The organism is Luteimonas dalianensis (genome assembly GCF_049339425.1).
Taxonomy (GTDB): Bacteria; Pseudomonadota; Gammaproteobacteria; order Xanthomonadales; family Xanthomonadaceae; genus Luteimonas; species Luteimonas dalianensis.
Genome location: NZ_JBMPPO010000001.1, coordinates 223,464 through 279,038, shown reverse-complemented (window position 1 = coordinate 279,038; position 55,575 = coordinate 223,464). Strand labels below are relative to the sequence as shown.

At 66.7% G+C, this 55,575-nt stretch carries 53 protein-coding genes (2 of these 53 running past the window's edge); 20 read left to right on the top strand and 33 right to left on the bottom strand.

Translation table 11 applies throughout. From position 1 onward, the window contains the following. Both ACOZ90_RS01345 and ACOZ90_RS01340 read right to left on the bottom strand, forming a co-directional pair. Positions 1 to 847, bottom strand: partial view of a crotonase/enoyl-CoA hydratase family protein gene (locus ACOZ90_RS01345; RefSeq protein WP_422891821.1) — the 5' portion only. The gene continues 38 nt to the left of window position 1, outside the view; 847 of the gene's 885 nt are visible here — the first part of the coding sequence; its start codon is at positions 845 to 847; the stop codon falls past the left edge of the window. A gap of 176 nt (positions 848 to 1,023) precedes the next feature. After that, a complete protein-coding gene (locus ACOZ90_RS01340; RefSeq protein WP_422891820.1) occupies positions 1,024 to 2,700 on the bottom strand; it encodes a long-chain fatty acid--CoA ligase in 1,677 nt (558 codons plus the stop codon). Positions 2,701 to 2,864: 164 nt separating this feature from the next. On the opposite strand from ACOZ90_RS01340, the gene ACOZ90_RS01335 reads away from it, so the two are divergent. Then, on the top strand, positions 2,865 to 3,317 hold the full coding sequence (locus tag ACOZ90_RS01335; RefSeq protein ID WP_422891819.1) for a nuclear transport factor 2 family protein: 453 nt from the start codon (positions 2,865 to 2,867) through the stop codon (positions 3,315 to 3,317). Positions 3,318 to 3,393: 76 nt separating this feature from the next. Here the strand turns inward: ACOZ90_RS01335 and acnA are convergent, their stop codons facing one another. Beyond that, positions 3,394 to 6,141, bottom strand: coding sequence for an aconitate hydratase AcnA (gene acnA, locus ACOZ90_RS01330; protein WP_422891818.1), 2,748 nt, complete (start codon positions 6,139 to 6,141; stop codon positions 3,394 to 3,396). Between the two features lie 172 nt (positions 6,142 to 6,313). Between acnA and ACOZ90_RS01325 the strand changes: the two genes are divergently transcribed. The 4 genes from ACOZ90_RS01325 to ACOZ90_RS01310 all read left to right on the top strand — a co-directional run bounded on the left by ACOZ90_RS01325 (position 6,314) and on the right by ACOZ90_RS01310 (position 10,101). Continuing rightward, positions 6,314 to 6,607: an AbrB/MazE/SpoVT family DNA-binding domain-containing protein gene (locus tag ACOZ90_RS01325; RefSeq protein WP_422891817.1), complete on the top strand. Its 294-nt coding sequence runs from the start codon at positions 6,314 to 6,316 to the stop codon at positions 6,605 to 6,607. Beyond that, positions 6,604 to 7,032 (top strand): type II toxin-antitoxin system VapC family toxin, encoded by a 429-nt coding sequence (locus ACOZ90_RS01320; protein ID WP_422891816.1) that lies wholly within the window; start codon positions 6,604 to 6,606, stop codon positions 7,030 to 7,032. The genes ACOZ90_RS01325 and ACOZ90_RS01320 overlap by 4 nt, the downstream gene beginning before the upstream one ends. Before the next feature lie 43 nt (positions 7,033 to 7,075). Next, complete coding sequence (gene acnB / locus ACOZ90_RS01315; protein ID WP_422891815.1) at positions 7,076 to 9,664, top strand: bifunctional aconitate hydratase 2/2-methylisocitrate dehydratase; 2,589 nt, start codon at positions 7,076 to 7,078, stop codon at positions 9,662 to 9,664. Between the two features lie 80 nt (positions 9,665 to 9,744). Beyond that, positions 9,745 to 10,101 carry a DUF3817 domain-containing protein gene (locus ACOZ90_RS01310; RefSeq protein WP_422891814.1) on the top strand — a complete coding sequence of 119 codons (357 nt, stop codon included), beginning with the start codon at positions 9,745 to 9,747 and terminating at the stop codon, positions 10,099 to 10,101. A gap of 60 nt (positions 10,102 to 10,161) precedes the next feature. On the opposite strand, the gene hflD is transcribed toward ACOZ90_RS01310, so the two are convergent. The 3 genes from hflD to ACOZ90_RS01295 are packed head-to-tail and all read right to left on the bottom strand — an operon-like array spanning position 10,162 to position 12,472. Beyond that, positions 10,162 to 10,764, bottom strand: coding sequence for a high frequency lysogenization protein HflD (hflD, locus tag ACOZ90_RS01305; RefSeq protein WP_422891813.1), 603 nt, complete (start codon positions 10,762 to 10,764; stop codon positions 10,162 to 10,164). Next, a complete protein-coding gene (mnmA, locus tag ACOZ90_RS01300; RefSeq protein WP_422891812.1) occupies positions 10,764 to 11,927 on the bottom strand; it encodes a tRNA 2-thiouridine(34) synthase MnmA in 1,164 nt (387 codons plus the stop codon). Before mnmA ends, hflD begins: the two co-directional genes overlap by 1 nt. A 56-nt stretch (positions 11,928 to 11,983) precedes the next feature. Continuing rightward, complete coding sequence (locus ACOZ90_RS01295) at positions 11,984 to 12,472, bottom strand: NUDIX hydrolase (RefSeq protein ID WP_422891811.1); 489 nt, start codon at positions 12,470 to 12,472, stop codon at positions 11,984 to 11,986. A 97-nt stretch (positions 12,473 to 12,569) separates the two neighbouring features. Here ACOZ90_RS01295 and clpS point away from each other — a divergent pair, with 97 nt between their 5' ends. Together clpS and clpA are read left to right on the top strand one after the other, a co-directional pair. Then, on the top strand, positions 12,570 to 12,890 hold the full coding sequence (gene clpS / locus ACOZ90_RS01290; protein ID WP_422891810.1) for an ATP-dependent Clp protease adapter ClpS: 321 nt from the start codon (positions 12,570 to 12,572) through the stop codon (positions 12,888 to 12,890). Positions 12,891 to 12,968: 78 nt separating this feature from the next. Continuing rightward, the gene (gene clpA / locus ACOZ90_RS01285) at positions 12,969 to 15,251 is read left to right on the top strand and encodes an ATP-dependent Clp protease ATP-binding subunit ClpA (RefSeq protein ID WP_422891809.1); all 2,283 of its coding nucleotides are present in this window, start codon (positions 12,969 to 12,971) and stop codon (positions 15,249 to 15,251) included. Positions 15,252 to 15,351: 100 nt separating this feature from the next. Here the strand turns inward: clpA and infA are convergent, their stop codons facing one another. The 3 genes from infA to ACOZ90_RS01270 form a co-directional block, all read right to left on the bottom strand. Then, positions 15,352 to 15,570: a translation initiation factor IF-1 gene (gene infA / locus ACOZ90_RS01280; protein WP_095209467.1), complete on the bottom strand. Its 219-nt coding sequence runs from the start codon at positions 15,568 to 15,570 to the stop codon at positions 15,352 to 15,354. A gap of 91 nt (positions 15,571 to 15,661) precedes the next feature. Then, entirely contained in the window at positions 15,662 to 16,414 is a 753-nt protein-coding gene (gene aat, locus ACOZ90_RS01275; RefSeq protein ID WP_422891808.1) for a leucyl/phenylalanyl-tRNA--protein transferase, read from the bottom strand. Positions 16,415 to 16,436: 22 nt separating this feature from the next. Continuing rightward, the gene (locus tag ACOZ90_RS01270) at positions 16,437 to 16,838 is read right to left on the bottom strand and encodes a VOC family protein (protein ID WP_422891807.1); all 402 of its coding nucleotides are present in this window, start codon (positions 16,836 to 16,838) and stop codon (positions 16,437 to 16,439) included. 112 nt (positions 16,839 to 16,950) lie between these two features. Here ACOZ90_RS01270 and ACOZ90_RS01265 point away from each other — a divergent pair, with 112 nt between their 5' ends. Continuing rightward, positions 16,951 to 17,307, top strand: coding sequence for a winged helix-turn-helix transcriptional regulator (locus tag ACOZ90_RS01265; RefSeq protein WP_422891806.1), 357 nt, complete (start codon positions 16,951 to 16,953; stop codon positions 17,305 to 17,307). Here the strand turns inward: ACOZ90_RS01265 and ACOZ90_RS01260 are convergent. Together ACOZ90_RS01260 and trxB are read right to left on the bottom strand one after the other, a co-directional pair. Then, positions 17,273 to 18,415: a GNAT family N-acetyltransferase gene (locus ACOZ90_RS01260; protein ID WP_422891805.1), complete on the bottom strand. Its 1,143-nt coding sequence runs from the start codon at positions 18,413 to 18,415 to the stop codon at positions 17,273 to 17,275. The genes ACOZ90_RS01265 and ACOZ90_RS01260 overlap by 35 nt on opposite strands. A gap of 136 nt (positions 18,416 to 18,551) precedes the next feature. Then, complete coding sequence (gene trxB, locus ACOZ90_RS01255; RefSeq protein ID WP_422891804.1) at positions 18,552 to 19,505, bottom strand: thioredoxin-disulfide reductase; 954 nt, start codon at positions 19,503 to 19,505, stop codon at positions 18,552 to 18,554. A gap of 164 nt (positions 19,506 to 19,669) precedes the next feature. Here trxB and ACOZ90_RS01250 point away from each other — a divergent pair, with 164 nt between their 5' ends. The 6 genes from ACOZ90_RS01250 (at position 19,670) to ACOZ90_RS01225 (ending at position 27,070) form a co-directional block, all read left to right on the top strand. Beyond that, complete coding sequence (locus ACOZ90_RS01250) at positions 19,670 to 20,737, top strand: alanine dehydrogenase (protein ID WP_422891803.1); 1,068 nt, start codon at positions 19,670 to 19,672, stop codon at positions 20,735 to 20,737. An 88-nt stretch (positions 20,738 to 20,825) separates the two neighbouring features. Further along, a complete protein-coding gene (locus tag ACOZ90_RS01245) occupies positions 20,826 to 23,180 on the top strand; it encodes a DNA translocase FtsK (RefSeq protein WP_422891802.1) in 2,355 nt (784 codons plus the stop codon). 107 nt (positions 23,181 to 23,287) lie between these two features. After that, on the top strand, positions 23,288 to 23,914 hold the full coding sequence (lolA, locus tag ACOZ90_RS01240; protein WP_422891801.1) for an outer membrane lipoprotein periplasmic chaperone LolA: 627 nt from the start codon (positions 23,288 to 23,290) through the stop codon (positions 23,912 to 23,914). A 78-nt stretch (positions 23,915 to 23,992) separates the two neighbouring features. Next, positions 23,993 to 25,279, top strand: a complete 1,287-nt coding sequence (locus tag ACOZ90_RS01235; RefSeq protein ID WP_422891800.1) for a Yip1 family protein — start codon at positions 23,993 to 23,995, stop codon at positions 25,277 to 25,279. A gap of 158 nt (positions 25,280 to 25,437) precedes the next feature. Continuing rightward, positions 25,438 to 26,745, top strand: coding sequence for a replication-associated recombination protein A (locus ACOZ90_RS01230; protein ID WP_422891997.1), 1,308 nt, complete (start codon positions 25,438 to 25,440; stop codon positions 26,743 to 26,745). A 124-nt stretch (positions 26,746 to 26,869) separates the two neighbouring features. After that, positions 26,870 to 27,070, top strand: coding sequence for a hypothetical protein (locus tag ACOZ90_RS01225; protein ID WP_422891799.1), 201 nt, complete (start codon positions 26,870 to 26,872; stop codon positions 27,068 to 27,070). A gap of 17 nt (positions 27,071 to 27,087) precedes the next feature. On the opposite strand, the gene ACOZ90_RS01220 is transcribed toward ACOZ90_RS01225, so the two are convergent. Further along, on the bottom strand, positions 27,088 to 28,131 hold the full coding sequence (locus ACOZ90_RS01220) for an NAD(P)-dependent alcohol dehydrogenase (protein WP_422891798.1): 1,044 nt from the start codon (positions 28,129 to 28,131) through the stop codon (positions 27,088 to 27,090). 155 nt (positions 28,132 to 28,286) lie between these two features. Here ACOZ90_RS01220 and ACOZ90_RS01215 point away from each other — a divergent pair, with 155 nt between their 5' ends. Together ACOZ90_RS01215 and ACOZ90_RS01210 are read left to right on the top strand one after the other, a co-directional pair. Next, a complete protein-coding gene (locus ACOZ90_RS01215; protein WP_422891797.1) occupies positions 28,287 to 28,670 on the top strand; it encodes a YchJ family protein in 384 nt (127 codons plus the stop codon). Next, positions 28,667 to 29,185: an adenine phosphoribosyltransferase gene (locus ACOZ90_RS01210; RefSeq protein WP_422891796.1), complete on the top strand. Its 519-nt coding sequence runs from the start codon at positions 28,667 to 28,669 to the stop codon at positions 29,183 to 29,185. The genes ACOZ90_RS01215 and ACOZ90_RS01210 overlap by 4 nt, the downstream gene beginning before the upstream one ends. Positions 29,186 to 29,198: 13 nt before the next feature. On the opposite strand, the gene ACOZ90_RS01205 is transcribed toward ACOZ90_RS01210, so the two are convergent. Together ACOZ90_RS01205 and ACOZ90_RS01200 are read right to left on the bottom strand one after the other, a co-directional pair. Continuing rightward, positions 29,199 to 30,098 (bottom strand): pirin family protein, encoded by a 900-nt coding sequence (locus ACOZ90_RS01205; RefSeq protein ID WP_422891795.1) that lies wholly within the window; start codon positions 30,096 to 30,098, stop codon positions 29,199 to 29,201. Between the two features lie 88 nt (positions 30,099 to 30,186). After that, on the bottom strand, positions 30,187 to 30,375 hold the full coding sequence (locus tag ACOZ90_RS01200; protein WP_422891794.1) for a heavy-metal-associated domain-containing protein: 189 nt from the start codon (positions 30,373 to 30,375) through the stop codon (positions 30,187 to 30,189). A gap of 73 nt (positions 30,376 to 30,448) precedes the next feature. On the opposite strand from ACOZ90_RS01200, the gene ACOZ90_RS01195 reads away from it, so the two are divergent. Both ACOZ90_RS01195 and ACOZ90_RS01190 read left to right on the top strand, forming a co-directional pair. Then, positions 30,449 to 30,991: a nucleotidyltransferase domain-containing protein gene (locus tag ACOZ90_RS01195; RefSeq protein WP_422891793.1), complete on the top strand. Its 543-nt coding sequence runs from the start codon at positions 30,449 to 30,451 to the stop codon at positions 30,989 to 30,991. Beyond that, a complete protein-coding gene (locus ACOZ90_RS01190; RefSeq protein ID WP_422891792.1) occupies positions 30,939 to 31,325 on the top strand; it encodes a DNA-binding protein in 387 nt (128 codons plus the stop codon). Before ACOZ90_RS01195 ends, ACOZ90_RS01190 begins: the two co-directional genes overlap by 53 nt. A 168-nt stretch (positions 31,326 to 31,493) precedes the next feature. Here ACOZ90_RS01190 and ACOZ90_RS01185 read toward each other — a convergent pair whose 3' ends face one another. The 7 genes from ACOZ90_RS01185 to ACOZ90_RS01155 all read right to left on the bottom strand — a co-directional run bounded on the left by ACOZ90_RS01185 (position 31,494) and on the right by ACOZ90_RS01155 (position 39,627). Then, on the bottom strand, positions 31,494 to 33,041 hold the full coding sequence (locus ACOZ90_RS01185) for a hypothetical protein (RefSeq protein WP_422891791.1): 1,548 nt from the start codon (positions 33,039 to 33,041) through the stop codon (positions 31,494 to 31,496). Beyond that, entirely contained in the window at positions 33,038 to 34,027 is a 990-nt protein-coding gene (locus ACOZ90_RS01180) for a hypothetical protein (RefSeq protein WP_422891790.1), read from the bottom strand. Before ACOZ90_RS01180 ends, ACOZ90_RS01185 begins: the two co-directional genes overlap by 4 nt. 53 nt (positions 34,028 to 34,080) lie before the next feature. Beyond that, entirely contained in the window at positions 34,081 to 35,859 is a 1,779-nt protein-coding gene (locus tag ACOZ90_RS01175) for a hypothetical protein (RefSeq protein ID WP_422891789.1), read from the bottom strand. Positions 35,860 to 35,921: 62 nt separating this feature from the next. Further along, positions 35,922 to 36,677: a hypothetical protein gene (locus ACOZ90_RS01170; RefSeq protein ID WP_422891788.1), complete on the bottom strand. Its 756-nt coding sequence runs from the start codon at positions 36,675 to 36,677 to the stop codon at positions 35,922 to 35,924. A 509-nt stretch (positions 36,678 to 37,186) separates the two neighbouring features. Further along, positions 37,187 to 37,465: a hypothetical protein gene (locus ACOZ90_RS01165; RefSeq protein ID WP_422891787.1), complete on the bottom strand. Its 279-nt coding sequence runs from the start codon at positions 37,463 to 37,465 to the stop codon at positions 37,187 to 37,189. Between the two features lie 1,324 nt (positions 37,466 to 38,789). Further along, positions 38,790 to 39,089, bottom strand: a complete 300-nt coding sequence (locus ACOZ90_RS01160; protein ID WP_422891786.1) for a BPSL0761 family protein — start codon at positions 39,087 to 39,089, stop codon at positions 38,790 to 38,792. 109 nt (positions 39,090 to 39,198) lie between these two features. Further along, positions 39,199 to 39,627, bottom strand: coding sequence for a hypothetical protein (locus tag ACOZ90_RS01155; RefSeq protein WP_422891785.1), 429 nt, complete (start codon positions 39,625 to 39,627; stop codon positions 39,199 to 39,201). A 116-nt stretch (positions 39,628 to 39,743) separates the two neighbouring features. On the opposite strand from ACOZ90_RS01155, the gene ACOZ90_RS01150 reads away from it, so the two are divergent. Beyond that, entirely contained in the window at positions 39,744 to 40,022 is a 279-nt protein-coding gene (locus tag ACOZ90_RS01150; RefSeq protein ID WP_422891784.1) for a helix-turn-helix domain-containing protein, read from the top strand. Positions 40,023 to 40,059: 37 nt separating this feature from the next. After that, a complete protein-coding gene (locus ACOZ90_RS01145; RefSeq protein ID WP_422891783.1) occupies positions 40,060 to 41,160 on the top strand; it encodes a hypothetical protein in 1,101 nt (366 codons plus the stop codon). Positions 41,161 to 41,196: 36 nt separating this feature from the next. On the opposite strand, the gene ACOZ90_RS01140 is transcribed toward ACOZ90_RS01145, so the two are convergent. The 12 genes from ACOZ90_RS01140 to ACOZ90_RS01085 form a co-directional block, all read right to left on the bottom strand. Further along, a complete protein-coding gene (locus ACOZ90_RS01140; protein WP_422891782.1) occupies positions 41,197 to 42,300 on the bottom strand; it encodes a hypothetical protein in 1,104 nt (367 codons plus the stop codon). A gap of 19 nt (positions 42,301 to 42,319) precedes the next feature. Continuing rightward, positions 42,320 to 44,392, bottom strand: coding sequence for a heavy metal translocating P-type ATPase (locus ACOZ90_RS01135; protein ID WP_422891781.1), 2,073 nt, complete (start codon positions 44,390 to 44,392; stop codon positions 42,320 to 42,322). Positions 44,393 to 44,506: 114 nt separating this feature from the next. Beyond that, positions 44,507 to 46,180, bottom strand: coding sequence for an ABC1 kinase family protein (locus tag ACOZ90_RS01130; RefSeq protein ID WP_422891780.1), 1,674 nt, complete (start codon positions 46,178 to 46,180; stop codon positions 44,507 to 44,509). Beyond that, positions 46,125 to 48,587 carry a phosphoketolase family protein gene (locus tag ACOZ90_RS01125; RefSeq protein ID WP_422891779.1) on the bottom strand — a complete coding sequence of 821 codons (2,463 nt, stop codon included), beginning with the start codon at positions 48,585 to 48,587 and terminating at the stop codon, positions 46,125 to 46,127. The genes ACOZ90_RS01130 and ACOZ90_RS01125 overlap by 56 nt, the downstream gene beginning before the upstream one ends. After that, a complete protein-coding gene (locus ACOZ90_RS01120) occupies positions 48,584 to 49,498 on the bottom strand; it encodes a ribose-phosphate diphosphokinase (RefSeq protein ID WP_024889940.1) in 915 nt (304 codons plus the stop codon). Before ACOZ90_RS01120 ends, ACOZ90_RS01125 begins: the two co-directional genes overlap by 4 nt. Next, the gene (locus tag ACOZ90_RS01115; RefSeq protein ID WP_422891778.1) at positions 49,495 to 51,012 is read right to left on the bottom strand and encodes a thymidine phosphorylase family protein; all 1,518 of its coding nucleotides are present in this window, start codon (positions 51,010 to 51,012) and stop codon (positions 49,495 to 49,497) included. The genes ACOZ90_RS01120 and ACOZ90_RS01115 overlap by 4 nt, the downstream gene beginning before the upstream one ends. After that, on the bottom strand, positions 51,009 to 52,394 hold the full coding sequence (locus ACOZ90_RS01110) for an MBL fold metallo-hydrolase RNA specificity domain-containing protein (protein ID WP_422891777.1): 1,386 nt from the start codon (positions 52,392 to 52,394) through the stop codon (positions 51,009 to 51,011). Before ACOZ90_RS01110 ends, ACOZ90_RS01115 begins: the two co-directional genes overlap by 4 nt. Before the next feature lie 82 nt (positions 52,395 to 52,476). Next, entirely contained in the window at positions 52,477 to 52,896 is a 420-nt protein-coding gene (locus ACOZ90_RS01105; RefSeq protein WP_092410649.1) for a hypothetical protein, read from the bottom strand. A gap of 127 nt (positions 52,897 to 53,023) precedes the next feature. Beyond that, positions 53,024 to 53,686 carry a methyltransferase family protein gene (locus ACOZ90_RS01100; protein ID WP_422891776.1) on the bottom strand — a complete coding sequence of 221 codons (663 nt, stop codon included), beginning with the start codon at positions 53,684 to 53,686 and terminating at the stop codon, positions 53,024 to 53,026. A gap of 1 nt (position 53,687) precedes the next feature. Continuing rightward, positions 53,688 to 53,984, bottom strand: coding sequence for a DUF2933 domain-containing protein (locus ACOZ90_RS01095; RefSeq protein ID WP_422891775.1), 297 nt, complete (start codon positions 53,982 to 53,984; stop codon positions 53,688 to 53,690). Then, positions 53,981 to 54,484, bottom strand: a complete 504-nt coding sequence (locus ACOZ90_RS01090) for a MerR family DNA-binding protein (RefSeq protein ID WP_422891774.1) — start codon at positions 54,482 to 54,484, stop codon at positions 53,981 to 53,983. Before ACOZ90_RS01090 ends, ACOZ90_RS01095 begins: the two co-directional genes overlap by 4 nt. 175 nt (positions 54,485 to 54,659) lie before the next feature. After that, positions 54,660 to 55,575: the 3' portion of an efflux RND transporter permease subunit gene (locus tag ACOZ90_RS01085; protein WP_422891773.1), read on the bottom strand. Its footprint extends 2,237 nt past the window's final position; 916 of the gene's 3,153 nt are visible here — the last part of the coding sequence; its start codon lies off the right edge, out of view — the gene reads right to left on this strand; it ends in the stop codon at positions 54,660 to 54,662.

The following is a 55,575-nucleotide window of genomic DNA, read 5'->3' as shown; positions in this document are numbered from 1 at the left end:
GCCGGTTCTGGGCCCGGATGATCCGATCCATCGCCTTGAGCGAACGCTCGTTGAGGGCGAGTGCGGTGTCCACCCAGACCTCGGTGATGCCCATCAGCTCGTCGTAGCCCACCGGCTGGGAAATGTTCCGCACCGCATTCAGGGCGACGTGCGCCGCCGGGGCCCGCTGCTGGCGGCGGATCAGGTCGGCCACCGCGGCTTCGCCTTCGCCCCTGGGCACCAGGATGTCGACCACGCCCATCGCGTGCATTTCCTCGCTGCGGTAGATCCGGCCTTCCAGGATGATCTTCTCGGCCAGCTGGGGCGGCACGCGCTTGGTCAGGAACGAGTAGGCGCCCATGCCCGGGAACAGGCCGAACAGCACTTCCGGCAGGCCCATGCTCACGCCTTCCTCGGCCACGATGGTGTGGCAGGCCAGGGCCATCTCCAGGCCGCCGCCGAGGGCGTCGCCCTGCACCAGCGCGATCGTGCGCATGTCGCCGCCCATGCCGCCGTACAGATGGTGCACGCCTTCCACGCAGCGGCGGGCGTATTCCAGCAGCCGCTCGCGGTCTCCGGCGCGGATCAGCTGGGCGAACAGGGCCAGGTCGCCGCCGAGGTTGAAGGCCGCGGCGTCGGAAGCCATCACCAGGTGGCGCAGGCGGCCGGGCTTGCGCTGGTTCTCGCGCAGGGTGATGGCGCTCATGAAGCTCCACATGTCCGTCAGCAGCGCCTGGTGGAAGCACGGCCGTGCGCCGGGCTCGAGGCCGTGGTGCATGTACATCCAGTGCACGTCGCCGGACGGGTCGGACTGCACCCGCATGGTGGGAAAAGCACGGGTACGCTGAAGCTGCTGGACGTTGTTCATGGGTAGATCCCCTGTGGGTGGCTGGCGAAGAAGGGTCGGGACAGAGCGGCTGCCGGGCCCGGGCACGGCAACGCCGGGCGGCCCGATCACCACCTTCTATGCTCCCAATCCAGTGAAACTGCAAGCGCGGGGCGGCTGCAGTCCGGGGGTGGCGGCCCGCGGGCCGCCCGGCCGGGTCAGTCGGCCGCTTCGTCCCGCAGCTCGCGCCTGAGGATCTTGCCCACGTTGGTCTTGGGCAGCTCCTTGCGGAATTCGATGATCCGTGGCTGCTTGTAGCCGGTCAGGTTCTCGCGCGCGTGGGCCTTGATCTGCTCGGCGGTCAGGCTCTCGTCCTTCTTCACCACCACCAGCTTGACCACCTCGCCGGACTTCTCGTCGGGCACGCCCACCGCGGCCACTTCCAGCACGCCGGGGAGCATCGCCACGACGTCCTCGACCTCGTTCGGGTACACGTTGAAGCCGGACACCAGGATCATGTCCTTCTTGCGGTCGACGATGTAGAAGAACCCGTCCTCGTCCATCTTCGCCATGTCGCCGGTGTGCAGCCAGCCGTCGGCGTCGATGGCGTTGGCGGTGTCTTCCGGCCGCTGCCAGTAGCCCTTCATCACCTGCGGGCCCTTGATGCACAGCTCGCCGACTTCTCCGGTGGGAAGCATATTGCCCTCGTCATCCTTGATGCAGGCGTCGGTGGACGGGATCGGCAGGCCGATCGAGCCGTTGTAGTCGGGCAGGTTCATCGGGTTGATGCATGCGGCCGGCGCGGTCTCGGTCAGGCCGTAGGCCTCCACCAGGGTGTTGCCGGTGACCCGCTTCCAGCGCTCGGCCACCGAGCGCTGCACCGCCATGCCGCCACCCAGGGTGACCTTGAGCGTGGAGAAGTCGATCTCGTTGAAGCCGGGGGTGTTGAGCAGGCCGTTGAACAGCGTGTTCACGCCGGTGATCGCGGTGAACTGCACCTTGCCCAGCTCGTTGACGAAGCCGGGCATGTCGCGCGGATTGGTGATCAGCCAGTTGTGGCCGCCGATCTTCATGAAGACCAGGCCGTTCGCCGTCAGCGCGAAGATGTGGTACAGCGGCAGCGCGGTGATCACGGTCTCGCCGCCGGGCACCAGGCCGTCGGAGATCCACGCCGACGCCTGCTGCATGTTGGCCACCATGTTGCGGTGGGTGAGCATGGCGCCCTTGGCCACGCCGGTGGTGCCGCCGGTGTACTGCAGGAAGGCGATGTCGTCCGGCGAGATGCTGACCTCGGGCAGGGCGTGCTTGCCGCCGGCCGCCAGGGTGTCACGGAACCGCACTGCGCCCGGGATGTTGTAGTCGGGCACCATCTTCCTGATGTACCTGAGCACGAAGTTGACGATCGCGCCCTTGGGGAAGCCGAGCATGTCGCCCAGGCCCGTGGTCACCACGTGGCGCACCTGGCAGGTTTCCAGCGCTTTCTGCGCGGTATCGCCGAAGTTGTCCAGCACCACCAGCACGCTCGCGCCCGCGTCGTCGAGCTGGTGGCGCAGTTCGCGCGCGGTGTACATGGGATTGACGTTGACGACGGTCAGCCCGGCCCGAAGCACGCCGAAGGTGGCGATCGGATACTGCAGGCAGTTGGGCATCATGATGGCGACGCGGTCGCCCTTCTTCAGCTTGAGCTCGCCCAGTAGCCAGGCGGCGAACTGGCTGCTGAGCCTGTCGATTTCGGCGTAGGTCAGGGTGACGCCCATGTTGGTGAACGCCGGCCGGTCGCTGTAGCTCCTGATGGCGTCCGCGAGTACCTCGGGAACCGACGCGAATTCGTCGACGTCGATCTCGGAGGGAACGCCTTTCGGGTAGTTCGCCAGCCACGGGCGCTCATGGGTCATCGCGTTCCTCTCCATTCAGATACGTGCGCTGCAGGCACTGCAGGCCTCACTGGATTTGAGCATAGCGCCGCGGATGCTGGCAAGGCGGCTTGCCGCTGCGGGTCGGCGCGGTAACCTGTGCCTTCGAACAGGGGAGCGGGCGTATGGGCGGGGCAGGACAGGGCATGCAGCGGAGACTCGATGCCGGGCGCGCCGGTGTGCTGGCAGCGGCCGGGATTGCGCTGATGCTGGCGGCGGGATGTTCGCGGCCGGCACCCGAGGAGGCCTTGCGCAACGCCGTTGCCGGCGTCCAGGCAAGCATCGAGGAACGTGATGCCGGAGCGCTGCGCCGCTACCTGGCCGAAGACTTCATCGGCCCGAACGGGATGGATCGCGACCAGGCGCGGCGAACCGCGGCGCTGTACATGATGCAGCACCAGGCGGTGGGCCTGACCATGGGGCCGCTGGACGTGGAGCTGCAGGAGCCGCATGCCACGGTGCGCTTCCGCGCCGCGCTCACCGGCGGCTCGGGCCGGCTGCTGCCCGACCGCGCCAACTTCTACCAGGTCGAGACCGGCTGGCGGATGGAGGGCGGGGACTGGAAGATCACCAGCGCCCGCTGGACGCCGGCGATGTGAAACGCGACAGGCCGGCCATCGTGGCCGGCCTGTTGCATGTGGAACGCACCCTGCAGGCGCAGGGCACGGGTCAAGGTCAGCGGGAAGCCAGGTCGCGCAGCACGTAGTGCAGCAGCCCGCCGTGGCGGAAGTATTCGACTTCCTTGGGGGTGAGCAGCAGTACGTCCACTTCGAAGCGCTTCTCGCCGCCATCGGCCTTGCGCGCAACCACCGTCGCGGTGCGCGCCTTGCCGTCCTCCAGCCCGGTGATGTCGAAGGTCTCGGTGCCGTCCAGGCCGTGGGTCTGTGCGTTCTCGCCGTCCTTGAACTGCAGCGGCAGCACGCCCATGCCCACCAGGTTGGAGCGGTGGATGCGCTCGAAGCTGGCCGCGATCACCGCCTTGACGCCCATCAGGTTGGTGCCCTTGGCCGCCCAGTCACGCGAGGAGCCGGTGCCGTACTCGTGGCCGGCGATCACCACCAGCGGCACGCCGTCTTCCCGGTACTTCATGGCCGCGTCGTAGATCGACATCTTCTCCGGCGGGGTGGCGCCGAAGTACAGCGTGTTGCCGCCTTCCTCGCCGTCGAAGAACAGGTTCTTGATGCGGATGTTGGCGAAGGTGCCGCGCACCATCACGTCGTCGTTGCCGCGGCGCGAACCGTAGCTGTTGAAGTCGGCCGGCTGCACGCCGCGGCCCTGCAGGTAGCGGCCCGCGGGCGAGTCGGCCTTGATCGCGCCGGCCGGGGAGATGTGGTCGGTGGTGATCGAGTCGCCGAACAGCCCGAGTACGCGCGCGCCGATGACGTCGCTGATGCTGCCCACGTCCATTGTCATGCCGTCGAAGTAGGGCGGGTTCTTGATGTAGGTGGATTCGTCGCTCCAGGGATAGAGTTCGCTTTCAGGCGATTCCATCGCGTTCCAGCGCTCGTCGCCCTTGAACACGTCGGCGTAGTTGCGCTGGAACTGCTCCGGCCCGACGGTGGCGGCGATGGTGTCGGCGATTTCCCGGTTGCTGGGCCAGATGTCGCGCAGGTACACGTCGTTGCCGTCGCTGTCCTTGCCCAGCGGCTCGCTGGTCAGGTCGATGTCGACCGTGCCGGCGATCGAGTAGGCCACCACCAGCGGCGGCGAGGCGAGGTAGTTCATCTTCACCTCGGGGTGGATGCGGCCCTCGAAGTTGCGGTTGCCCGAGAGCACCGAGGCCACCGCCAGGTCGTTCTCGGCGATGCCGTCGGAGACCGCCTTGAGCAGCGGCCCGGAGTTGCCGATGCAGGTGGTGCAGCCGTAGCCCACCAGATAGAAGCCCATCTGCTCCAGGTCGTCCATCAGGCCGGCCTTCTTCAGGTAGTCGGTGACCACCAGCGAGCCGGGGGCCAGCGAGGTCTTCACCCACGGTGCGGGCTTGAGGCCCTTGGCGGCCGCGTTGCGGGCCACCAGGCCGGCGCCGATCATCACCGCCGGGTTGGAGGTGTTGGTGCAGGAGGTGATGGCCGCGATCACCACCGAGCCGTCCTGGATCTGGTGTTCGCAGTCATCCATGCAGATGGTGGAGACCGGCTTGGCGGCCAGGCGCTCTGCCTGGGGCTGGTCGCCGCCGTCCTTGTCGAAGCGGTTGAGCTGGGGATCGCGGGCGGCCTCGCGGCGCGACACCAGCGGGCCGACGTTGTCGTTGTAGTTCTGCTTCATGTCTCCCAGCAGCACGCGGTCCTGCGGGCGGCGCGGGCCGGCCAGCGACGGCTGTACCGTGCCCATGTCCAGTTCCAGCACCGCCGAGTACTGCGCCTCGGGCGCGCCCGGCTCGTGCCACATGCCCTGTGCCTTCGCATAGGCCTCCACCAGGGCGATCTGCTCTTCGCTGCGCCCGGACAGGCGCAGGTAGCGGATCGCTTCGGCGTCGATGGGGAAGATGCCGCAGGTGGCGCCGTACTCGGGCGACATGTTGCCGATGGTGGCGCGATCGGCCAGCGGCAGGTGCTGCAGGCCGTCGCCGAAGAACTCGACGAACTTGCCGACCACGCCGTGCTTGCGCAGCATCTCGGTGACGGTCAGCACCAGGTCGGTGGCGGTGGCGCCCTCGGGCAGCTTGCCCGTCAGCTTGAAGCCCACCACCTGCGGGATCAGCATCGAGGAGGGCTGGCCGAGCATGGCCGCCTCGGCCTCGATCCCGCCCACGCCCCAGCCCAGCACGCCGATGCCGTTGATCATGGTGGTGTGCGAGTCGGTGCCGAATACCGTGTCCGGCAGCGCCCACAGCGTGCCGTCGATCTCACGCTCGAACACCACCCGCGCCAGGTGCTCCAGGTTCACCTGGTGCACGATGCCGGTATTGGGCGGCACCACCTTGAAGTCCTGGAACGCGTTCTGGCCCCAGCGCAGGAAGCCGTAGCGCTCCTTGTTGCGCTCGAACTCGATGCGGCCGTTGATGTCCAGCGCCTCGTTGCGGCCGAACGCATCCACCTGCACCGAGTGGTCGATCACCAGCTCCGAGGGGATCTGCGGGTTGATCTGCTCGGGCCGGCCGCCCAGCTTGACCACCGCGTCGCGCATCGCCGCCAGGTCGACCACGCAGGGCACGCCGGTGAAGTCCTGCAGCACCACGCGGGCGGGCATGAAGGCGATTTCGGTATCCGGCTCGGCCTTGGGATCCCAGTTGGCCACCGCCTCGATGTGCCTGGGCAGCACGCTCACGCCGTCCTCGTGGCGGAGCAGGTTCTCCAGCAGGATCTTCATCGAGAAGGGCAGGCGGGCGATGTCGAAGCGCTCGCCCAGCCTGGGCAGGCTGGCGTAGGTGTAGGTCTTGCCGTTGACCTGGAACGTGGCGTGGGTGGCGAAGGAATCGGCCATGGGGAACCTCCTGTGGCTGCAATGCGTTGGCTCGGGGCGTTCGTACAAGTGTACGGACTTCCCGTTCAGCTTCGGTGACGGAACGGTGTCCCGGCCGGGTATGGGGGCGCGAGTATGTATGAACAAGTATGTATAATGGCCCCGTACCCGCCTTGCCCACGAGGGTTCCCCGATGGAAGTCACCGTTGCCGAACGCGGCCAGATCACCCTGCCCAAGGCGGTGCGTGACGCCCTGGGCCTGGCCAAGGGCACGACCCTGAAGGTCGAGCTGGACGGCGGGCGCATCATCCTGCGCAAGGACGTGAGCGACGCCATTTCCCGCGCCCGCGGGCGCTTCAAGCTGCCCGAAGGCGTGAGCACCGACGACGTCATGCGCGAACTGCGCGGGCGCGCGCCGGGCGACCCCCTGGAGCCGTTCGAGGTGCTCCGCGATCCGGACGACGGCGAGCCGGGCGCCGGGAAGTGATCGCCGTCGATACCAACGTGCTGATCGACCTGCTCGGCGACGACCCGGCCACGGCCGATGCCGCCGAGCAGTGCGTGCGCGACGCGCTCGCCCGCGGCCCGGTGGTGCTGTGCGACGTGGTGGTGAGCGAGATCACCGCCGGTCTCGGCCACGGCGCCGACATCATGGACGTGGTCGAGGACATGGGCATGCGCTATCTGCCGGTGGAGCGCCGCTCCGCGGTTCGTGCCGGTGAAATGCAGCGCCGCTTCAACCAGCGTCGTCGCACCGGCGGAGCCGCCGCTGCGATTTTGCCGCGCACCGTCCCGGACTTCATCGTCGGTGCCCACGCCCTGCTGCAATGCGGCGGCTTGATTACCCGCGATGCCGGCTTTTTCCGCGATTACTTCAAGGGGCTGAGGGTGATCGTACCCAGGGCCACTTGACCAACCACGCTGTCATCCCCACGACTTTCCGGAGTACCCCCACATGTTGCAAGACTATCGCCAACACGTCGCCGAGCGCGAAGCCCTCGGCATCCCGCCGCTGCCGCTGTCGCCGCAGCAGACCGCCGACGTGATCGAGCTGCTCAAGGCCCCGCCCGCCGGCGAGGAAGATTTCCTGCTCGACCTGATCACCCACCGCGTGCCGGCCGGCGTCGACGACGCCGCCAAGGTCAAGGCCTCGTACCTGGCCGCGCTGGCCTTTGGCAGCGAGAAGAACCGTCTGATCGGCCGTGAGCGCGCCACCGAGCTGCTGGGCACGATGCTCGGCGGCTACAACGTCTCGCCGCTGATCGAGCTGCTGGACGACGACGCCCTGGGCGCGATCGCCGCCGACGGCCTGAAGAAGACCCTGCTGGTGTTCGACGCCTTCCACGACGTGGAGGAGAAGGCGAAGGCCGGCAACGCCAATGCGAAGGCTGTGATGCAGAGCTGGGCCGACGCGGAGTGGTTCACCGACCGCCCGGAAGTGCCCGAGTCGATGACCATCACCGTGTTCAAGGTGCCCGGCGAGACCAACACCGACGACCTGTCGCCAGCCCCGGACGCCACCACCCGCCCGGATATCCCGATGCACGGCCTGGCGATGCTCAAGAACAAGCGTCCGGACGCGCCGTTCGTGCCGGAGGAAGACGGCAAGCGCGGGCCGATCGGCGAGATCCTGAAGCTGAAGGAGAAAGGCCACCTGGTCGCCTACGTCGGCGACGTGGTCGGCACCGGCTCCAGCCGCAAGTCGGCCACCAACTCGGTGCTGTGGTGGACGGGCGACGACATCCCGTACATCCCCAACAAGCGCGCCGGCGGCGTATGCCTGGGCGGCAAGATCGCGCCGATTTTCTACAACACCATGGAAGACGCGGGCGCGCTGCCGATCGAACTGGACGTGTCGCAGATGGAGCACGGCGACGTGGTCGAGCTGCGCCCGTATGAGGGCAAGGCGCTCAAGGACGGCGAGGTGATCGCCGAATTCGAGCTCAAGTCCGATGTGCTGTTCGACGAGGTGCGCGCCGGCGGCCGCATCCCGCTGATCATCGGCCGCGGCCTGACCGCGCGTGCGCGCGAGTCGCTGGGCCTGCCGGCGGCCGACCTGTTCCGCCAGCCGGCCGCGCCGGCCGACAGCGGCAAGGGCTTCACCCTGGCACAGAAGATGGTCGGCCGCGCCTGCGGCCTGGCGGAGGGGCAGGGCGTGCGCCCGGGCACCTACTGCGAGCCGAAGATGACCACCGTGGGCTCGCAGGACACCACCGGCCCGATGACCCGCGACGAGCTCAAGGACCTGGCCTGCCTGGGCTTCAGCTCGGACCTGGTGATGCAGTCGTTCTGCCACACCGCCGCGTACCCGAAGCCGGTGGACGTGAAGACCCACCACACGCTCCCGGAATTCATCTCCACCCGCGGCGGCGTCTCGCTGCGCCCGGGCGACGGCATCATCCACAGCTGGCTCAACCGCATGCTGCTGCCCGACACCGTCGGCACCGGCGGCGACAGCCACACCCGCTTCCCGATCGGCATTTCCTTCCCGGCCGGCTCCGGCCTGGTGGCCTTTGCCGCCGCCACCGGCGTCATGCCGCTGGACATGCCCGAGTCGGTACTGGTGCGCTTCAAGGGCAAGCTGCAGCCGGGCGTGACCCTGCGTGACCTGGTGCACGCGATTCCGCTGTACGCCATCAAGCAGGGCCTGCTGACGGTCGCCAAGCAGGGCAAGAAGAACATCTTCTCCGGCCGCATCCTGGAGATCGAGGGGCTGCCGGATCTGAAGATCGAGCAGGCCTTCGAACTGGCCGACGCCTCGGCCGAGCGCTCCGCCGCCGCCTGCACCGTGCGCCTGGACAAGGCGCCGATCATCGAATACCTCAACAGCAACATCACGCTGCTGAAGTGGATGATCGCCCAGGGCTACTCCGACGCGCGCACCATCCAGCGCCGGATCGACAAGATGGAAGAGTGGCTGAAGGATCCGCAGCTGCTGGAGCCGGACGCCGACGCCGAGTACGCGGCGGTGATTGAGATCGACCTGGACGAAATCGTCGAGCCGATCGTGTGCTGCCCGAACGACCCGGACGATGCCAAGACCCTGTCCGACGTGTCCGGCGACACCATCGACGAGGTCTTCATCGGCTCGTGCATGACCAACATCGGCCACTTCCGTGCCGCTGCCAAGCTGCTGGAAGGCAAGCGCGACATCCCGACCCGCCTGTGGGTCGCGCCGCCGACCAAGATGGACGCGGCCGAACTCACGAAGGAAGGCCACTACGGCACCTTCGGCACCGCCGGTGCGCGGCTGGAGATGCCGGGCTGCTCGCTGTGCATGGGCAACCAGGCCCAGGTGCGCGAGGGGGCGACGGTGATGTCCACCTCGACCCGCAACTTCCCCAACCGCCTGGGCCGCGGCGCGAACGTGTACCTGGGCTCGGCGGAACTGGCGGCGATCTGCTCGCGGCTGGGTCGGATCCCGACCCGCGAGGAGTACCTGACCGACATCGGCGTGATCGACGAGCACGGCGCGCAGATCTACCGGTACATGAATTTCGACCAGATCGAGGAATACCGGGAGGCCGAGGAGGCCACGGCCTGATCGGCCCCAGCCAGCTGCAACCCGAAGACGCCCCGGAACCCCGGGGCGTTTTCCTTCACTTTCCAACCCGGAACCCGAGCATGCCGCCACCACGCCAACCGCTGTCGCCAGCTGGCAAAGTCTTCTCCATCGTCGCCCTGGTCGAGGCCTTCACCTGGGCCGGGCTGCTGGTGGGCATGTACCTGAAGTACGTCACCGGTACGACCGATGCCGGGGTCTGGCTGTTCGGCCGCCTGCACGGCGGCGCGTTCCTGCTGTACCTGGTGGTCGCGTTCGTCGCCGGGGCCAGGCTGCGCTGGCCGATGTGGGCGCTGCTGCTGGCGGTGCTTGCCGCGATCCCGCCGCTGGCGACGCTGCCGGTCGAGTTCTGGTTCCGCAGGCGCGGGATGCTGTCGGGGACGGCGACTGCGAGGGCTCCGGAAACGGAGTCCCGCTGACGCCAGTTGTTGCGGCCCGTCCGCGCGGGCAGTGGAGTCGCCGCTGGAGCCGGCGGCGGCTCAGCCCAGCATCTGCTCCACGGTCCCCAGCAGCTGCTTGCGCCGCAGCAGGAAGTCCAGGTAGTTGCCGCCCATTTGCCGCCACAGCACGGCCGAGCGCAGGGCGGCCAGCAGTACCGCGCGGATCTCGGAGACGATGTCGGCCTGGCCCAGGTAGTGCGGGTTGCCCTGCACCATGACCCGCGGGCGCAGGTTGCTGACGGTTTCCGCGTACAGGGTGCCCAGCGTGGCCAGCACCTCCGGATGGGTGCTGCTGCCGGCGCGCTGGGCCTCGTTGCGGGCCTGGACGATGCCGCGCTGGACGCGCTGCACCATGTCGTGGTCGTTGATGAAGCGGCGTTCCAGCTGCATCACCGCCAGGGCGAGCTTGGGCAGCTGCTCGTCGTCGGGCAGGTTGTTGAAGTAGCCGTGCAGCAGGCGCAGGCCGGGGCGGACGCCGTCGGCGCCGCCGTACACGTCCTCCACCGAGCCGGCGTCGGTGTGGAACACGCTTTCCAGCGCGGTGGCCAGCACCGCGGCGTCGGCCTGTCCGGTTTCGGCGATCCGGCGCACCTGCTTGAGCGCCTGGGCCAGGCCGGCGAGGGCCAGTACACGTTCCTGCATCATCCGGCTGCTGCACTCCGTGGGGCGGATTCGAAGCTGCCAATGGTACCCGCAGTCCGGTTGCGGCCGCGATCCAGCGGGGCGTCGGTCGCCTCGATCACCGCGCCACCCAGGCACACGTCGGCGTCGTAGAGCACCAGCGACTGGCCGGGGGTGACGGCGCGCTGGGGGCGTTCGAACACGGCCTCCAGGCGCCCGTCGTCCAGCACCCGCACCCGGCACGGCTCGGGAGGCTGCCGGTAGCGCGACTGCGCCAGGCATTCGAACGCGGAGGCGGGAGGCGAACCGGAGATCCAGTGCGCCGGCTCGCTCCAGGTGGTGCCGGACATCATCCACGGGCTGTCGCCGCCCTGATCCACGTACAGCACGTTGCTGGCCACGTCCTTGCCCACCACGTACCACGGCGCCGGCCGGAAGCCGCGCACGCCGCCCAGTTGCAGGCCCTCGCGCTGGCCCAGGGTGAAATAGAACACGCCCGGATGCTCGCCCAGCACCTGGCCCTGCGGAGTGCGGATCTCGCCGGCGCGGGCGGGCAGGTAGCGGCCCAGGAACTCGCGGAAGTCGCGCTCGCCGATGAAGCAGATCCCGGTCGAATCCTTCTTCGCCGCCGTCGGCAGCCCGGCCTGGCGGGCCATGGCGCGCACGTCGGTCTTTTCCAGCTCGCCCAGCGGGAACGCGGTTGCCGCCAGCTGCTCCTGGCCCAGCTGGTGCAGGAAATAGCTCTGATCCTTGCCGGCGTCGCGCGCGCGCAGCAGCCGCCAGCGCCCGCCTTCGCGATCGATGCGGGCGTAGTGGCCGGTGGCGATGCGCCCGGCCCCCAGCTCGCGCGCCGCGTCCAGGAAGTGCTTGAACTTGACCTCGCGGTTGCACAGCACGTCCGGGTTGGGGGTGCGGCCAGCCGCGTATTCGGACAGGAAGTGTTCGAACACCTCCTCCCAGTACTGGCCGGAGAAATCCCGGAAATGGATCGGGATGCCCAGCCCGCCGGCCACCGCCACCGCGTCGCGGCGGTCGTCGTCGGCGCGGCAGTCGCCGCTGCCGTCGTCGGCCCAGTTCTGCATGAACAGCCCGGCCAGCGGCTCGCCGGCCTCGCGCAGCAGCAGGGCGGCGACCGAGGAGTCGACGCCGCCTGACAGGCCGATGATGGTGCGGGGAGTCTGCATATGCTTCACAGATGGGGCCGATGGGCCGCGGCGGCAAGCCGCGGCCGGGGCCGGCCTCAGCCGGCGTCGGCCAGCTGGTTGAGCATCGACAGCGGGTAGCGGCGGCCGGCGAGGAAATCGGCGGCGCTGCGCCACACCAGCGGGCTGCGGTGGCGGTCGGCGGCCTCCTGCAGCTCGCCCGGGGTCAGCCACAGGGCGCGCAGGATGCCTTCGTCCAGCGGCCGCTGCGGATCGTGGGACACCGGCTCGCCGGCGAAGGCGAAGCGCAGGTAGTGGCGCCCGCCGCTGCCGTCGGCCAGCACCGGGGCCTTCCACTGGTAGGCGCCCACGAATGCGGTCAGCCGCACCTGCCAGGCGGTTTCCTCCAGGGTCTCGCGCACGGCGGCGTCGACCAGGCTCTCGTCCGGCTCCGGGTGGCCGGCGGGCTGGTTGATCACCAGCCGGCCGCCGGCCCGTTCCTCCACGCACAGCAGGCGCCCGCCGTCGACCACCAGGGTGGCCACGGTGACGTCCGGCTGCCAGAAACGTCCTTCGCGGTAGCTCATGATCGGGCCCCGGGGGCGGCAAAACAGGCCGTCATTGTCCGCCGCGGGCCATCCGCCGTCTACGTGGCCGCCGCGCCGGCCCCGTATAATCGGCGCCATGCCACACAGCAACGACCATGAGCGCGACCACGGCGTCGCGGTGCAGACCGGCCGGCCGGAGGTCAAGCGCCCGCCGCTGTACTCGGTGATCATCCTCAACGACGACTACACCCCGATGGATTTCGTGGTCGAGGTGCTGGTGCGGTTCTTCTCGCTCGACGTGGAGCGGGCGACCCAGGTCATGCTGCACGTGCACACCCGCGGCCGCGGGATCTGCGGCATCTACAGCCGCGAAGTGGCAGAGTCCAAGGTCGCGCAGGTGAACGATTACTCGCGAATGAACCAGCACCCATTGCTTTGCACCATGGAAAGGGCGTAAACGGGGAGGGCAATGGAAATCCGCCGTTGCAGCCCCCATCCAAGGCAGCAGTAGCAATTTTCGGAGGCACCCAGCCCCATGTTCAGCAAGGATCTCGAATACACCATCGGCCAGTGCTACAAGCGCGCCCGCGAGGCGCGCGACGAGTACATGACGGTCGAACACCTCCTGCTGTCGCTGATCGACAACCCCTCCGCCGAGGCCGTGCTCAAGGCCTGCGGCGCCGATTTCCACCGCCTGCGCTCCGACCTGGAGCAGGCCATCCTCACCACCGTCTCCAAGCTGGACGAGGGTGACGGGCGCGACACCCAGCCCACGCTGGGCTTCCAGCGCGTGCTGCAGCGCGCCGTGTACCACGTGCAGTCCTCGGGCAAGAAGGAGGTCACCGGCGCCAACGTGCTGGTGGCGATCTTCGGCGAGAAGGACTCGCACGCGGTCTATTACCTCAACCAGCAGGACGTGACCCGGCTGGACGTGGTGAACTACCTGTCGCACGGCATCGCCAAGATGGGCGAGGACGAGCCGGCCGCCCCGGGCGAGGAGCCCGAGGCCGGCGGCGCCGAGGGCGGCGGCGAGGCCAAGGGCGATGCCCTGGCCGAGTACGCCACCGACCTCAACGCGCAGGCGCGCGAAGGCAAGATCGACCCGCTGGTGGGCCGCGCCGAGGAGATCGAGCGCACCATCCAGATCCTGTGCCGGCGGCGCAAGAACAACCCGCTGTACGTGGGCGAGGCCGGCGTGGGCAAGACCGCCATCGCCGAGGGCCTGGCCAAGCGCATCGTCGACGGCGAGGTGCCCGAGGTGCTGGCCGAGGCCACCATCTACTCGCTCGACCTGGGCGCGCTGGTGGCCGGCACCAAGTACCGCGGCGACTTCGAGAAGCGCCTGAAGGCGGTGCTCACGGCGATCCGCAAGCACGACGGCGCGATCCTGTTCATCGACGAGATCCACACCATCATCGGCGCCGGCTCGGCCTCGGGCGGCACCATGGACGCCTCGAACCTGATCAAGCCGGCGCTGGCCTCGGGCGAGCTGCGCTGCATCGGTTCGACCACCTTCCAGGAATACCGCGGCATCTTCGAGAAGGATCGGGCGCTTGCGCGGCGGTTCCAGAAGATCGACGTGGTCGAACCGACCACCGGCGAGGCCTACGAGATCCTGCGCGGGCTCAAGCCCAGGTACGAGGCGCACCACGACGTCTCCTACGCCGACGACGCGCTGCAGGCGGCGGTGGATCTGTCGGTCAAGCACATCGCCGACCGGCTGCTGCCGGACAAGGCCATCGACGTGATGGACGAGGCCGGCGCGCGCCAGCGGCTGCTGCCCGAGGACGTGCGCAAGCAGCTGATCGACGTGGAGGAAGTGGAGACCATCGTCGCCAAGATGGCGCGCATCCCGGCCAAGCAGGTCAGCGCTTCGGACAAGGACGTGCTGGCCACCCTGGAGCGCAACCTGAAGATGGTGATCTTCGGCCAGGATCCGGCGATCGACACCCTGACGTCCGCGATCAAGCTGGCCCGCTCGGGCCTGGGCAACCCGGACAAGCCGATCGGCAACTTCCTGTTCGCCGGCCCCACCGGCGTGGGCAAGACCGAGGTCACCCGCCAGCTCGCGCTGCAGCTGGGGATCGAGCTGGTGCGCTTCGACATGTCCGAGTACATGGAGTCGCACTCCGTGAGCCGCCTGATCGGCGCGCCCCCGGGCTACGTCGGCTTCGACCAGGGCGGCCTGCTGACCGAGAAGATCGTCAAGACCCCGCACTGCGTGCTGCTGCTGGACGAGGTGGAGAAGGCCCACCCGGACATCTTCAACATCCTGCTGCAGGTGATGGATCGCGGCACGCTCACCGATACCAACGGGCGCGAGGCGAACTTCCGCAACGTGATCCTGGTGATGACCACCAATGCCGGGGCCACCCAGGCCGCGCGGCGCACCATCGGCTTCACCAAGCAGGATCACAGCACCGATGCGATGGAGACGATCCGCAAGGCGTTCACGCCCGAGTTCCGCAACCGGCTGGACGCGATCGTGCAGTTCCAGGCGCTGGGCATGGATCACATCCTGCGGGTGGTGGACAAGTTCCTGATCGAGCTGGAGACCCAGCTGCAGGAAAAGAACGTCACCGTCACCGCCAGCCCCGAGGCCCGCGAGTGGCTGGCCCAGAACGGCTTCGACCCGCAGATGGGCGCGCGGCCGATGGCGCGGATCATCCAGGATCGGATCAAGCGTCCGCTGGCCGACGAGCTGCTGTTCGGCAAGCTGGTGGGCGGCGGCCGGGTCAGCGTGGACGTCAAGGACGACGAGCTGGTGATCGAAACCTGGCAGGAGCCGGAGAAGCTGCTGCCCGCGTCGGTGGACTAGGGCGCTGGCCCGTCCTGGCGCGCTCCTACAAATGGGGCTCTGCTGAACGCAAGAAGGCGGCCAATGGCCGCCTTCTTCGTTTCCGGAGCACTATGCGCGCTTATTTCATCCGGTAGGTGATGCGCCCCTTGGTCAGGTCGTAGGGAGTCATCTCCACCTTGACCCGGTCGCCGGTGAGGATGCGGATGTAGTGCTTGCGCATCCGCCCGGAGATGTGGGCAATGATCTCGTGCCCGTTCTCGAGCTTGACCCGGAACATGGTGTTCGGGAGGGTCTCGGAAACGGTGCCTTCAAATTCAATGACGTCGTCTTTCGCCATGCGTCCTGTGTCGGTTGGCGGGCGGCAGGTGCCGACCCTGAAAACAGCGGATCATTATGCCATGCGGGCATGATCCCCGCAAAAGCGGGGTTCAGCCGGCGGACGGGGAGGGCGGGGCCAGGTCGGCGGCCGGGATGGATCCGAATGCCTCGCGCCACGTGCCCGGGGCCTCCGGCGCCGCCGCCAGGCGTTCGACCTCGGCCAGGAAGCGCGTGCGCGGCCAGCGCTCGGCCCCCATGCTCAGCAGGTGGGGATTTTCCACCTGGGCGTCGATCAGCGGCCAGCCCTGCCGGTGCAGCCAGGCGGCCAGCCCGGCCAGCGCGGCCTTGGAGCCGCCGGACTGTGCGCTGAGCATGCTTTCGCCGAAGAACATGCGGCCCACCGCCACCCCGTAGATGCCGCCCGCCAGGCGCGCGCCGTCGTACACCTCCACGCTGTGGGCGTGGCCGAGCAGGTGCAGCTGCAGGTAGGCCTGGCGCATCGCCGGGGTGATCCAGGTGCCGCTCTGGCCGCGGCGGGGCGCGGCGGCGCAGGCATCGAGCACCTCGGCGAAGGCGGTATCCGCCCGCAGCTGCCAGCCGCTGCCGCGCAGGCTGCGCCGGAAGCGCGAGGACAGCCGCACGCCGTCGGTGTGGAACAGCAGGCGCGGATCCGGCGACCACCACAGGATCGGCTGGCCCTGCGAGTACCAGGGAAAGATGCCGTGCCGGTAGGCGTTGAGCAGGCGGGCGGGGGACAGGTCCCCGCCGATCGCCAGCAGCCCGTCCGGCTCGCGCAGCGCGGACTCCGCCGGCGGGAACGGCGCCTCCGGATCGGCGGGCAGCAGCGGCGGGCGGAAGTGCATGCACCGATTGTAGGGGAGCCGTTCAACCCGGTAGCCATTGCCACAGCCCGGAGATGTTGCCGTCGGGGTCCTCGAAGTAGGCGAAACGGCCGCCGGCCAGCGGAAGCGTCCGCGGCTGGGCGACGATGCAGCCGCCGGCATCGACGATCCGTTCCAGGGCCGCTTCCAGATCGTCCACCTCCACCAGGATGGTGGGCTGGCGGATGCCGATGTCGCGCGTCACGATTCCGCCGTTGATCGCGCCCGGGGTATTCGGCGTGCCGTCGGGCAGGGTGTCCGCGGTGCTGGCGACGCGGAAGCTCAGCGCGCCGCCATCGTCGTCCGGGTGGCGCGGGCGCACCTCCCAGCCGAATACCTGCTGGTAGAAGCCGGCCCCGGCATCGAGATCGCGAACGGGAATATCGAACCACATGACCTTGTTCATTGGGTTACCTTGGTTTCTGCTTGCGCCCCGGATCGGGGACGTCGATATTGCTGGAATTTCCAATGAATTCAATTGGTTACATTTTCGTGTGTGCTGACCTGGAGGTAAGTGGGTGAGCGGCTGCGCGCTTGATTTCGCCCTTGCCGTGGTGGCGGGCAAGTGGAAGCCGACGATCCTCTGGGTGCTGCACCCGCAGCCGATGCACTTCGGCGAGCTGCGACGGATGCTCGACGGCATCAGCGAGAAGGTCCTGACCGAGCAATTGCGGCAGCTGGAAGCCGATGGCGTGGTCGAACGCGACGATTACCGGGAGGGCGCGGTCAGGCGCGTGCGCTATCGGCTGACCGAATCCGGCCAGCGGCTCAACGACGCGGTGCACGCATTGGCCGAGTGGGGAAACGCCTATGTCGTTGCGCCCCAGGACAGCGAGGCGGCTAGCGGGCGCTCGAAGGCGGAGCCGAGGCGCTGAACGGGGAGCGGGCGTCGAGCAGGGCCTTGTAGCTGCGGACCGAGCCGGCTTCATCGGCGCACCAGCGCCGCAGGGCATCGGCGAAGGCCGGATCGGCGATCCAGTGCCGGCTGCGCACGAACGCCGGCAGGAAGCCGCGGGCGATCTTGTGCTCGCCCTGCGCGCCCGGCTCGAACCTGCGCAGCCCCTCGCGCAGGCAGTATTCGATGCCCTGGTAGTAGCAGGTCTCGAAATGCAGCCCGGGCAGCTGGCGGCTGGCGCCCCAGTAGCGGCCGTACAGGGTGTCGCCGCCGCGCATGCACATCGCCCCGGCGATCGGCTCGCCGTCCAGCTCCGCCAGCACGATCACCAGCGCCCGCGGCATGGTGGCCGCCAGGTGCTCCAGGAACCCGAGCGTCAGCGCCGGCGAATTGCCGTAGTCGGCGAAGGTGGACAGGTAGAAGCCGTGCATCGCGGCCAGCTCGCCCGGCCCGGCCTCGTCGCCGTGGATGATGCGGAAACCGACCCCGGCCCGCGCCACCTTTGCCCGCTCCTGGCGGATGTTCTTGCGCCGGCGCCGATCCATCGCAGCCAGGAAGGCGTCGAAGTCCGCCCAGCCGGCATCGTTGCGCCAGTGGTACTGCACGTCGATGCGTTTCATCCACTCCCCGCCGAAGGTCTCGTCCTCGCCCGCGGTGTGGAAATTGACGTGAGCCGACGACAGCCCGAGCGAACCGGAATCCTCGACGATGGCCCGCAGCAGCGCCGGCCGGCGCTCGGCCGCGCCCAGCAGCCGCGGCCCGGTGACGGGCGAGTAGGGCACCGCGCCCAGCCACTTGGGGAAGTACTCCCGCCCGTACTGCGCATAGGCGTGCGCCCAGGCATGGTCGAACACGAATTCGCCGTGCGAGTTGGTCTTGATGTACCCCGGCGCGGCGGCAACCAGCGTATCCCCGTCCCACAGGGTCACGTGCCGGGGCGTCCAGCCCCAGTCCGGGCGCAGGCATCCGTGCCGCTCCAGGCCTTCAAGGAAGGCGTGGGCGACGAAGGGGTTGGCGCCGTCGTGCAGCCGGTCCCATGCTTCGGCAGGGATCCGGGCCAGCGAGTCGATCGTCCGGGCGGTCAGCATGAAGGGAGCAGCGCAATCATTTGGATCGATGCCATCCCTGGCGTCGCCATGCTGGCGCCGGAACGCCCGGCCCGGCCATCCATGGCCGGGCGCTCGCAGTCGCATGGACTGCCGATAGGGCAGTCCATGAGCGCGACTACTCGCCCTTGTCCAGGAACTTCTCCGCGTCCAGCGCCGCCATGCAGCCGAAGCCCGCCGAAGTGATCGCCTGGCGGTAGTGCTGGTCGGCCACGTCGCCGGCGGCGAACACGCCCGGCACCGAGGTGGAAGTGACACCGCCCGACAGCCCCGAGCGGATCTCGATGTAGCCGTCGTTCATCGCCAGCTGGCCCTCGAAGATGCCGGTGTTGGGGGTGTGGCCGATGGCCACGAAGAATCCGTGCACCGGAATCTCGCGGGTGCTCTCATCCAGCACCGACTTCACCCGCAGCCCGGTCACGCCGGCATCGTCGCCCAGCACCTCTTCCACCACGTGGTGCCAGACCGGCACGATCTTGCCGGCCTCGACCTTGGCGAACAGCTTGTCCTGCATGATCTTCTCCGCGCGCAGGGTGTCGCGGCGATGCACCAGGTACACCTTGCTGGCCAGGTTGGACAGGTACAGCGCCTCTTCGACCGCGGTGTTGCCGCCGCCGACCACCGCCACGTCCTTGTCCTTGTAGAAGAAGCCGTCGCAGGTGGCGCAGGCGGACACGCCGCGGCCCTTGAACTTCTCCTCCGACTCCAGCCCCAGGTACTTGGCGGTGGCGCCGGTGGAAATGATCAGCGCGTCGGCGGTGTACTCGCCGTTGTCGCCCTTGAGCCGGAACGGGCGGCTGGACAGATCCGCGGTGTGGATGTGGTCGAACACCGTCTCGGTGTCGAAGCGCTCGGCGTGCGCCTGCATGCGCGCCATCAGGTCGGGGCCCATCAGCCCGTGGGCGTCGCCCGGCCAGTTGTCGACCTCGGTGGTGGTCATGAGCTGGCCGCCCATTTCCAGGCCGGTCACGACCACGGGTTTGAGGTTGGCGCGGGCGGCGTAAACGGCGGCGGTCCAGCCGGCGGGGCCGGAACCGAGGATCAGCAGACGGCAATGCTTGGGGGTGCTCACATGTATACTCGCGACGGCGGAAAGAAAGCCCTTTCGGGCCGTATAGCTTGGAGGCGGCAACCGCCCAAAACAAGGCGCGCAACGTGCCGCTGGCGCGATACAGCGTCCGTTCCGGGCGGTGCCCGCCGCAGCCCGTGCGCCCCCGCCAATGCTGGAGGAAGCGCGTGCGAATCGGCGTACCCAGGGAAACCAAGACCGCGGAAACCCGCGTTGCGCTGGTACCGGCCGCGGCCGGCGACCTGGTCAACGCCGGGCACGAAGTCTGGCTTGAACGCGATGCCGGCGCGCGCGCGGGCCATCCCGACGAAGCCTACGCCCGGCTCGGGGTGAAGATCGCGCCCGACGCGGCGACGCTGTATGAAAAAGGCCGCCTGATCGTCAAGGTCAAGGAGCCCGTCGGCGGCGACATCGAGCACCTGCGCAGCGACCACGTGCTGTTCTGCTACCTGCACCTGGCCGCCGAGCCCGGGCTGGCGCGCCAGCTGCTGGACATCGGCCTGACCGGCATCGCCTTCGAAACCGTGGAACTGGACAGCGGCGCGCTGCCGCTGCTGGCGCCGATGTCGGTGATCGCCGGCCGCATCGCCGCACAGGTGGGCACGACCCTGCTGCACGCCCCGCACGGCGGCAAGGGCCGGCTGCTGGGCGGGCTGCCCTCCACCGGCCGCGGCAAGGTGGTGGTGTTCGGCGCCGGCCAGGCCGGGGGCTCGGCCGCCGAGCTGCTGGCGGCGGTGGGCGCGAACGTGGTGGTGTTCGAGAAGCGCCTGGATCGGATGGAGGCGCTGATGCGCCTGGGCCACAACGTGACCGCGCTGTATCCCTACCAGGACCTGGTGGCGCGCGAGGTGGCCAGCGCCGACCTGGTGGTGGGCGCGGTGCTGATCCCCGGCGCGCGCGCGCCCAACGTGCTCACCCGCGGCATGCTGGAGACGATGGAAGCCGGCAGCGCGGTGGTCGACATCTCGATCGACCAGGGCGGCTGCTTCGAAACCTCCCGGCCCACCACCTGGGACGAGCCGACCTACGTGGAGGAGGGCGTGACCCACTTCTGCGTGACCAACATGCCGGCCTCGGTGCCGCAGACCGCCTCGCAGGCGATCTGCGCCGCGATCGCGCCGTGGGTGGATGCGCTGGCCGCCGGCAGCTGGCGCGGCAACCAGGCCCTGGTGCGGGGGATCAATATTGAAGCCGGCAGGCTGGTGCACCCGGCGCTCAAGGACATGGCGGTATGAGCGTCCCGCTGGAGACTGCAGGTCGCGCAGGCGCATTTGTTGATTTAAGATCAACCATCTAGACGATCTTTCTAAGGTAAAGGCCGCAGTGGCGAAGGTGATTTCCGAAGGGGGCAAGCGGCAGCGCAGGGCCGCGGGCAAGGCGGCCGGGCAGAGTCCGCGCCGGCAGCGGCTGTGGCGCGACATCGCGCTGATCCTGATCGCGCCGCTGCTGGTCTACCTGTTCGCCAGCCTGATCACCTTCTCCCCCGACGATCCGGGCTGGTCGAGCCACTCGGGCAACGTCACCGCGCCGCTCAACAACGTCGGCGGGCCGGTCGGCGCCTGGCTGGCCGACGTGCTGCTGTACCTGAGCGGCTACGTGGCGTTCCTGCTGCCGGTGATGCTCGGCGCGATCGCCTGGATCGCGCTGTTCGGCATGGATAGCGACGGGGACGGCAAGGCCGACCTGGCCCCGGCGCTGCGGCTGGTGGGCATCTTCGGCTTCCTGATTGCCGCCACCGGGCTGCTGGCGCTGCGGCTGCCGAACGTGGCCGACTTCTCCGCCGGCGGCGGCGGCATCCTCGGCCGGCTGGTGGGCAATTCGCTGTACGCGGCCTTTGGCGGGGTCGGCGGCAACCTGTTTTTGCTGGCGCTGCTGCTGGTGTCGATCACCCTGGCCACCGGCCTGTCGTGGCTGGCGGTGATGGACAGGATCGGCGGCTGGGTGATGAAGCTGCCCGACCTGCTGCGCCGCAGCGGCAAGCAGGCCGGCGAGTGGAAGCGCGCGCGCGACCTGCGCGAGGAGCGGGTGGAGGTGCGCAAGGCGGACACCGAAAAGCGCACCCGCCGCGAGCCGGTGAAGATCGAGCCGCCCGCGCCCACGCTGGTGGAAAAGAGCGACCGCGCCAAGCGCGAGCAGCAGATCCCGCTGTTCAGCGGCACCGGCGGCAGCGACTCCGGCCTGCCGCCGCTGTCGGTGCTCGACGAGCCCAAGCCGCAGCCCAAGGGCTATGACGAGGAGACCCTGGAAACCCTGTCGCGGCAGATCGAGTTCAAGCTCAAGGACTTCCGCATCGAGGTGGAGGTCAAGGAGGCCCAGCCGGGCCCGGTGATCACCCGCTTCGAGATGGAGCCGGCGCCGGGCATCAAGGTCAGCCAGATCAGCTCGCTGGACAAGGACATCGCCCGCGGGCTGAGCGTGAAGTCGGTGCGCGTGGTCGACGTGATCCCGGGCAAGTCGGTGATCGGCCTGGAGATCCCCAACAGCCGCCGCGAGATGATCTACCTCAGCGAGCTGCTGCGCTCCAAGGAATACGACAAGGCCTCCAGCCCGCTCACCCTGGCCCTGGGCAAGGACATCGGCGGCCGCTCCACCGTGGCCGATCTTGCGCGCATGCCGCACCTGCTGGTGGCCGGCACCACCGGCTCGGGCAAGTCGGTGGCGGTCAACGCAATGGTGCTCAGCCTGCTGTTCAAGGCCACGCCGGAGGAACTGCGGCTGCTGATGATCGACCCGAAGATGCTGGAACTCAGCGTCTACGAGGGCATCCCGCACCTGCTGGCGCCGGTGGTCACCGACATGAAGGAGGCCGCCAATGGCCTGCGCTGGTGCGTGGCGGAGATGGAGCGCCGCTACAAGCTGATGAGCGCGGTGGGCGTGCGCAACCTGGCCGGCTTCAACAAGAAGGTGAGGGACGCCCGCGACAGCGGCCAGCCGCTGCTGGATCCGCTGTTCAAGCCGGAGGAGGGCTCGGAGGAGGTCGCCCAGCCTTTGGAACCGCTGCCCTACATCGTCGTGATCATCGACGAGTTCGCCGACATGATGATGATCGTCGGCAAGAAGGTGGAGGAACTGATCGCGCGGCTGGCGCAGAAGGCGCGCGCGGCCGGCATCCATCTGATCCTGGCCACCCAGCGGCCGTCGGTGGACGTGATCACCGGCCTGATCAAGGCCAACATCCCCACCCGCATCGCCTTCCAGGTCAGCTCCAAGATCGATTCGCGCACCATCCTCGACCAGTCCGGCGCCGAGACCCTGCTCGGCCACGGCGACATGCTCTACCAGCCGCCGGGCACCTCCATGCCCGAGCGCGTGCACGGCGCCTTCGTCTCGGACGAGGAAGTGCACCGGGTGGTCGACCATCTGAAGAAATCCGGCAGCGCGGACTACATCGAAGGCGTGCTGGAAGACGTGCAGACCATGGGCGACGGCGTAGTGGTCGGCGCCACCGGCCTGCCCGAGACCAGCAGCAGCGGCGATGAAAGCGACCCGCTGTACGACGAGGCGGTGAAGGTGGTCACCGAGACCCGGCGCGCCTCCATCTCCGGCGTGCAGCGGCGGCTGAAGATCGGCTACAACCGCGCCGCGCGCCTGGTCGAGGCGATGGAAGCGGCCGGGGTGGTGAGCCCGCCCGAGCACAACGGCGACCGCACGGTGATCGCGCCGCCGCCGCCCAAGTAGGCGGCCGGCGGCTGAACGCACCGGCGCGCCGCGCGCGTGTGTAGGTGCGTATTCAGGCAGCGTCTCGCACACTGCATCCATCAGATTCCGACCCCACGGAGCCGTCCATGAACCGCATCGTCCTTGCCTTTGCCCTGCTTGCCGGCAGCGCCTTCGCCGGCACCGCGTCCGCGGACGCGCGCGAGAGCCTGGAGCGCTTCACCAGCGGGCTGCAGGGCCTGCAGGGTGAATTCGTGCAGCAGGTGTTCGACGGCGCCGGCCAGGCGCGGGAAACCTCCAGCGGCCAGGTGGCGCTGTCCGCGCCGCGGCTGTTCCGCTGGGAGTACGAGAAGCCGTATCCGCAGCTGATCATCGCCGACGGCAGCCGGGTGTGGGTGTACGACCCCGACCTGGAGCAGGTGACCGTGCGTGCGCAGGGCGAGGAAGAGCAGAACAACCCGCTGGCGGCGCTGATCGATCCGGAGATGCTCGATCGCGACTTCGTGGTCAGCGAGGCGGGCGGGGGCGACGGCCTGGAGTGGCTGGAGGTCGCGCCGCGCGAGACCAGCGACGCCGGTTTCCAGAACGCCCGGCTCGGCTTCAACGGCAACGCCCTGGCGCGGATGGAAGTGATCGACGCGCTCGGCCAGCGCACCACCCTGGAGTTCTCCGGCTGGAGCAGGAATCCGTCCTTCGGCGCGGAGACGTTCCAGTTCGACCCGCCGGCCGGCGTGGACGTGGTCGGCGACTACTGATTCCGCCGGGGCTGTCCGTCTAAACGCCGGTTCGTCGTATACATGGTGTGAATCCTCCCGAATGGAAGCGAAGCCACCATGCAACCCCAACCCCAGGTGCCGTCCGCCGGCGGCGCCAACACCACCGGAATAGTCGAACGCGTCAAGTCGATCCTCACCTCGCCGCGCAGCGAGTGGCCCGTCATCGCCGCCGAGCCGGCCACCGTTGCCGGGCTGTATACCGGCTACATCATGTGGCTGGCGGCCATCCCGGCGGTGTTCGGGTTCATCAAGGGCAGCCTGATCGGCCACGGCATGTTCGGCGTATCGGTCACCACGCCGATCTTCGCCGGCCTGATTGGAATGGTGCTGGGCTACGTGCTCGGCCTGGTGGTGCTGTACGTGGTGGCCCTGATCGTCAACGCGCTGGCGCCGACCTTCTCGGGTGAGAAGAACCAGGTGCAGGCGCTCAAGGCGGTCGGTTACGGCTGGACGGCGGCGTGGGTGGCCGGGATCGCGGTGATCCTGCCCTGGCTGGGCTGGCTGGTGCCGCTGGCGGGCGGCATCTACAGCATCTACCTGCTGTACCTGGGGCTGCCGCACACCATGAAGTGCCCGCCGGAAAAATCCCTCGGCTACACCGCCGTGACCGTGGTCATCACGATTGTCCTGAGCGTCATCATCGGCTTGGTCATCAGCGGCGTCACCGGCGTGGGCGCGCTTGCCACCGGTGCGATCAGCGGCAGCAGCGGGTCGGGAAGCAGCAACGTGCGCGTGGACAGCGACAGCCGGCTTGGCCAGCTTGCCGAAATGGGCAGGCGCATGGAGGAGGCCGGCCGCCAGGCCGAAGCGGCCCGGGCCAGCGGCGACTCCCAGGCCGAGGGCAGGGCGCTGGGCGCGATGATGGGCGCAATGACCGGCGCCGCCAGCGCGGACGGTGAACCCGTCGAGGCGACCGAGCCCGACGCCCTGCGGGCGCTGCTGCCCGAGGCCCTGGGCGACCTGCGCCGCAGTTCGATCTCGGCCAGCCGCAGCGGTGCCATGGGCATGCAGATGAGCGAGGCCAGCGCCGACTACGCCGCGGAGGATGGTTCGGGCCGGATCAGCGTCGAAATCAGGGACATGGCGGCCGTGTCCGGGATGATGGCCATGGCCGGCGCCTTCGGCGTGGAGGAGAGCCGGGAAACCGACGACGGCTTCGAGCGCACCTATACCCGCGACGGCCAACTGATCAACGAGGAATGGAACTCGCGCCGCAACCGCGGCACGTATTCGGCCGTGGTGGGCAACCGCTTCCAGATCGAGGCGAGCGGTGAGGCCGGCAGCATCGATGAGCTCAAGGCCATCGTCGAGCGCCTGGGCCAGCAGGTGACCGCGCTGCAGTAACGCGGGCGGCATGCACGTCCCCGGGAACGTTCGCAGGCGGGCCCGGGGACTTGCTATCTTGGCCGGCCCGATTGCAGCCGAGCCGCAACCCCGTGTCCCCCGGTCGTTCCCCCGTGCCGCCTCCCGGCGGCGACCTGCTGGGTTCCCCCAGCCCGGCCATGCGGCCGCTGGCCGAGCGCATGCGTCCGGCCAGCCTGGACGAGATGGTCGGGCAGCGCCGCCTGCTTGCGACCGATTCCGTGCTGCGGCGTTCGATCCAGGCCGGCCAGGTGCACTCCATGATCCTGTGGGGGCCGCCCGGCTGCGGCAAGACCACGCTCGCCCTGCTGCTGGCCCGCTATGCCGACGCCGAGTTCCGCGCCGTGTCGGCGGTGCTGTCCGGCCTGCCGGAGGTGCGCAAGGTGCTGGCCGAGGCCGAGCAGACCTTCGCCGGCGGGCGCCGCACGGTGCTGTTCGTGGACGAGGTGCACCGGTTCAACAAGGCGCAGCAGGACGCGTTCCTGCCGCACATCGAGCGCGGCACGATCCTGTTCGTCGGCGCCACCACCGAGAACCCCTCGTTCGAACTGAACTCCGCGCTGCTCTCGCGCTGCCGCGTGCACGTGATGGAAGCGGTGTCGTCCGACGACATCCGCCAGGCATTGGAGCGTGCGCTGGAAGATGAAACGCGCGGGCTCGGCGGCCGCGGGCTGCAGATCGGCGAGTCGCAGCTGCAGCTCATCGCCACCGCCGCCGACGGCGACGTGCGGCGCGGGCTGACCCTGCTGGAGATCGCCGCCGAAGTCGCCGAAGGAGTGGAGGCCGGGCAGGGCGGCACCGTCACCGACGAGGTGCTCGAACAGGTGCTGGCCGACCGCACCCGCCGCTTCGACAAGGGCGGCGAGCAGTTCTACGACCAGATGTCGGCGCTGCACAAATGCGTGCGCAGCTCCAACCCCGACGCCGCCCTGTACTGGCTGGCACGGATGCTCGACGGCGGCGCCGACCCCGGCTACCTGGCCAGGCGGCTGACCCGCATGGCGGTGGAGGACGTGGGCCTGGCCGATCCGCGCGCGCTGCAGATGTCGATCGATGCCTGGGACGCCTACGACCGGCTCGGCAGCCCGGAAGGCGAGCTGGCGCTGGCCCAGGTGGCGATCTACCTGGCCAGCACCGCCAAATCCAACGCCGCCTACAAGGCCTGGGGCCAGGCCCAGGCCGACGTGCGCAAGTACGGCACCCAGGAGGTGCCGATGCACATCCGCAACGCGCCGACGAAACTGATGAAGAACCTCGGTTACGGAAGCGGCTACCGCTACGACCACGACAGCGAGGGCGGCGTGGCGCTGGAGCAGACCGGGTTCCCGGACGCGATGGGAGAGCGCGTGTACTACCAGCCGGTGGAGCGCGGCCTGGAGATCAAACTGGGCGAAAAACTGGAGCGGCTGCGGGCGGAACGGGCCCAGGCGCGGCGCCAGAAACCTTGAGTCAAGATCAATAACACGCTGTAACCAGCGGATATTTATATTGATTCGGCCTTGTGGAACGGGCCGGGCAAGGGGTATATGCTGGTTCGGCAGGGGGCGACAGTCACTACGCCGGAGGGCAGCCATGTCCAGACAGGCATCCCCGTTGCTGTCACGTCACCGTCCGCTGTGCGCGCTCTACGCACGCGAAGCCCGCGATGTGTATCCCGGGCGTCCATGGCACGAGATCGAACCCCATGTCCGCCGCGCCTGGGAGCGCGCGCCCAAGGACGTGGGCTGGCGCGAAGCCGGGCCACTCGTCAGGTCGTTCTGGGCCCGGCGCTGAGCCGCGGCTTTTTCAGTTCAGAGCGTCGCGATATCCATCACGAAGCGGTACTTCACGTCGCCCTTGAGCATGCGTTCGTAGGCGTCGTTGATCCCGTCGGCGCGGATCATCTCGATGTCGGCCACGATCCCGCGTTCGGCGCAGAAGTCCAGCATCTCCTGCGTCTCCGGGATGCCGCCGATCAGCGAGCCGGCCAGCGAGCGGCGCTTGGTGATCAGGCTGAACACGTTCGGTGACGGATGCGGCGAGGCCGGGGCGCCGACGAGGGTCATCGCGCCGTCGCGCTTGAGCAGCGCCAGCAAGGCGTCCAGGTCGTGCGGCGCGGCCACGGTGTTGAGGATGAAGTCGAAGCTCTTGCGGTGCGCGGCCATCTCCTCGGCGATGCGCGAGACCACCACTTCGTCCGCGCCCAGCCCCAGGGCGGCCTCGCGCTTGGATTCGGAGGTGGTGAACGCGACCACGTGTGCGCCCAGCGCATGCGCGAGCTTGATGCCCATGTGACCCAGCCCGCCGATGCCGACCACGCCGACTTTCCTGCCCGGGCCGACCTGCCAGTGGCGCAGCGGCGACCAGGTGGTGATGCCGGCGCACAGCAGCGGCGCGACGGCCGCAAGCTGCTCCTCGGCGTGGCGGATGCGCAGCACGTAGCGCGCGTCCACCACGATCTTCTGCGAGTAGCCGCCCAGGGTGTGGCCGGGCGCGTCGTCGGTGCGGCCGTTGTAGGTGCCGACCATGCCGTCGCAGTAGTTCTCCAGGCCGTCGGCGCATTCCTCGCAGCTGCGGCAGCTGTCGACGATGCAGCCCACGCCCACCAGGTCGCCGGGCTTGAAGCCGGAGACATCCGCGCCCACCGCGGACACCCGGCCGACGATTTCATGCCCCGGCACGCACGGGAACAGGGTGCCCGCCCATTCGGCGCGAACCTGGTGCAGGTCGGAGTGGCAGATGCCGCAGTAGGCGATGTCGATCTGCACGTCCTGCGCGCCCGGCGCGCGGCGGGTGATGTCGATGGGTTCCAGCGGCTTGTCGCCGGCGTGGGCGCCCCAGGCTTTGATGGTCATGGCGGTGATCCTTTCGGGAAACGGCGGGGTGGGGTGGCTGCGTCCAGGCGCTGCCGGAGTTGACCGACCTCGCATGGTAGCCGCCGTGTTGGCTTCCGGGCGGGGGAGGCTCAAACTCGCGGTTTGGCTTTTGCGCTCGCGTACCGCTTTCCGACATGTCCTTTTCCTGCCCCTGCAATGCATCCGCCCCCTATGCGGCGTGCTGCCAGCCGCTGCACGAGGGCCGGGCCCCGGCCGCCAGCGCCGAGGCGCTGATGCGCTCGCGCTACAGCGCCTACGTGCTCGGCCTGCGCGACTACCTGCTGGCGAGCTGGCATCCCGACACCCGCCCCGACGCGCTGGATCTGGACGACACGCCGGGCCTGCGCTGGCTGGGGCTGGATGTGAAGCGCCACGAGGACGGCGGTGACGGCAGCGCGGTGGTGGAGTTCGTTGCCCGCCACAGGGTCGGCGGCGGGACGGCGAAGCGCCTGCACGAGGTCAGCCGCTTCGCGCGCATCGACGGGCGTTGGGTCTATGTGGACGGGGAGTTCAAATGAAGCCGTGGCAGGTGCTGGTGCGCGACGTTCCCGATTTCCCCCGGCCCGGGATCCTGTTCAAGGACATCACCCCGGTGCTGGCCGATGCCGACGGCTTCGCGGCCGCGGTCGCGGCCATGGTCGAGCCCTGGCGCGGGGTCACGCTGGATGCGGTGGTCGGCATCGAGTCGCGCGGCTTCATCCTCGGCGCGGCCCTGGCGCAGGCGCTGGGTACCGGCTTCGTCCCCGTGCGCAAGCCGGGACGGCTGCCGGCCGACACCCTCGCACAGGATTACGCGCTGGAGTACGGCACCGATCGGCTGGAAGTGCACGTGGACGCCCTGCCGAAGGGCGCGCGCGTGCTGCTGGTGGACGACGTGCTCGCGACCGGCGGCACCCTGCTGGCCACGCGTTCGCTGATGCGGCGGCAGGGGGCGGAGGTGGTGGGGGCGGCGGTGCTGTTCGAAATGCTGGCGCTGGGCGGGCGCGCGCACTGGGATGAGACCGTGCCGCTGCTGGCGGCCGCGGCGTACTGAGGGGTAGCGCCATTCACGACATTGGTTCGGGCTCGACCAGCTTTCCGATCCGCGGCGGCAGCGGGATGAACTCGTCGCTGTCCAGCTCGGGCAGCTTCATCCGGCCCGCGGCCCAGTCGGCGCGGGCCTGGTCGATGCGCTCCTTCGAGGACGACACGAAGTTCCAGTCGGTCCAGCGCGGGCCCACCGGTTCTCCGCCCAGGGCCATGACCACCGCATCGGTGTGGGCCGCGATGGTGGCCGCCTTGCCCGCGGCGAGCACCGCCATGCTCCCGGCCTCGATCCGCTGGCCGGCCACCTCGACATCGCCGCTGACCACGTAGACCGCGCGCTCGGTGTACTCAGGCGGCAGCGAGGCGCGCGCACCCGACTGCAGCTGCCAGTGAACGTAGAACTGCGGCGAGTCCACCTTCACCGGCGACTCCACGCCGGCCAGCCGTCCGGCGATCAGCCGGCCGACCAGGCCGTCACCTTCGAACATCGGCAGCGCCTCGCTGGCGTAGTGCCAGAAGCCCGGATCCATCTCCTCGCGCTCATCGGGCAGGGCGGCCCAGAGCTGCACGCCGTCGATCGGCCCGCCCTCGCGGCGCAGGCGCTCGAAGCGCTCGGAGTGGGTGATGCCGCTGCCGGCGGTCATCCAGTTCACTTCGCCCGGCCGCACCGCCTGTTCGGAACCGACGCTGTCGCGGTGCATGATCTCGCCGTCGAACAGATAGGTGATGGTCGACAGCCCGATGTGCGGGTGCGGGATCACGTCGGCTTCCGGCGGCAGCCCCGGCGCAAGATCCTTGGGCCCCATGCGGTCGAAGAAGATGTAGGGGCCGACCATGCGCTGTTTCGCGAAGGGCAGCACGCGGCCCACTTCGAACGCGCCCAGGTCGCGGCTGCGCTGCTTGATGATGAGCTCGATCACTGGATGTCCTTGCGTCGTGGCGGCAAGGGTCGAGACTATCCCATCCGTGGCGAACGGCTGATCCGGTCCGGGTACCGACCGCAGTGCCTTATCCCGCCACGACCTTGTAGCCGGCTTCTTCGATCACCTTGCGGACGGTCGCCTCGTCGTCGATCCCGATGATCTCGACGGTGCCGCTGGCCAGATCCACCTCGGCAGTGCCGCCATTCGCGGCAATCGCCGTCTTCACCGCCTGCTCGCAGTGCCCGCAGGTCATTCCTTCCACTTTGATGTGCATTGTTGTTGGCTCCGTTGGCCGGGCATTCCGGCTGCCACAGTTTCAGGCCTTGTCCCGTGGGAAGGTCAACAGGGTGGCAGAGAAGGACTTGCTCCCGCCGAAGCCCAGGACGAATTCGCTATTCGCGAATTGCGAACGGTGCCGCCCCTCATGGATGGAGCACTGCTGTCACGGATCCGGCCACGACCAGGTGCATTATCGCGCCAACCGGGGCAACCTGCTGTTCGACGATCTGGCCGGGATCTTCCGCAAGACGCATGGCGCGGTACCCGCGCTTCAACAGGCGTTGGCGCCGCTGGATGACCGGATCGAGCTTGCCTGGGTGTTTGGCTCGCTGGCGCGTGGGATGGAAGGCGAGGGCAGCGATATCGATTTGATGGTGCTTGGCGACGTGGGCTTTGCCGAGCTGGTGCGGGCCGTGAATCCGCTGCAGGATTCATTGCGGCGCGAGATCAACCCGGTGCTGTACACGCCGGCCGAGTTCCGCAGGCGGATGGAGTCGGGCGATGGATTTGCACGCGAGGTGCTCAACACGCCGCAGCTGTTCGTAAAGGGGAGCAGGGATGACATTGCAGAACTTGCTGGCGATCAGACAGCTTCAGGAATACAGCGCTGATCCCGCGGCCGTGCGTAAGCTGCTCGATGCCGTGCGGCGCAACCTGGCTGACGCCCGCGTCACAGAAATAAGCGCTGACAACCGCTTCGATGCGGCTTACAAGTGCCTGATGCAGTGCGCGATGCTTGGCCTGTGGGCCAACGGCTACCGGACGTCGACCAGCAAGCCGGGGCACCACCAGACCGCGATCCAGATTGTGCTGGACGCACTTCGCCGGCAACGCAACATCAGCGATTGCGAAGGCGATCCGGTATCCGAGGCGACGCTGAGCGCCGGCCTAGATGAAGCGCGCAAACTGCTTGCTGGACAGCGCACACTTCAATGGCGGCAGTAAGTTATTGAATTAATTGACCGACTACATGCACGGCTGCATGCTTGTCTGCAGCTTCCGCCGCACTCTTGGCTGACTATTTTTGATGACTATGCAGTGTTGTATGAGCAGTTTCGCGGAACGAGCAGAGTCATGTGCATAGTTTTCAGGATCCAGCACACTTGACTGCCATCATTTGACGCGCGCGGATCTCCGAGCTTCGCCTCCGGCGCGTTGTCGCCTTCGGTTGGCATCGTCCGCCTCGGCTAATAAGGCGGATTCGCCTCGTTCTACATAGGACAGGGGCTCCCAGACCACGCGGACGCTTGTGGTCTCCCGGCCGGACCTGCGCACCAATGCCCACGGTTGGTGAAGTCGCGGAACCAATCGTGGTATGCGATAGAGATCGGGCAGGTGAGCTGCGAGAGTTGACCGTAATCCCTCGGCGTAACCTCGTGCGAGAAGCTGTCCGCATATGCGCAACAAGAGGTCGAAGGCCGGTGCACTTGTCTGGGCGTGGAAGTCGAACAAGGTTCGCCTGTCCAGGACTGTATCCACCAAGTCCGTCACTAGCCGATACACAGCCGGATGGACGCAGGTCAGATTGAGAAATTGGCGTTTTCCAATCATCGAGGGAGGCAAAAGGGAGATCTGTGGAGAGAAGGCTCTGCCAGCCGGATCGAACCCCTTGGGCGCTTCGATACCGGTTCCCTGCAAGAAAAGGGTCATTTCACGATCAGTGAGTGACTTCGGCGGTAGCAAGAGAGCTAGATCACTGGCGACGGCAGACATCATCGGCACCAGCCTCTTGGGTGTGGTTAGAAATCCTGGTCGTACTCGACGCAATTCCTCAAGTCGAACCAGACCATCCCGGTCAGGGGCGGGCGCACGTCGGGAGGTTTTGAATGTTCGACAGTGATTGCTGGTGTCGGTTGGGCGCCTTGTCGAAGTTGGCGGTGATTGACGAACACAGACAACATGCGACGCTTCCGCGAACCTTCTCCATTTGGTTGGCAACTGGATTAGTGTTGTGAGCGCAGGCCGCGGATTCGTGGCCAGCTGGGGAATCACGAGCGAACTGCAGGCTCGTTGCTCCCGAGCCCAGTTCAGGTAGTTGCTCGTGAATTCCGCGGCGCCGTCAGGAGGCGCTGCACCCAGCGCGGCGTCGGTGATCAGCAGGTTTTCACCGCAGGTACATCGCAAGTTTTCACCTGGGGTCCAATCTGCAGCGACACAGGCTGGATTTCCGCATTTATTGCAGTCTGTCCGTAGACCTTCATCATGCCAAGGGCACATGTTCACCCAAGGAAGTTGATGAAGAAGGGTGTGATAGCCCTGACGCAGACACCGAGGGCAGTAGCGGAACTCCCAACCGGTTTCGAGGAGACTTGAGGGAGCATCGAAAGGAAGCCATGTGGAGAGGTTCCACTCGCCGGGCACTTGCGGGAGGCGCAATGCTTCGGCGAGCGCGACCTGCCGAGCCTCCGAGAATGTCATCACGGCCGATAGATCTTCTTTTTTGCGTACTCGTATGCCGAACAATCCTGACAGTTCGGTCCGACCGATCTCGTTGAGTCTCACGATTCGGGTTAGCGTGCCAAATGCCGAGGCAGAGGGGGAATCATGTGAATTACTGCCAGCGAACGGTGCATTGAGGACTTCGGCGTTTGCTGAGAGTTGGTTGCGCGGCCGTGATCCGCGCAATTCCAGATAACGGCCGGGGATCTCGGGAATGATCATGCCGACACTCCTTCGTACCCCGGCTCAATCTCAAGGTAGCCCACGCGGAAAAGCGCGTCGCGTACTAGGGCTTCGTCGAGCTCAAGAAAGTCTTCATTCTCTAAGGCAATGCGAACCAGCACGGTATAAACGAAGCGCTCGAACGTAAGCATCGGCCAGCTTGTTGCCGGCGGCAGTCCTACCTCTGCTCTGATTTCGTCAATGACAGTCCGGATTAGGTCGATCTGAAGCCCTAATCGCCATCCATTTGCCCATGCTTTGGGCGCACAATGTTGGGTAAAAGATATGTTCGATCCCTCTGGCCAGGTCAATTCCTCGTCGTATTCGAGAAATGCCAGAGCAACGTCTGAAAGCGTCTGGTCAGGCTTGTCCTGCTCGGGGATGTCCCAGAGTAAACCTGTGTAATGGTGGGAGTTGAGGAAGTACCGACCGAAGATGTGACGAGGTGGTCGTGCATCAGCGTCACTGATACCCAGCCGCCCAGCGTCGCTCTGATTTATAAAGAAATAGAAAATCCGGGTAGTTTTTTCAAGTTCATTACCGATCGACAAGGCGTGCTCATACTCCTCCGCGGTGAAGCGGTTGGCCTCGTTAAAGACCAGGCCGATCATTTCGGCGTCGCGCCTGATGCGCTGCTCATTGAGGGTGCGCACCACGCGCGACAGTAGCATGTTGCTGCTTGCACTCGCAGCGACGTTCTGCCCCATCTGCGTCAGTAATGACGTCATGAAATAGGACTCGCTGGGCTTGGCTGGCTTGGTATAGGTAAATTCAGTCATGTACATCGAAAATGGACGCCACGCGTCAGTCTGAATGAGTTGGCGCGCTCCGAAAGTTTTGCCAACGCGGCCATTACCTTCAATCCAGAGCGCATCGCAACCCATTTCGATGCTGACGCGAGAGGAGCCAGCGAATCGCTCGCCGGGCCGAGTAAAAATAAGTGGGCGCTTGAAGCGCAGGAGCGGATGACAGTTAATGTTGGCCATGCAGGAGGTCCTCGGGCGGCAGCGGAGGCTGCACCATAATTGACGAGCTGGAATTAGCGGCGGCGCAGGGAAACCGGCCCTCCGCGCGGAACTAGCCCTTCAAGCGTGCGAGCTGCGACGCTGCGCGGGGGCGGTGCGATAGGCGAATCGCGATTCGCACGCCGGTTGGTAACGGCGTCGGCTGCCCAGGGTAGTAATCGAGCCGCTTCTAGTACTTCTGCGAAGTAGGCCGCGATCCAATCATGGCATACCCAGTTCCGCCCCTTGCTTTTGCGCCAGTGCTCCGTACGTAACCTTTCGTCCAGCGTATGGGCCGTAAGTGAATACGGTGGCAGCGTTTTTAGTTCTAAATATGATCGACCGCTTTTGTCGAGCAAGACTAGGAAGCGAGCGTCTTGCTCAACGTAGCCGTTGAAGGTTTTACCGACGAGGTCCGGCCGCGTGCTTAATTTGTCGCTACGGTAGGTGCCATACTTATAATTGACATGGGGAAGGTCGCCTCCGCTTCCGCGGACCGTCACCCGTACCCTGATACGTCCGAGGTCACGGACATCCTCCGCCGTGCGACTGGAGCGAAGTGGCATTCCACCCTCGGCTAGATACCGCTCGATTTCTTCACGGGGACTGCAGTTGTTGAGCGCCGGATGTGGAGTCACGTTGTAGGCCGAAAACACTATGTCGAGGAGATCCTCAACAAGGTCGAGGAAGATCGGGTAAGTCTTGGAGTTTCGAGTCGAGACCCGTTGCTCGTTGCGTACACGTGTCTCCGGCTCAAATCCGCCTGCGAGGTGGCGTAAGACGTGGACCTCGATCGCCTTGAAGAAGGCTTCGATGTGGCCGCGAGTTTCCGGGATGCCCGCATTTCCGAACCGGTAAATGCCGAGTCGAAAGTTACGCAGCACCTGACGAGAATGTTTAGCTAGATGGCTACTGTAGTTGTCGACCGAAATTCGAAGACCACGCGGAGGCGCGCTGTCCATGGCGCCCGGCATCCAAGCGTTTGGCAGGTAACGCATGCGCCGGCCGGTCATGTCCTTGGGGCGCCAAGGCAATAGTGCACGTTCGATGGTGGCGATAAAGTCGAACTGCGAGTAGGCCTTGCCGACGATGACTTTCCAACCCATACAGGCCCTGGCTCCTATGTCGAGCTCACAAAGCAGCGTCAGACCCGAGACTCGCGCAAGCTGGAAGGTTCCATCGGAAAGGGGTATCGCGCACCACTGGTTCTTCAGGTCGATGAAGTGCCCGTCCAGCTGCACCTCATCGAATGGTTCAATTCGATAAAGTTCGTCCCAGCGAGTAAGCCCTGCGGGTGTGACCAGGCTCATCGCTTGGTCGGCGGCGCGGGCACGTGCTCGGGCAATGAAGTTGATTAACGTACGCCGGCCGCCGTCAAACGTGTTACGAGGGTAGTCGTCTTCCCCGCGGCCGTGGCGTTGGAGTATTTGATTGACTTCCCTACATAAGCGATCGAATGCCGGACTTCTTTGTGTGCGGCTAGGCAGGGGGCCGTTGAACTTCGCGAGCGCCGCTTTGAGGTCAGGGATGGATTCGACTAGGCGCATCATGTCGTAGGGGCGCTTGAGCAGCGGCGCGCGGGTGTTTCGTGGGCGCGGGTCAACGACGCGTAGGTGCGGGATGCAGACGGCAAAACCATGCACCCCACCACCAGGGGCGGCTTCATTGACCATCACCAGCATGCGTTTGCAGGTCCGGTAGTCCAGACCGTGCAGCTTGGCCACCCGGTTGACCGGCTCGCCCTGGATAAGCGCGACAAGGGCCGAGACGCGGTTGTCGATTACGTCGCGCTCCGCGGGCGTCAGGTCCCTCATGGCTTTTGTGTCAGGCCTCGGGAGAGCCAGTAGGCGTTTCACATCTTTTTCAGAAAGGCGATTCATGCGTCAGCTGTCCGTGAAACGAGCGTATGACGACCCAAGCGGCTAGCACGGTCGAAGTGGACGAGACCCAGGCAGATCAGTTCGCAGGTGACTGCCTGCACGTCGTGGGGATTGAACGTCGCCAATGCGGATTCAAGTTGATCGATGCGAGCCCGCTCGACCTGGTCTAAGTGGGCTTTGATCCTTGTACGCAGTGACAGGCGATTAGCCAGCTTTTGCGCAACTTGGGCGAACGCCAGTAGTCGCATGTGCTGACTCACTGACGAGCCCTGAACGCGCACGTCATGCTCAGTTATCAGGCGCAGCGCGAGGTTCTGATCCTTCGCGGCCATCTGCAGACGTTCAGCATCTCGCGGACGAGGAACGCCGCCCGTGCCTTGGATGCACTCGTCGTCGCGCACGATGAGCAGAAACTCTTCGAAGCCGGTGGCGTGCTTAACCCAGAAGTCGAGCTCGACCCGGTCGCAGCCATAGTTCAGGTGACGCGGTCGCTCACCATACGCCTGCACACTCGGGTCGCATTCGAACGCTAGGACGACGGCTATCGCGGCCACGCCACTCACCTCGACGGCGCGCTTCTCTTTGATGGATTCAAACCCGTAGACATCAAGGCGCTCGAACTCTCGCCGCTTGTATGGGCGAGGCTGGAAAGGGCGCTCAAAGGGAACGTGTATCGAGGTGTCGAGGTCTAGGTCTGGGCGCAACGCGCTGGTCTTTCCCGTTCTCTCGGAAGGCACGGTTAGATAAGGCACATGAAGTCTCCTACATTGGCTGGGTGGTCTGGGCTTGGCGTGAGGGCCACGCCGATCAGTTGTTCGCTAAGAAGCGGGAAATGGGCGGCGCCCGCGACGGCTGCGAATGTGGCTCGTTGAAATATGCGCTTCGGTCGTGCTGGTCGTGTGCTGGCCAGCTTTCGAGTTCAACCCCGTGGGCTCTTCCCCCGCGCCTGCCAGAAAAGACAGACGCTCGGTCCAAGGCGGCAAGACGAGTACGCCCTTGAGCGCCAGTGCGATCCCGCTCAGTCGGAATCACAACACGCGCCAGGAGGTTAAGGTTGTGGGCTGCCCAGAGGGCTAAAGCGCAAGGCCAATCAGGGGCCATGAGTGGGATCTCCGAGCAATAGCCGCCCGTCCCCCTGAATGGGGTGCTTGCATTGCATGGAAAGCGGAGATACCGTTAGACCGTCTGACAGGCTTTATCAGGCACTCCGCCCGCGGTTGCAGCCGCGGGCTTTTTCTTTCCGTCAACGAGCGGAGTCACACTAGCTACCCGCCCCTCCACAGCGGTCTCGATTGGAAGCAGATACGGGCGAGCCCTGTGTGGCCAGCCAGGCGGCCAATTCATGGGCGAGCGCAAATGGCCCCTTGCGGCCTTCGATTTGGAACACCTTGACTGGCACGGTGCCACGCGCGATTGCTCCGCGAAGCGCTGCCTGCGTGGGATATCCCAACGCCTGGCGCAGACCTGCGCTTCCTACGACATATCCCCAGTCATGGATCAGGGCATGACGCAACGTGGTTTCCAGATCGTTCTTTCGCATCGGTCCGGCTCCAGGGAGTGCCTCGGTTTTGACCTCTGTAGGACTCTCGTGGATAGGCCCCGCACGATCTCCAAGTCGTGCGGGGCGTGACAAGTGCTTGATACGACGAAGATATCGGGGTCGCCGAGCGCGCGTGCGATGCGGTAGATTACGGACCGTCGACACGGAAATGCACCGTAGTTGCGCGTGTGGAGGGATCCAATTCCATGTCCGTTCCGAGGTTGCCGAAGGATTTCGCTTCTACGCTTCGGACTGTGGCGTGTGCCGACGCCCTCTTGGCGAACGACGGGGGTATAAGCGCTCACGCGTGGGAGGCCGCCGCATATGGCATTACTAAGAGAGGCTATGGACTCGGGTCGAAGACCCGCGGCTCACTCGCGCGCAATCTCTCCGGGAAGGTCGTCGTGTCCCCCGGTCGGCTTGAGGAGTGGAAGGCCGACCGGCCGGCCGTGGCTCAGCTTGCGGCGTGCCCCCTCTGGCATCAGTTGCGACAACCGCAGCAACTATCCAAAGAGGAACTGGTTACGCTAGAGCCTGCGGTGAAAATTACCGTGCTAGTAGACAATATCTTCGTTCACAACGAACGTGCCAAGGTCACGAAGGAGCTGTCCGAGCGATTGGCAGCTTGTGGCACCCTCGACGCGGTGTCCGCCTTGTGGTCGTTGCTGCTTGAGGCAGAAGCGGACGGTGCCCACCAAGTTGCTTGGCAGTGCGCGCGCCATCTGCCGGCAACGCTAGCATTAGCCGCGCGAAATCAATCAGTGAGGCGAGTAGCGCTACCGATCTTTGCGAGGATGAGGCAGTTGACGCTAGATGGCCTACGACTCGATGGCCAGACACTGCAACTGTCACGATACGAGTTGTTGCAGGTGAGTGATTCAGCGATCAATCTACCCCCCCTACGACTCATAGGCTTGAACCGCAAACCGCAGCCTTTGATCGCAGGAATTCCTATGCCGGCAAGCGCAACGATCGGCCGCAAGTTGATGGTTCCTGGCGCAAGCGTAGCCTGGCTGTCCAGGAATTTGGCTCCGGAGGGTCCTGCAGGACGCGCGACGGGGCAACAAGCTGGTCGGAAGTGGCTGACACGGGATGGCAAGCCAGGTATTAGCCCGTGCGACCCGCGAGTGACCCCAGGACTCCACCCAGCTGCTATCACCCGCTTAAAAGAGGCTCTGGGCGATTGGGCATAGCAATGGCCGGCATGACAACCAATTAGGGGGGGAGTCGCTTCCCCGCGGGCAGAGTGCTCGGGTCGGGACTAGCGGATTAGGGTGCATTATCGAGGGTAGGGGGGCGATCCAGGCCGGTCCTGGCAAGGCGATCACTCACCTCCAGAAGCAGCTGGCCAGCCTAGTCGCGTGTCATTGGTGAGCGGCCCGTGCTCGCATTCTCGGGCCCATTCGGGGTTGGTTCTAGGATCTTCGAGATCAAGCCCGAACGGCGAATGGGATGACGCCACGGTCGTGGCCAAATGGCCGACTTGTTCGATCGTTGGAAAGTGACGAGCAGTCCTGACTGCCTTCTCTCGAACGTCCACCGGCAGACGCTCATCCCGAGCCAGCTCAATTAGGAATCCGCCTGCCCAAATCAATGCGCGACTGCGCTCGTGTGGCGTTGTCATGGTGCCGCTCCTGAGGTCGTCATGACTAGTATCCGGTCAGGTTCTCTCACTCATTGAGATCGAAAGTGGGAGGGCTCAGCGGCTACTGCCTGGTAGGCGAACCGCTGCCTCACGAACTTCGGTCGCTCGCATCCTTCCGAAGCTTGTCTGCGACCAACTGTTCCGCGGCTTGCGCTGATGACGGGGCCGGCGGTTCGCGGGCATCTTCGAATTCCTTCCGGAGCTGGGGCGCGTACGTCTCCAGGAACATCGCCGCGTGGAAGCGAAACTTTCGTGCCTCGCTCGGCAGGGAAATTCCGAGTTGCTTGGCCACCAGGGTAGCGTAGTTGAGCTGGGCTTCGGTCGGCTCCTTCAAGTCCCAATCGAGACTGTCCTTCAGGAGGGTCTCGACCTGCTTTTCCAAGCGCCTCACGAAAGTGTCCCGGACCTTTCGATCTTTGATGCGCTCGTACTGGATGGTCAGGGATTCCTCCAGGTTCTGAGAGACATACAGCTCGAGCGTCATCTCAACAGCGGTATTCACCAGATACAGGGTCATGTCGCATCGCTGGCGGCGGAGGTGTAAGGGGCTGGCAGATGGGCCGATCTTACATGAATTTCATGTATTCGGTACCTGTGCCATAGCTTCTCCAGTCGCCCTTTTTTGGCGCGGCAATGGCTACCAAGACGATCTATTCAGCCGAATACAGACGGCTAGTTCAGCAACTCCGAGCTCGACGGGAGGAGCTTGGGCTCACTCAAACTGCGCTGTCTCTGGAGCTTGGGTGGCCCCAACAGCGTTTGTCAGCCATCGAAGCGGGGGCGCGCCGGCTCGACGTCATGGAATTCCTTCACCTTACAGCGCGCTTGGGCCTAACCCCGGCAGAGGCGATCGGAATGGCGGTCAACGCGAGCGCGCCCTCGAACACCAGCGACTCCGGAGTTCACGACTGATCCCGCCGTACACGCGCACTTATTTTCACCCTATGCCTTGTTCGTTGATCGGCCCGCGTTGGAGGCCATGGGACGAGTCGCGGCGGCGGTCTTCGACGTCGCAGGAAACCCGGGATATAGCCAACGGGTCCTGCAATGGGCCCCTGACATTGCAACCCATGATCCGGGTTCGGCGGGGGGCGTCCTGGGTCTGGACTTTCACCTGACGGTCGATGGCCCGCGGCTGATCGAGGTCAACACCAATCCAGGCGGTCTGTTCCTCAATGCCTTGTTGCTCGATGCCGTGCGGTCTTGCGCGCCGCCAGCATGGGCCACCTGGACCAACGCGGCCCAAGCGCGTGATGCGGCCGTCACGGCCTGGATGGAGGATGCTCGGCAGCAATCCGGGCGCACGCCGTCGCGCCTGGCCATCGTGGACAGCACTCCGCGAGCGCAGTTCCTTTACCCCGAGTTTGAGCTGTACGCGAACGCGTTTCGGGACCATGGCGTGGACTGCGTGATCAGCGCTCCCGAGGATTTGTCGTTTGGTCCGGACGGGCTTGAGGATGCCCACGGTCGAATCGACACTGTCTACAACCGGTTGACCGATTTCGCGCTCGAGGATGCCTCGCATGCAGACATTCGTGAGGCTTACCTGGCAGGGGACGTCGCGCTGATGCCGCATCCCCGAGCACACGCGCTGTTTGCCGACAAGCGCAACCTTGCGTTGCTCGGGGACCCGGCCCTGCTCGGCGGGTTCGGGGTCGATGCGGGTTCGACGGCACTGCTGGTCCAGGTGATCCCGCCCACGGTCGAACTCGTGCGCGCGAACCGGGATGCGTTGTGGGCAGTGCGCAACGGATATTTCTTCAAGCCTGCAGCAGGGTTTGGCAGCCGTGGGAGTTATCGGGGCGACAAGTTGACCCGGCGGACTTGGGCGTCTATGGCGTCGGCGACCTACATCGCACAGGCCTTCGCGCCACCGAGCATGCGGATCGTGCATGGGGGCCAGTCCCTCAAGGCGGATGTGCGCTGCTTCGCGTCCGAGGCGGGTGTCCTGTTGTTCGCGGCCAGGCTGTACCAGGGCCAGACCACGAACATGCGCACCCCCGGTGGTGGATTCGCAGCGGTGCTCACGTCGTCACGGATCGAGGAGTGATTCCCCACCGGAGCCGACCCTTGGGGCGTGTCGTGGCTACAGCCAGGCGAGTGCCGATTCAGCCAGTTCGCGCTCCTCATCGATCGCGACGTTCCATATGCTCGGCCCGCCCCCGCGGTCGATCCGCGTGGCTCCAGCATCGTTGACGTCAGGTGCCAGCGCCAGGCCGAGCCAGGCCAGTCGCGCGACGATGCGAGCCCGCAAAACCGGCGCGCGATGGCCGATGCCGCCGGAAAAGACGACATGGTCGAGACCGCCAATTGCCGTGGCCATGGCCGCGATGGACTGCGCAATCCGGACTGCAAAGAGCTCCACGGCAAGCTGGGCCTGCGGGCCGGGATCCGTCAGCAACACGCGCATGTCGCCATGGCCGGCGATTCCGGCAAGGCCTGCACTGCGGTACAGGCCGTTTTCAAGCGCCTGCGCATCCAGGCGTTCATGCCTCAGCAGATACAGCAACGCGCCGGGATCGAGATCTCCGGAGCGGGTAGGGCTCGGGATTCCACCCAGCGGAGTGAGCGCCATGGTGGTGTCGCCGCTGCGGCCGCCCTCGACGGCGCAGACGCTGCAGCCACCCCCCAGATGCGCGAAGACAGCGCGGCCCTTCAGGATTCCAGCGTCGTGGCTGGCCACTATGCGGAGCGCGGAGGCAAAGGCGAGTCCATGGAAACCGTAGCGGCGGATGCCCAGCGCATCCCATGCTTCAGGGACAGGCAAGCGCCGGCTCCAGGGCGCGAGCGACGCGTGGAATTCCGTGTCGAAAGCCACGCCTTGGCGAGCTTGCGGCCATTGCAGCCGTGCGGCGCGCGCGAACGCGAGGGCTGCCGGTTGGTGCAAAGGTGCGAATGGCACCAATGCATCCAGCTTCACGAGCACAGCTTCGTCGAGCTCACAGGCCTCGTGCAGGTCACCGCCATGTACGATCCGGTGGACCACCACGTCAGGGCCGGGCCCTGGCTCCGCCAATGTCTCAAGCAGGGTGGCAAGACGCTCCTGCGTATCCGCGCCGACTGCAGTCTCGGCCCGGGAACGCTCGACGACGCGAGGCTGCGCGCCTCGTCCGTTGGCACTCAACAGATAGGACGCGCCCTTGAGGGTGGACGAGCCCACGTTGAGCGCCAGAAGCCGGCGCGTGGTCATAGTTTTCGCCAGGTCATGTTCATGGGGACCGTACCGCCCGGCGCAACAGCTGCGCGTTGATCGCTACCACGATGGTGCTGAGCGACATGAGCACTGCACCCAGCGCGGGTTGCAGCAGGATCCCCCATGCAGCGAGAACGCCGGCAGCGAGCGGGATGGCGACGATGTTGTAGCCGGCAGCCCACCACAGGTTCTGGATCATCTTGCGATAGGTCGCCTTGCTCAATGCAATGATCGCCGGCACGTCGCGCGGGTCGCTGCGCACAAGCACGACGTCGCCGGCCTCCACCGCGACGTCCGTCCCTGTGCCGATGGCAATGCCGACATCGGCCGTGAGCAGCGCCGGCGCGTCGTTGACGCCGTCGCCAACCATCGCAACACGCTTGCCCTGGGCCTGCAGTTCCTCGATCTTCGCCACCTTGTCCTCGGGCAAGACCTCGGCGAAGACGGTGTCGATATTGAGTTCCTTTCCGACCGCGTTCCCGACCGCCGTGGAATCACCCGTCAGCAGCACAACCTCCAGTCCGCCGTCGTGTAGCCGCTTGACCGCATCGAACGATTCAGGGCGGATGGCATCAGCGATCGCGAACACGGCGAGCACCCGGTCGCCTTCCACCAGGTAGGTCGCAGATTGGCCATCGGCTGCCGCTGATTCGGCTGCCCGGCGAAGCGCCTCCGGCGGCTCGACCGCGAGCATTCTCAGGAGAGCTGGGCCGCCAACGTGAAGCGAGCGATCCTCGACGACCGCGCGCACGCCGCGACCCGGCATGGACTCGAAATCCCGCGACATCGGAACGTCGATGCCACGTTCATTTGCGCTGGTCATCAGCGCCTGCGCGATCGGATGTTCGGCATCGCGCTGGACGGACGCGGCCACGCGAAGCACGTCGTCGTCGCTGAAACCATCGGCGGCAGTGGTCATCACGACGCGGTGCGAACCGAGCGTGAGGGTGCCTGTCTTATCGAACACGACCGTGTTCAGCAGACGGGCCTCTTCGAGGCCGCGTCGATCGCGCACGAGCAACCCGTTCCGAGCGCCGATCGTGGTCGAGATGGCGGTCACCAGCGGGATGGCCAGACCCAGCGCATGGGGGCAGGCGATCACGAGCACGGTCACCACGCGCTCGATCGTGAAGCTCCACGGTCGACCGAGGAGGGGCCAGACGATGGCGGTGATGGCGGCGGAGATGATGGCGATGATCGTGAGGTAGAACGCTGCCCGGTCCGCCAGGGCCTGGGCGCGCGAGCGCGACGTTTGCGCCTGCTCGACGAGCCTCATGATGCCCGCGAGCGCGGTCTCGTCGCCGGTCCCTGTCACCTCGACACGCAGCGAGCCCTGTCCGTTGACGGTGCCGGCGATCACCCGGTCGCCCGTCGCCTTGTCCATCGGCTTGGACTCACCGGTGATCATCGCTTCGTTGACGGCGCTCGTCCCTTCCTTCACGACTCCGTCGGCGGGGATGCTCGCGCCAGGTCTGATGAGAAGCAGGTCACCTCGCGTCAGTTCTGTGACTGGGACTTCCGTCGTGGTACCGGACTCATCCAGCCGCACCGCCATGTCCGGCAGCAGCTTCGCCAGCTCCTTGAGAGCCCCCTGGGCCTGGTTGATCGAACGCATCTCGATCCAGTGGCCGAGCAACATGATCGCCACCAGCGTTGCCAGCTCCCACCACAGGTCCAATCCATCGACAACGCCGAGCGTGACCAGGGCGCTGTAAACAAAGGCGACGGTGATCGCAAGCGAAATGAGCGTCATCATTCCCGGCAGGCGATTTTTCAGCTCGTGGTATCCGCCGCGGAGGAACGGCCAGCCGCCGTAGAAGTACACGATCGTTCCGAACACCGCCGGGATGTACGCCGACCCTGGGAACTGTGGCGCGGTGTAGCCGAACCAGTGCTGGATCATCCCGCTCCAGATCACAGTGGGGATGGTCAGCAGCAGCGTCAGCCAGAACTTGTCGCGGAAGCCCGCCACGCTGTGACCGGCATGCTTGTCGTGACCGGCGTGGTCGCTTCCATCAGCGCCGTGGCGGGGATGCGGCGACTGCTCGCCATGTGCGTGATGGTCTTGATGATGATTGTGTTGCGTCATGGGTCTGCCTTCCTGGATGCACTGATGCACTGGGCATCAACGGGGAGATAGATCAGTGGTTCTGTAACAGACTGCCGCGTAATCAGCCATTCCTGATGTTCATTGCCCTGTCGATCACAGGTGCCCCGACCTGGCGATGGCCATCACCAGCCGCAGTGAGAGCAATCCCGCAGCAGCGAAAGCCACCATAGCCAGGAAAGGCATGTGACCGAACACTTGCGGGCCGTCGGAATGCAGGCTCAACAGCGCACCGCTTACGTACAGGCCCAAGGTGACCAGGGCCAACGCCAGCCGGTTGCCCGTGCGCGCGATTGCCTCCTGCGTGGAACTCAGGCCATGGTGGTGTACGGAGAAGGCGGGTCGTCCGTCGCTCAGTTGCGCCTGCCGCAACAGGTCGGTGGCGATCTGTGGCAGTTGGCGCGCAGTGCGGGCCAGCCGCATGGCAAGCGGCCTGTTGCCGCTGGGGCGGCTGGCTTCGGCAATGTCGGTGATGGCGGCCGCCTGCGCGGACAGCGTCCCCAGCAGGTCCAGATCCGGATCCAGCGCCCGCAGCGTGTTCTCGACCAGGAACAGCGTCCGGATCAGGGACAGCAGGTGGGCCGGAAGCCGGAAGCCAGCGCCCTGCCCAATGCGTGCCACGCGCCAGATTGCCTCGGCAATGGACCACTGCGCCAGCGGACGGCTGGCCATCTCGGCCAGGATCAGGTGGATCTCGCGCACATGCGAGCGGCGGTCGACCTGCGGCGGGAAGAAGCCCATGGCGATCGCTGCATCCAGCACGCCCTCGGCGTCGTCGGCCGCAATGGCCTCGACCATGCCGCCGAGCGCGAGCCGGGATGCAGGGTCGAGCACGCCGATCGAGCCAAAGTCATGCAGGCACAGGCGACCGTCGTCAAAGAAGAACAGATTCCCCGGGTGCGGGTCGGCATGGAAGACGCCGGCGCCGAAGAGCTGATGCACGTAGGCACCGAGCAGCGCCCTTGCCAGTGCGGGAGCCGCCGCCGTTCCATAAGCGGCTTCCAGGCGGGTGCCGTGGCTACGATCCTGGACCAGCACGTCGCGGGTGGCGTAGGGCTCAACGACATGTGGCTGTGTGATGCCGGGCAGGGCATCGAGCACCTTCGCCATGCGGCGCATGTTCTGCGCCTCGTGACGCATGTCGATTTCATCGCGCAGGAATGCGCCCAGCTCGTCCACCAGTTCGAGGGGTCGGTGTCGCTTCAGAGGCGGCCAGATCCACTGGGCTACGCGCAGCGTGCGTCGAAGCAGCCGCAGGTCAGCCTGCACTTGAGCGTGGATGCCGGGCCGGGTGACCTTGACGACCACGTCGCGACCGTCATGCATGCGTGCCGGATGGATCTGAGCCACCGACGCGGCGGCCAGCGGATGGTCATCGAAGCTGGCGAAAAGCTCTTCGACGGAGGCGCCGAACGCCTGCTCGACCATGTGTCTGGCCTGGTCCGCAGGAAATGCCGGCACGTCGCTGTGCAACCGCGACAATGCCTCGCGATAGGGCGCCGGCAGCAGGTCCCAGCGCAGGCTCAAACCCTGGCCCAGCTTGACGAAGGTGGTACCCAGCCCCACCAGGGTGGCGCTGACGTACGCGGGAAGCCGTTCGGGTCTGCGTCGGCGCAGGCGCAACACCGCGACCCCGAGAGTCAGTCCGGCCCAGGCGATCTGGCCTCCGCGGCGCACCGTGCCCGCCATCAGCGCGAGGTCCTGGCCGGCCGGCTCACGATGCCGGCCCCGCTTCCGCGCGCAGGATGGCGGTCGGATCGCCGCGACCATCCACGGCCGCCAGCTCCGCTTCGGACAGCAGGTTGTCGCGGGACTCGCCGAGGACGCCCGCAGCCGCGTCAACCACGTGCGCCCAGGTGCTGCGGTTGGCGAACAGCAGGCCCGGCACGTCCAGTGTGCCGCCCCGGTTGACGAAGCCCAGCGCCGCGGTGGTGGTGGGGCCGGTGTCGAGTCGGCGCAGCGCACCGAGGAAGGGCTCCGGACGGGTGTGGGTAACGAATACACGCGGCCGGCCCACCGGAAACAGCGCTTGGACCGCACTGTCGGAGTGCACGTACCTTGCCTCCTCCGGATCGCGCGGGGCGCGAAATCGGCCGGGTTCGGCGAGATAGACGATCGCGGCCGACATTCCGCGTGCGGCCAGACGCGCCTGTGCGCGGCGCACTTCCTGCAACTGGTACGCGCCGGTGGCCACCAGCAGGATCGCCGCCGTCTCCGGATCGCCGGCGAGGCATGTTGCGCCGGTCTCGGCCAGTGCCTGGGCCTGCTGCGGGGTCAGCTCATGAGGCACCGGACGCTTGGGAACGACCAGTGTGGTGACCGTGCCCCGTTGCGCGTAGGCGCGGGCGAGGGCGGCGGCAGCGCCATTGGCGTCCGGCGGGAACACCACGCGCGAAATGTCGGCCATTTCGCCCATGAGTGCCTCGGCCATGGTCGGATCCTGGTGGGACTGTTCGTTCTTCGCGTTCTCCCACGTGTGCGAGGTCAGCACCAGGGGCACGCCCAGCCAGCCGGGTGGGCGCCCGGCCTGGGCCTGGTGGCGGGCGAAGATCAGTTCCTGACGTACGGCGCCGAGCATCTTCGGTGCAAACGCCTCGTAGGTGACCACCAGGTTTAGCCCGCCCTTGTTGCCGAGCGCCGCGCAGACCACGGCTTCTTCGTTGAGCGCAGTGATGACCGCGCCGGTTGGCGATTCGGCGACGCCGGGCTCGGGCTCGTGCACCCGGTGCTTCATCGCGTCCAGGGTCCGGTCGAGCTTGTTGCTGCGCAGCTCATCGGGATTGCCCACGCGCACCCGCAGTCCCGGATTCGCCTCGGCGATGGCGACGAACTGCTCGTCGAGTGCGGTCATTGGCGAGCTCTCACCGCCGGCGCCGCGGTCGGCGATCGCCGGGACGCGGGGCGGTTCCACCTGGCGATCGGCCAGCGCATGGTCGCGCTCGCGCACCCGCTGCTGGAGATCGTGGCTGTTGAGTGCGGCAACGGCCTGCTCGAGCTCCGACGCGGCCACGAACAGCGCCGCTGCGCCTTCATTGAAGAGCGTGCGCGCCGCGGCATCCTTCGCCGGATTCCCCGGCAGCGGCAAGTTGTGCGAGGCGTTGGTCCCGGCGCCGGGGAAGCCGAAGCCCTTGACGGTTTCGGCGATGCCATAGGGCAGCCGCACGTCGGCGGGAACAGCGGCGCCCGCTTGCAGGCGCGACTCCATCACGTGGATGCCCCACGCGATGCTGGCCGGATCGCGCCCGTCCAGCGCGATCGGATCAAAGCCGTTCAATCGCAGGTGCCGGTCCAGCCACCGCTCGCCGCCCTGCTGGGTGATCTGGCTGCGCTGTTCGATGCGGCGCCCGTTGAGGATGATGATCGGGCTGACCAGTCCGCTGTCCTCGGCGCGCCACCAGCGTGGCGCCCAGTCGCTGCCACGCTGTTCCTCGAACGCACCGTCGCTGAGGAAGGCGACCAGGCGTTCATCCTTGAGCGGCGCATGCACGTACTGCAGCTCGGCAAAGCCGAGATAGCCGCCTTCCATCACGCCCCCGGCGGTGTGCGCATTGACGTGGGAGCCGAGGGGCGACGCCGGCGTTCCGTCCGGATTGAGGGTGTAGGCATAGAAGTCGCTTACGAACCGGCTCAGCCCTTCGCCGGTGCGGTCGTAACGTTCGGCGTGCCGGTCGGTCATGTTGCCAACCAGCACGTTCAGCGCGTCGATGGCGGCCACGCAGTGCCCCTGGCCCATCATCCACGCGCGGGTGACGCCATCCAGGGAATCCATCAGCAGGTAGCCGGCGTAGGCGGGCACCATGTTGAGGGACCCGCCGGTGTGGCCTTCAGGCGTGGTCTTGAAATCATCGACCTCCAGGGCCGCGCCGTCGGTACGAACGCGCTGGCTGTAGGTCATGTGCGCCACCAGCCACATGCCGGCGCTGGTGACGCGGTCGGCCGCGGCGAGCCGCTGCCAGGCGGTGCCGGCATCGGGCGTGCGCCCAAGGGCCACCAGTTCGTCCACCATCTGGCGGACCCGAAGCTGGGTGAGCGGGTCATGCCGGATCACGCCGTAGCCGGCAGCCCAATGGGCGAACGCGGGATCGGCCTGCCGGTGGGCGTCGGCGAGTTCAAGGATCCGCTGGCGCTCGGCGGCCGACAGCTGGTCGGCGGTGCAGCAGTTGAGATGCGGGTTCATGGGTCCTCCGGGGAATCGGTCGAAGCGGTCATCAGGGTCGATGCCGCGGCGGCGAGGTCCGCACCCAGCGCGATGGCGTTGGAGGGGTGGGAAATGGTGTCAGTGCTGACGATGCGGGCCAGGCCCGCCTCCTGCAGGCGGGCATAGGCGTCGCCTGCGAACACCGGATGGATGGCGACCAGCAACGGCGACGGTAACGACAACCGGCGCAGGTGTGCGAGGGTCTCCAGGATCGTGTGGCCGGACGACACGATGTCGTCGATCAGCACCGGAGTCCGACCAGCCACGGCTGCCGGGTCGGGCAGGCTGACGCGCACGTCGTAGTCGCCGTGCCGCTCCTTGGCCAGCACCTGGTAGGGCATGCCGGACAGGGCGGCGATGTCCGCTACCCACTGCTCGCTCTCGCTGTCAGGGCCGATCAGCACAGCGTCGGGGACGGTCTCAGCGATCCAGCGGGCCACGGCCGGCGTCGCCGATACGTGGACCGTCGGAATGCGGTAGAGCGACTGCAGGCGCTCGACGCGGTGCAGGTGCGGGTCCACGGTCACCAGCCAGTCGAAAGCCTCTTCGAGGAATTGCGCAAACAGCGGTGTACTGACCGCCTCGCCGCGATGGAAGCGGGTGTCCTGGCGCATATACCCCAGGTAGGGTGCGATGAGGCCGACCGAACGAGCCCCGAACTCGCGCGCGGTCCGGGCGGCGAAGCGCAACGGGAGGGCCGTGGCATCGGCGTTGCGCAGGCTGGCCAGGAGCGCCACATCGGCTCCGGCCAGTGCGTCGTCCAGGGTGACCAGCGACTCGCCATCTGGGAAGTGCCGCCAAGCCACGGGTGCAATGCGCGCCTGCAGGGGCTGGTTGATGTTGCCGGCCAACACTGCATCGGCCGGGAAGGGCATCAGCACACGGGTCATGGAACCTCTCCAAGCACAAAGGGTTGCAGCGTCGCGGCGTGCTCCAGGGCGTAGGCCAGTTCTCCCGGCGACTCCGCATGCAGGGTCATCATGGGCTGTCCGCGCTCGACCGTATCGCCGATCCGCAGACCGGTTTCGAGGCCGGCGGTGGGGGATGTCGGGGCGCCGGCCAGCTTGGCCAGTTTGGCCAGCCTGCGGTTGTCGATCGCCGCGATGCGGCCCGATGCAGGCGCCGGGACGTCGGCGGTGAACGCCGCCCGTGGCGGTTCGCGGAAGCCTCCCTGGGCCTCGCAGATCGCCAGGAACTTGGCCAGCGCCGCCCCGGAATCCAGCACGCCGCGCGCGCGCTCCAGTCCGGTGCCGGCGTTGCTGCCCGGTGCCATGTCCAGCAGCGCCGCGGACAGCGCAAGTGCGCGTTCGCGAAGGTCGGCGGGTGCATCGGCTGCGTTGCGCAGCACCTTGAGCACATCGTGCGCCTCGAGCGCCGGACCGATTCCCCGCCCCACCGGCTGGCTGCCGTCGGAGCGATGGATGCCCAACTGCAATCCCAGCGCGCCCGCGGTGTGGGCAAGCCGCGTGCCGAGGCTGTGGGCCGCGGCCTCACCTCGCACCTTGGCCGTCGGACCCACCGGCATGTCGATCAGGACGTGGGTGGAGCCCGCGGCTATCTTCTTCGACAGCACGCTGGCCACCAGTTGACCGTCGCTGTCGAAATCCAGCGGGCGCTGCACCCGGATCAGGATGTCGTCGGCCGGACTCAGGCGCACGTTGCCACCCCAGACGATGCAGCCGCCCTCGCGCTCCACCACCCGGCGCATCTCCGCCAGATCGAGCGCCACGGGCGCCATGACCTCCATGGTGTCGGCGGTGCCCGCGGGCGACGTGATCGCGCGCGAGGACGTCTTCGGGATGCGGTAGCCCAGCGCAGCCACGATGGCCACCACGATCGGCGTGGTGCGATTGCCGGGCAGGCCGCCGACGCAATGCTTGTCCAGCACCGGCCCATCGCCCCAATCCAGGCGCTGGCCAACGGCGATCATGGCCCGTGTCAGCGAGGTCGTCTCGGCGTTGTCGAGGCGGTCGCCCGCGCTGGCCGTGACGAAAGCGGCAAGCTCCAGGTCCGACAGCCTGCTTTCCATCACGTCCTGCACCAGGGCGAGGTACTGCGCGTCGTCCAGCCGTGCCCCGAACACCTTGGCGCGGAGCGCGCCTGCCGACGACGCGGGTTCCGCATGCCGCACCCGGGCGAGGGCATCGCGCATGGGATCGAGGAGCGTCCACGCGGCCTCCGACAGCGCCACCTCGTCGAGGCCGAGCCGATCGTCGACGACCACGTTCAGCGTCGCCACCAGCGTGCGCGCGCCGACGTCCAGCCTCACGCGCGTCATCGCGGCAAAGCCTTCCGAGCGGCAGACTTCGCAGTCACGGTGCATATAGACCACCGGCTGCTGGTAGGTGTCGATGCCGGCACGGGTGACGCGCAGGCGGGTGTGGCCCGGGGCCTGCGTGGTCATCTCGCATCCTCCAATCCGACTTGCTCCAGGTGCTCCGGCACGCGCGCACGCCAGCCCAGTTCACGCTGCACGCGCGCGCGCAGTGTGTCGGCTGCATCGGGCTCGCCATGGGTGAGGTACACCACGCGCGGCGCGGACGGCGCGGTGCGCATCCAGTCCAGCAACTCCCCGGCGTCGGCGTGGCCGGAGAAGCCTTCCAGCTGCACCACTTCAGCGCGGATGGGGACCTCGCGGCCGAACATGCGCAACGTGCGCTTGCCTGCCGCCAGCGCGGCACCGCGTGTTCCTCCGGCCTGGTAGCCCGCGAGCAGGATCGCGTTGCGGTCATCGGGGCCGAACGCCTCGATGTGGTGCAACACGCGCCCGCCGGTGATCATGCCGCTGGCCGAGATGATGATCATCGGCCCGCGCTGGCGGTTGAGCGCCTTCGACTCTTCTACAGTGTTGACGAAGGTGGCCACGTCGAACATCCGCTGGCAGTCCTCTTCGGACACGTGGTGCTCGGAATGGTGGGCGTGGTAGTGCCGGGTCGCGTTGATTGCCATCGGGCTGTTGAGGTAGACCGGCACGCGAGGGATGTCCTTGCGCTCGCGCAACCGGGCGATATGCAGCATGAGCGCCTGGGCGCGACCGATGGCAAAGGCCGGAATGACGATTACGCCCCCACGGGCAGCGACGCGGCGGATGATGGGGGCCAGCTCCGCCTCCTGGTCGATCGGAACGTGTTCCCGATTGCCATATGTGGATTCGCAGACCAGTACGTCACAGGCGGGCAGGGGCGTTGGCGGGTTCATCAGAGACTCCTGCTGCCGGCCCAGGTCACCACTGAAGTGCAGGCGCTGGCCCTGGACGTCCAGGCTGACGTGGGCAGCGCCCAGGATGTGGCCGGCAGGATGGAAGCGGATCGTGACGCCTGATGCGACCTCGATGTCGCGACCATAGTCATGCCCCTTGAGCTGCTTCAGGCTGCGGCGGGCGTCATCCTCGGTATAAAGCGGTCGTGGTTCCTTGTGCTTGGAGTACCCTTTGCGCGCTGCATACTTAGCATCCTCTTCCTGCAGGTATCCACTGTCGGGAAGCAGCAGGCCGCACAGGGCCACGCTGCCATGGGTGCAGTGGATCCGGCCGCGGAACCCTTGTTTGACCAGTGCGGGCAAGTAGCCCGAATGGTCCAGGTGGGCGTGGGTCAGGACCACCGCGTCGATCGATGACGGCTCGACGGGAAACGGAGCCCAGTTGCGGTCGCGCAATTGCTTGTAGCCCTGGAACAGGCCGCAGTCCACGAGCACGCGCTGACCGTTGGCCTCAACCAGGTAGCGCGAGCCAGTCACAGTGCCCGCGGCACCGAGGAATTGCAGGGTGGAGCTGGAAGACGATGTCATGTTGTGGCTCCTGTCCTGGAAGGGAAGTGATTGCTGATGGCATGGCGAGGGCCGAGGCGCATCTGCATCGCCTGCGCGCTTGTCAGGGGCGGATCAGCTCCACTGTGTCGTTGACCTTGGGGCTGCCGGAGATCACTTCAGCCTCCGCGTAGTGGCTGTCGAACAGTTCGGCGATCCGTACTTGACCGATGTTCTCGCGGCGATAGCGTGGACCGCCGGCCCGCGAATGCCGGATACGGCGCTTGTGCCGGATCACATCCAGCACCTGCCCGACCTGGGCGCCGTCGGCCTGCCCGACGCAGACCACGAGCGTCTCGTCCCCCTTCTCCAACACCTGGCCGCGCATCAAGACGTTGTGGCGGAACCCGCCCTCGCTCGCGGATGCGACGCCCGGCAGTGCGAAGGAGAATGCGAGTGCGCCCACCAGCGCCAGTGCGGCGAACCAGCGGTAGGAATTGGTACGTGGGGCTGCGGAACAGGCAACGGGTGTGACCGTATTCATTGAGTGGACTCCTTGGATGGGCCTGAACGGAGACGGAGATCTGCGGCGACAACACGAACGGAGAGACCATGCAGGTGGGCAACTTGAACGGCGGAGCGTTGCCCAGGCAGCTCCTCAACCTGCGTCATCATGCTTCTCCCGGCGATGGCGCGGCGCCGCGCCGGCGTCGCGGGAGGAAGGCCGGGACCTCCTGCATGTAGCGGGCGTAGTCGTCGCCAAAGCGGCTCAGGCAATCTTTCTCCTCACGGCGAGCGAGGCGGGCATAGGCCCACACGAGCACCGGAAAGCTGATGAGTGTGAGCAGCGTCGGCCACTGCAGCAGGAAGCCGGTCAGCACCAGCACGAAGGCAACGTACTGCGGGTGGCGCATGCGCGCATACACGCCCTCACGGGCAAGCCGACCCTCTCGCTGTGCCCGATACAGCACGGGCCAGGCGGTCGACAACAACCAGAACCCTCCGCCGATAAACACGAAACTCGCGATGTGGAATGGACCGAAATGCGGATTGGCGCGCCAGCCGAACCACATCTCCAGCAAATGGCCCGCGTCATGGCTGAGCCAGTTCACCTGCGGATAGTTGGCGCTGAGCCAGCCGCCCAGGACGTACAGTGTCAGCGGGAAGCCATACATTTCCGCGAACAGCGCCACAACGAAGGCGGAGAACATCCCGAACCCCCGCCAGTCCCACCGCGTCAACGGCTTGTAGAAGCTCCAGGCGAAGAAGATGAAGAAGGCGGCGTTGATGGCGGCGAGGAGCCAAAGACCGTAGCCAGCGTCAGATGCGTGCATGTCATTGCCCTCCGTTCGAGGTGTCGGACGTTTCGTCGGTCAGCGCCCGCTTGCTGCCGCCATGGCCCCCATTGGATGAGTCGTCGGCATTGCCGCCTTGTCCATGTCCGCCATGTCCTTTGTGCATGAACACATGCATGAGGGGGCACAGCAGCAGGATGGCCAATGGCAACCAGCGGAGTGCTCCAGCAAGGTGGGCGCGATGCTCGACGCCAAGATAGAAGACGGCCAGCGCAAGGAAAATCCAGAAGACCCAACGTCCGGACCCCGACGTGGTTGGAGAGCGGGGGGCAGTCATGGCAAATCCTGAGTGAGGCGTCCGAGAAGGCGTCGCGGGGTGGACCTGACGAACTTGCCGCCTTCTGTCGCGGCAACGGCTTCGATCAATGCGCAGACATCGTCGCCAGTCGGAATGGAGTCCGGCAGCGCGGCCCAAGCGTGGATGGCACGCTCCATCCGTTGGTGCATGGCGAGGAGCCTGTCCAGTTGCTGGCGGGTGTCGTCGAGCCTGCGCCGGATGATGTCCCGCACAAGCGGGCAGGGACTATGCCGCTGCAGGCTGTAGTGGATGATTTCCTCGATTTCGGCCAGCGTGAAACCAAGCTGCTGTGCCGCGCGAATGAAGTGCAGGCGCTGGAGCTCCGAAGCCGAGAAGAGCTGATACCCGCCCTCGGTGTGCGTGGCCGCCTGTAGCAGGCCGCGCCGCAGATAGTTGCGCACCACATGCACCGTGACGTCGCCCTGCTGTGCCAGCTGGCGTACCGTCATCAGCTGCGGCGCTGCTTCGTCTTTGCCCATCATTGGCGCGCTCCAGGAAGGATGGTGATCACGCTAGACCTGTGTCCCGCACACAGGTCAAGCTCGGCTGACACGCCTCCATCCACACCAAGGCATCGAGTGCTCCCGCAGCGATAATCTTGGGTCAACGAACACGCGGACCGCCTTTGCCCTGGCGCGTTGAAGGTCGGCCACATCACGACACGTCCGCCGGCAGCGCAGCAGCCATTGGCCGCTTCCTGGCCAGCTGCCGCTGCTTGATCAACGAGTACAGTGCCGGGATCACCACCAGCGTCAGCACCGTCGACGACACCATGCCGCCCACCATCGGCGCGGCGATGCGGCGCATGACTTCCGAGCCTGTGCCGCTGCTCCACATGATCGGCAGCAGGCCGGCCATGATCGCGACCACGGTCATCATCTTCGGGCGCACGCGGTCGACCGCGCCTTCGATGATCGCGTCGCGCAGATCGCCGGCATCCAGCGAGCGGCCTTCGGCCTGGCGCTGCGCGGCGCGAGCTTCCAGCGCGTGGTCGAGATAGATCAGCATCACCACGCCGGTTTCCGCGGCGACGCCGGCCAGTGCGATGAAGCCGACGATCACCGCGACGCTGACGTTGTAGTCGAGCATCCACATCAGCCACACGCCGCCGACCAGTGCGAACGGCACCGACAGCATCACGATCAGCGACTCGGTGACGCGGCGGAAGTTGAGGTACAGCAGCAGGAAGATGAGCGCCAGCGTCACCGGGACGACGACGCGCATCTTTTCGGCGGCGCGCTGCATGTATTCGTACTGTCCGCTCCAGGTCACGTAGTAGCCCGGCGGGAACTGCACCTGCTCGGCGACCGCATCCTGCGCGGCCTGCACGTAGCGGCCCAGGTCGCTCTCGCGCGTGTCGACGTAGATGTAGGCCGCCAGCATCGCGTTTTCGGTGCGGATGCTCGGTGCCCCTTTCGTGACCTCGATGCGCGCCAACTCGCCAAGGGGCACCTGCGCGCCGCCGGGCACGGGCACCAGGACCTGGTTGCCGATACGGTGCGGATCGTCTCGCAGCTCGCGCGGATAGCGCACGATCGCGCTGAATCGCTCGCGGCCCTGAAGGATGGTG

Excerpts from the sequence above, each read along its gene's own strand:
- ACOZ90_RS01340 (WP_422891820.1), bottom strand. The coding sequence starts at position 2,700 with ATGACCCATGAGCGCCCGTGGCTGGCGAACTACCCGAAAGGCGTTCCC.
- ACOZ90_RS01335 (WP_422891819.1), top strand. The coding sequence starts at position 2,865 with ATGCAGCGGAGACTCGATGCCGGGCGCGCCGGTGTGCTGGCAGCGGCC.
- acnA (WP_422891818.1), bottom strand. The coding sequence starts at position 6,141 with ATGGCCGATTCCTTCGCCACCCACGCCACGTTCCAGGTCAACGGCAAG.
- ACOZ90_RS01325 (WP_422891817.1), top strand. The coding sequence starts at position 6,314 with ATGGAAGTCACCGTTGCCGAACGCGGCCAGATCACCCTGCCCAAGGCG.
- acnB (WP_422891815.1), top strand. The coding sequence starts at position 7,076 with ATGTTGCAAGACTATCGCCAACACGTCGCCGAGCGCGAAGCCCTCGGC.
- ACOZ90_RS01310 (WP_422891814.1), top strand. The coding sequence starts at position 9,745 with ATGCCGCCACCACGCCAACCGCTGTCGCCAGCTGGCAAAGTCTTCTCC.
- hflD (WP_422891813.1), bottom strand. The coding sequence starts at position 10,764 with ATGCAGGAACGTGTACTGGCCCTCGCCGGCCTGGCCCAGGCGCTCAAG.
- mnmA (WP_422891812.1), bottom strand. The coding sequence starts at position 11,927 with ATGCAGACTCCCCGCACCATCATCGGCCTGTCAGGCGGCGTCGACTCC.
- ACOZ90_RS01295 (WP_422891811.1), bottom strand. The coding sequence starts at position 12,472 with ATGAGCTACCGCGAAGGACGTTTCTGGCAGCCGGACGTCACCGTGGCC.
- clpS (WP_422891810.1), top strand. The coding sequence starts at position 12,570 with ATGCCACACAGCAACGACCATGAGCGCGACCACGGCGTCGCGGTGCAG.
- clpA (WP_422891809.1), top strand. The coding sequence starts at position 12,969 with ATGTTCAGCAAGGATCTCGAATACACCATCGGCCAGTGCTACAAGCGC.
- infA (WP_095209467.1), bottom strand. The coding sequence starts at position 15,570 with ATGGCGAAAGACGACGTCATTGAATTTGAAGGCACCGTTTCCGAGACC.
- aat (WP_422891808.1), bottom strand. The coding sequence starts at position 16,414 with ATGCACTTCCGCCCGCCGCTGCTGCCCGCCGATCCGGAGGCGCCGTTC.
- ACOZ90_RS01270 (WP_422891807.1), bottom strand. The coding sequence starts at position 16,838 with ATGAACAAGGTCATGTGGTTCGATATTCCCGTTCGCGATCTCGATGCC.
- ACOZ90_RS01260 (WP_422891805.1), bottom strand. The coding sequence starts at position 18,415 with ATGCTGACCGCCCGGACGATCGACTCGCTGGCCCGGATCCCTGCCGAA.
- lolA (WP_422891801.1), top strand. The coding sequence starts at position 23,288 with ATGAACCGCATCGTCCTTGCCTTTGCCCTGCTTGCCGGCAGCGCCTTC.
- ACOZ90_RS01235 (WP_422891800.1), top strand. The coding sequence starts at position 23,993 with ATGCAACCCCAACCCCAGGTGCCGTCCGCCGGCGGCGCCAACACCACC.
- ACOZ90_RS01230 (WP_422891997.1), top strand. The coding sequence starts at position 25,438 with ATGCGGCCGCTGGCCGAGCGCATGCGTCCGGCCAGCCTGGACGAGATG.
- ACOZ90_RS01225 (WP_422891799.1), top strand. The coding sequence starts at position 26,870 with ATGTCCAGACAGGCATCCCCGTTGCTGTCACGTCACCGTCCGCTGTGC.
- ACOZ90_RS01220 (WP_422891798.1), bottom strand. The coding sequence starts at position 28,131 with ATGACCATCAAAGCCTGGGGCGCCCACGCCGGCGACAAGCCGCTGGAA.
- ACOZ90_RS01215 (WP_422891797.1), top strand. The coding sequence starts at position 28,287 with ATGTCCTTTTCCTGCCCCTGCAATGCATCCGCCCCCTATGCGGCGTGC.
- ACOZ90_RS01210 (WP_422891796.1), top strand. The coding sequence starts at position 28,667 with ATGAAGCCGTGGCAGGTGCTGGTGCGCGACGTTCCCGATTTCCCCCGG.
- ACOZ90_RS01200 (WP_422891794.1), bottom strand. The coding sequence starts at position 30,375 with ATGCACATCAAAGTGGAAGGAATGACCTGCGGGCACTGCGAGCAGGCG.
- ACOZ90_RS01190 (WP_422891792.1), top strand. The coding sequence starts at position 30,939 with ATGACATTGCAGAACTTGCTGGCGATCAGACAGCTTCAGGAATACAGC.
- ACOZ90_RS01185 (WP_422891791.1), bottom strand. The coding sequence starts at position 33,041 with ATGATCATTCCCGAGATCCCCGGCCGTTATCTGGAATTGCGCGGATCA.
- ACOZ90_RS01180 (WP_422891790.1), bottom strand. The coding sequence starts at position 34,027 with ATGGCCAACATTAACTGTCATCCGCTCCTGCGCTTCAAGCGCCCACTT.
- ACOZ90_RS01175 (WP_422891789.1), bottom strand. The coding sequence starts at position 35,859 with ATGAGGGACCTGACGCCCGCGGAGCGCGACGTAATCGACAACCGCGTC.
- ACOZ90_RS01165 (WP_422891787.1), bottom strand. The coding sequence starts at position 37,465 with ATGCGAAAGAACGATCTGGAAACCACGTTGCGTCATGCCCTGATCCAT.
- ACOZ90_RS01160 (WP_422891786.1), bottom strand. The coding sequence starts at position 39,089 with ATGACAACGCCACACGAGCGCAGTCGCGCATTGATTTGGGCAGGCGGA.
- ACOZ90_RS01155 (WP_422891785.1), bottom strand. The coding sequence starts at position 39,627 with ATGACCCTGTATCTGGTGAATACCGCTGTTGAGATGACGCTCGAGCTG.
- ACOZ90_RS01150 (WP_422891784.1), top strand. The coding sequence starts at position 39,744 with ATGGCTACCAAGACGATCTATTCAGCCGAATACAGACGGCTAGTTCAG.
- ACOZ90_RS01140 (WP_422891782.1), bottom strand. The coding sequence starts at position 42,300 with ATGACCACGCGCCGGCTTCTGGCGCTCAACGTGGGCTCGTCCACCCTC.
- ACOZ90_RS01135 (WP_422891781.1), bottom strand. The coding sequence starts at position 44,392 with ATGACGCAACACAATCATCATCAAGACCATCACGCACATGGCGAGCAG.
- ACOZ90_RS01130 (WP_422891780.1), bottom strand. The coding sequence starts at position 46,180 with ATGGTCGCGGCGATCCGACCGCCATCCTGCGCGCGGAAGCGGGGCCGG.
- ACOZ90_RS01125 (WP_422891779.1), bottom strand. The coding sequence starts at position 48,587 with ATGAACCCGCATCTCAACTGCTGCACCGCCGACCAGCTGTCGGCCGCC.
- ACOZ90_RS01120 (WP_024889940.1), bottom strand. The coding sequence starts at position 49,498 with ATGACCCGTGTGCTGATGCCCTTCCCGGCCGATGCAGTGTTGGCCGGC.
- ACOZ90_RS01115 (WP_422891778.1), bottom strand. The coding sequence starts at position 51,012 with ATGACCACGCAGGCCCCGGGCCACACCCGCCTGCGCGTCACCCGTGCC.
- ACOZ90_RS01110 (WP_422891777.1), bottom strand. The coding sequence starts at position 52,394 with ATGACATCGTCTTCCAGCTCCACCCTGCAATTCCTCGGTGCCGCGGGC.
- ACOZ90_RS01105 (WP_092410649.1), bottom strand. The coding sequence starts at position 52,896 with ATGAATACGGTCACACCCGTTGCCTGTTCCGCAGCCCCACGTACCAAT.
- ACOZ90_RS01100 (WP_422891776.1), bottom strand. The coding sequence starts at position 53,686 with ATGCACGCATCTGACGCTGGCTACGGTCTTTGGCTCCTCGCCGCCATC.
- ACOZ90_RS01095 (WP_422891775.1), bottom strand. The coding sequence starts at position 53,984 with ATGACTGCCCCCCGCTCTCCAACCACGTCGGGGTCCGGACGTTGGGTC.
- ACOZ90_RS01090 (WP_422891774.1), bottom strand. The coding sequence starts at position 54,484 with ATGGGCAAAGACGAAGCAGCGCCGCAGCTGATGACGGTACGCCAGCTG.